General features: G+C 56.9%; 53 protein-coding genes and 4 tRNA genes (1 of these 57 running past the window's edge). 42 read left to right on the top strand and 15 right to left on the bottom strand.

From position 1 onward, the window contains the following. The 11 genes from rffC to ACMWJS_RS20200 form a co-directional block, all read left to right on the top strand. Positions 1–369: the 3' portion of a dTDP-4-amino-4,6-dideoxy-D-galactose acyltransferase gene (rffC, locus tag ACMWJS_RS20250; protein ID WP_069719863.1), read on the top strand. 309 nt of this gene lie to the left of the window's left edge; only the last 369 of its 678 coding nucleotides appear in the window; the start codon falls outside the window, past its left edge; it ends in the stop codon at positions 367–369. Between the two features lie 4 nt (positions 370–373). Next, entirely contained in the window at positions 374–1,504 is a 1,131-nt protein-coding gene (gene rffA, locus ACMWJS_RS20245) for a dTDP-4-amino-4,6-dideoxygalactose transaminase (protein ID WP_414747476.1), read from the top strand. 1 nt (position 1,505) lies between these two features. Further along, positions 1,506–2,756, top strand: a complete 1,251-nt coding sequence (gene wzxE / locus ACMWJS_RS20240) for a lipid III flippase WzxE (RefSeq protein WP_063622985.1) — start codon at positions 1,506–1,508, stop codon at positions 2,754–2,756. Beyond that, positions 2,753–3,832, top strand: coding sequence for a TDP-N-acetylfucosamine:lipid II N-acetylfucosaminyltransferase (locus ACMWJS_RS20235; protein WP_111968120.1), 1,080 nt, complete (start codon positions 2,753–2,755; stop codon positions 3,830–3,832). Before wzxE ends, ACMWJS_RS20235 begins: the two co-directional genes overlap by 4 nt. Continuing rightward, the gene (wzyE, locus tag ACMWJS_RS20230) at positions 3,829–5,181 is read left to right on the top strand and encodes an ECA oligosaccharide polymerase (protein ID WP_048030792.1); all 1,353 of its coding nucleotides are present in this window, start codon (positions 3,829–3,831) and stop codon (positions 5,179–5,181) included. Before ACMWJS_RS20235 ends, wzyE begins: the two co-directional genes overlap by 4 nt. Before the next feature lie 12 nt (positions 5,182–5,193). Further along, entirely contained in the window at positions 5,194–5,934 is a 741-nt protein-coding gene (gene wecG, locus ACMWJS_RS20225) for a lipopolysaccharide N-acetylmannosaminouronosyltransferase (protein WP_048226905.1), read from the top strand. A 197-nt stretch (positions 5,935–6,131) separates the two neighbouring features. After that, entirely contained in the window at positions 6,132–7,517 is a 1,386-nt protein-coding gene (gene thrP / locus ACMWJS_RS20220; protein ID WP_045909233.1) for a bifunctional threonine/serine APC transporter ThrP, read from the top strand. A 102-nt stretch (positions 7,518–7,619) separates the two neighbouring features. Beyond that, positions 7,620–7,696 (top strand) — tRNA-Arg (locus ACMWJS_RS20215). Positions 7,697–7,763: 67 nt separating this feature from the next. After that, a tRNA-His gene (locus ACMWJS_RS20210) sits at positions 7,764–7,839 on the top strand. A 21-nt stretch (positions 7,840–7,860) separates the two neighbouring features. Beyond that, positions 7,861–7,946, top strand: a tRNA-Leu gene (locus ACMWJS_RS20205). Positions 7,947–7,992: 46 nt separating this feature from the next. Continuing rightward, positions 7,993–8,069 (top strand) — tRNA-Pro (locus ACMWJS_RS20200). A 505-nt stretch (positions 8,070–8,574) separates the two neighbouring features. On the opposite strand, the gene ACMWJS_RS20195 is transcribed toward ACMWJS_RS20200, so the two are convergent. The 5 genes from ACMWJS_RS20195 to hemC all read right to left on the bottom strand — a co-directional run bounded on the left by ACMWJS_RS20195 (position 8,575) and on the right by hemC (position 14,056). Next, on the bottom strand, positions 8,575–9,786 hold the full coding sequence (locus ACMWJS_RS20195) for an MFS transporter (protein ID WP_414747475.1): 1,212 nt from the start codon (positions 9,784–9,786) through the stop codon (positions 8,575–8,577). Between the two features lie 172 nt (positions 9,787–9,958). After that, positions 9,959–11,158, bottom strand: a complete 1,200-nt coding sequence (hemY, locus tag ACMWJS_RS20190) for a protoheme IX biogenesis protein HemY (RefSeq protein WP_008501551.1) — start codon at positions 11,156–11,158, stop codon at positions 9,959–9,961. 2 nt (positions 11,159–11,160) lie between these two features. Continuing rightward, positions 11,161–12,357, bottom strand: a complete 1,197-nt coding sequence (hemX, locus tag ACMWJS_RS20185; RefSeq protein WP_414747474.1) for a uroporphyrinogen-III C-methyltransferase — start codon at positions 12,355–12,357, stop codon at positions 11,161–11,163. A 20-nt stretch (positions 12,358–12,377) separates the two neighbouring features. Beyond that, the gene (gene hemD, locus ACMWJS_RS20180; RefSeq protein WP_414747473.1) at positions 12,378–13,118 is read right to left on the bottom strand and encodes a uroporphyrinogen-III synthase; all 741 of its coding nucleotides are present in this window, start codon (positions 13,116–13,118) and stop codon (positions 12,378–12,380) included. After that, the gene (gene hemC / locus ACMWJS_RS20175; RefSeq protein WP_164712111.1) at positions 13,115–14,056 is read right to left on the bottom strand and encodes a hydroxymethylbilane synthase; all 942 of its coding nucleotides are present in this window, start codon (positions 14,054–14,056) and stop codon (positions 13,115–13,117) included. The genes hemD and hemC overlap by 4 nt, the downstream gene beginning before the upstream one ends. 349 nt (positions 14,057–14,405) lie before the next feature. Between hemC and cyaA the strand changes: the two genes are divergently transcribed. Then, positions 14,406–16,949: a class I adenylate cyclase gene (cyaA, locus tag ACMWJS_RS20170; RefSeq protein WP_045909229.1), complete on the top strand. Its 2,544-nt coding sequence runs from the start codon at positions 14,406–14,408 to the stop codon at positions 16,947–16,949. Positions 16,950–17,040: 91 nt separating this feature from the next. On the opposite strand, the gene cyaY is transcribed toward cyaA, so the two are convergent. Next, positions 17,041–17,361, bottom strand: coding sequence for an iron donor protein CyaY (cyaY, locus tag ACMWJS_RS20165; protein WP_045909228.1), 321 nt, complete (start codon positions 17,359–17,361; stop codon positions 17,041–17,043). Between the two features lie 135 nt (positions 17,362–17,496). Here cyaY and lptM point away from each other — a divergent pair, with 135 nt between their 5' ends. The 8 genes from lptM (at position 17,497) to corA (ending at position 24,425) form a co-directional block, all read left to right on the top strand. Then, positions 17,497–17,700, top strand: coding sequence for an LPS translocon maturation chaperone LptM (gene lptM, locus ACMWJS_RS20160; protein ID WP_032646076.1), 204 nt, complete (start codon positions 17,497–17,499; stop codon positions 17,698–17,700). 35 nt (positions 17,701–17,735) lie between these two features. Then, on the top strand, positions 17,736–18,560 hold the full coding sequence (gene dapF / locus ACMWJS_RS20155; protein ID WP_008501545.1) for a diaminopimelate epimerase: 825 nt from the start codon (positions 17,736–17,738) through the stop codon (positions 18,558–18,560). Continuing rightward, positions 18,557–19,264, top strand: a complete 708-nt coding sequence (locus ACMWJS_RS20150; RefSeq protein WP_032646075.1) for a DUF484 domain-containing protein — start codon at positions 18,557–18,559, stop codon at positions 19,262–19,264. Before dapF ends, ACMWJS_RS20150 begins: the two co-directional genes overlap by 4 nt. Then, positions 19,261–20,163, top strand: coding sequence for a tyrosine recombinase XerC (xerC, locus tag ACMWJS_RS20145; RefSeq protein ID WP_024907983.1), 903 nt, complete (start codon positions 19,261–19,263; stop codon positions 20,161–20,163). The genes ACMWJS_RS20150 and xerC overlap by 4 nt, the downstream gene beginning before the upstream one ends. After that, a complete protein-coding gene (gene yigB / locus ACMWJS_RS20140; protein WP_045909227.1) occupies positions 20,163–20,879 on the top strand; it encodes a 5-amino-6-(5-phospho-D-ribitylamino)uracil phosphatase YigB in 717 nt (238 codons plus the stop codon). The genes xerC and yigB overlap by 1 nt, the downstream gene beginning before the upstream one ends. 76 nt (positions 20,880–20,955) lie before the next feature. Beyond that, positions 20,956–23,118 carry a DNA helicase II gene (gene uvrD / locus ACMWJS_RS20135; RefSeq protein WP_023333805.1) on the top strand — a complete coding sequence of 721 codons (2,163 nt, stop codon included), beginning with the start codon at positions 20,956–20,958 and terminating at the stop codon, positions 23,116–23,118. 149 nt (positions 23,119–23,267) lie between these two features. Beyond that, positions 23,268–23,324, top strand: a complete 57-nt coding sequence (ysgD, locus tag ACMWJS_RS20130) for a YsgD/CorL family protein (protein WP_212743980.1) — start codon at positions 23,268–23,270, stop codon at positions 23,322–23,324. Between the two features lie 150 nt (positions 23,325–23,474). Continuing rightward, entirely contained in the window at positions 23,475–24,425 is a 951-nt protein-coding gene (gene corA, locus ACMWJS_RS20125) for a magnesium/cobalt transporter CorA (protein ID WP_008501540.1), read from the top strand. An 84-nt stretch (positions 24,426–24,509) separates the two neighbouring features. Here corA and rarD read toward each other — a convergent pair whose 3' ends face one another. Next, positions 24,510–25,406 carry an EamA family transporter RarD gene (rarD, locus tag ACMWJS_RS20120; protein WP_045909225.1) on the bottom strand — a complete coding sequence of 299 codons (897 nt, stop codon included), beginning with the start codon at positions 25,404–25,406 and terminating at the stop codon, positions 24,510–24,512. 51 nt (positions 25,407–25,457) lie between these two features. Beyond that, positions 25,458–25,925: an acyl-CoA thioesterase YigI gene (gene yigI, locus ACMWJS_RS20115; protein ID WP_008501538.1), complete on the bottom strand. Its 468-nt coding sequence runs from the start codon at positions 25,923–25,925 to the stop codon at positions 25,458–25,460. 163 nt (positions 25,926–26,088) lie between these two features. Between yigI and pldA the strand changes: the two genes are divergently transcribed. The 3 genes from pldA (at position 26,089) to rhtC (ending at position 29,560) form a co-directional block, all read left to right on the top strand. Then, on the top strand, positions 26,089–26,958 hold the full coding sequence (gene pldA, locus ACMWJS_RS20110; protein ID WP_023615553.1) for a phospholipase A: 870 nt from the start codon (positions 26,089–26,091) through the stop codon (positions 26,956–26,958). A gap of 90 nt (positions 26,959–27,048) precedes the next feature. Beyond that, the gene (recQ, locus tag ACMWJS_RS20105) at positions 27,049–28,878 is read left to right on the top strand and encodes an ATP-dependent DNA helicase RecQ (RefSeq protein WP_032644788.1); all 1,830 of its coding nucleotides are present in this window, start codon (positions 27,049–27,051) and stop codon (positions 28,876–28,878) included. 61 nt (positions 28,879–28,939) lie between these two features. After that, positions 28,940–29,560, top strand: a complete 621-nt coding sequence (gene rhtC, locus ACMWJS_RS20100) for a threonine export protein RhtC (RefSeq protein WP_010426287.1) — start codon at positions 28,940–28,942, stop codon at positions 29,558–29,560. On the opposite strand, the gene rhtB is transcribed toward rhtC, so the two are convergent. Continuing rightward, positions 29,557–30,177 carry a homoserine/homoserine lactone efflux protein gene (gene rhtB, locus ACMWJS_RS20095; protein WP_008501533.1) on the bottom strand — a complete coding sequence of 207 codons (621 nt, stop codon included), beginning with the start codon at positions 30,175–30,177 and terminating at the stop codon, positions 29,557–29,559. The genes rhtC and rhtB overlap by 4 nt on opposite strands. 109 nt (positions 30,178–30,286) lie before the next feature. Here rhtB and pldB point away from each other — a divergent pair, with 109 nt between their 5' ends. The 3 genes from pldB (at position 30,287) to ACMWJS_RS20080 (ending at position 33,093) form a co-directional block, all read left to right on the top strand. Next, on the top strand, positions 30,287–31,279 hold the full coding sequence (gene pldB / locus ACMWJS_RS20090) for a lysophospholipase L2 (RefSeq protein ID WP_414747472.1): 993 nt from the start codon (positions 30,287–30,289) through the stop codon (positions 31,277–31,279). A 31-nt stretch (positions 31,280–31,310) separates the two neighbouring features. Further along, positions 31,311–32,111, top strand: coding sequence for a sugar/pyridoxal phosphate phosphatase YigL (gene yigL, locus ACMWJS_RS20085; protein ID WP_414747471.1), 801 nt, complete (start codon positions 31,311–31,313; stop codon positions 32,109–32,111). 82 nt (positions 32,112–32,193) lie between these two features. Next, positions 32,194–33,093 carry a carboxylate/amino acid/amine transporter gene (locus ACMWJS_RS20080; RefSeq protein ID WP_045909224.1) on the top strand — a complete coding sequence of 300 codons (900 nt, stop codon included), beginning with the start codon at positions 32,194–32,196 and terminating at the stop codon, positions 33,091–33,093. On the opposite strand, the gene metR is transcribed toward ACMWJS_RS20080, so the two are convergent. Continuing rightward, positions 32,981–33,934, bottom strand: coding sequence for an HTH-type transcriptional regulator MetR (gene metR / locus ACMWJS_RS20075; RefSeq protein ID WP_024907993.1), 954 nt, complete (start codon positions 33,932–33,934; stop codon positions 32,981–32,983). The genes ACMWJS_RS20080 and metR overlap by 113 nt on opposite strands. 115 nt (positions 33,935–34,049) lie before the next feature. On the opposite strand from metR, the gene metE reads away from it, so the two are divergent. Then, positions 34,050–36,311 carry a 5-methyltetrahydropteroyltriglutamate--homocysteine S-methyltransferase gene (metE, locus tag ACMWJS_RS20070; protein WP_414747470.1) on the top strand — a complete coding sequence of 754 codons (2,262 nt, stop codon included), beginning with the start codon at positions 34,050–34,052 and terminating at the stop codon, positions 36,309–36,311. A gap of 48 nt (positions 36,312–36,359) precedes the next feature. Here metE and ACMWJS_RS20065 read toward each other — a convergent pair whose 3' ends face one another. Together ACMWJS_RS20065 and ACMWJS_RS20060 are read right to left on the bottom strand one after the other, a co-directional pair. Beyond that, positions 36,360–37,823 (bottom strand): glycoside hydrolase family 1 protein, encoded by a 1,464-nt coding sequence (locus ACMWJS_RS20065; protein WP_414747469.1) that lies wholly within the window; start codon positions 37,821–37,823, stop codon positions 36,360–36,362. 38 nt (positions 37,824–37,861) lie between these two features. Beyond that, positions 37,862–38,668, bottom strand: a complete 807-nt coding sequence (locus ACMWJS_RS20060; protein ID WP_414747468.1) for a dienelactone hydrolase family protein — start codon at positions 38,666–38,668, stop codon at positions 37,862–37,864. 255 nt (positions 38,669–38,923) lie between these two features. On the opposite strand from ACMWJS_RS20060, the gene udp reads away from it, so the two are divergent. The 9 genes from udp to tatD all read left to right on the top strand — a co-directional run bounded on the left by udp (position 38,924) and on the right by tatD (position 46,835). After that, entirely contained in the window at positions 38,924–39,685 is a 762-nt protein-coding gene (gene udp, locus ACMWJS_RS20055) for a uridine phosphorylase (RefSeq protein WP_003860792.1), read from the top strand. A gap of 140 nt (positions 39,686–39,825) precedes the next feature. Further along, the gene (gene rmuC, locus ACMWJS_RS20050; protein WP_024907997.1) at positions 39,826–41,283 is read left to right on the top strand and encodes a DNA recombination protein RmuC; all 1,458 of its coding nucleotides are present in this window, start codon (positions 39,826–39,828) and stop codon (positions 41,281–41,283) included. A 66-nt stretch (positions 41,284–41,349) separates the two neighbouring features. Beyond that, positions 41,350–42,105 (top strand): bifunctional demethylmenaquinone methyltransferase/2-methoxy-6-polyprenyl-1,4-benzoquinol methylase UbiE, encoded by a 756-nt coding sequence (gene ubiE / locus ACMWJS_RS20045; protein ID WP_023309612.1) that lies wholly within the window; start codon positions 41,350–41,352, stop codon positions 42,103–42,105. Between the two features lie 13 nt (positions 42,106–42,118). Beyond that, complete coding sequence (gene ubiJ, locus ACMWJS_RS20040) at positions 42,119–42,724, top strand: ubiquinone biosynthesis protein UbiJ (RefSeq protein ID WP_414747467.1); 606 nt, start codon at positions 42,119–42,121, stop codon at positions 42,722–42,724. Further along, positions 42,721–44,361 carry a ubiquinone biosynthesis regulatory protein kinase UbiB gene (gene ubiB, locus ACMWJS_RS20035; RefSeq protein WP_045909219.1) on the top strand — a complete coding sequence of 547 codons (1,641 nt, stop codon included), beginning with the start codon at positions 42,721–42,723 and terminating at the stop codon, positions 44,359–44,361. The genes ubiJ and ubiB overlap by 4 nt, the downstream gene beginning before the upstream one ends. Before the next feature lie 76 nt (positions 44,362–44,437). Continuing rightward, positions 44,438–44,692: a Sec-independent protein translocase subunit TatA gene (gene tatA / locus ACMWJS_RS20030; protein WP_020882874.1), complete on the top strand. Its 255-nt coding sequence runs from the start codon at positions 44,438–44,440 to the stop codon at positions 44,690–44,692. A 3-nt stretch (positions 44,693–44,695) separates the two neighbouring features. After that, positions 44,696–45,238, top strand: coding sequence for a Sec-independent protein translocase protein TatB (tatB, locus tag ACMWJS_RS20025; RefSeq protein ID WP_008501521.1), 543 nt, complete (start codon positions 44,696–44,698; stop codon positions 45,236–45,238). 2 nt (positions 45,239–45,240) lie between these two features. Further along, the gene (tatC, locus tag ACMWJS_RS20020) at positions 45,241–46,011 is read left to right on the top strand and encodes a Sec-independent protein translocase subunit TatC (protein WP_045909218.1); all 771 of its coding nucleotides are present in this window, start codon (positions 45,241–45,243) and stop codon (positions 46,009–46,011) included. A gap of 41 nt (positions 46,012–46,052) precedes the next feature. After that, entirely contained in the window at positions 46,053–46,835 is a 783-nt protein-coding gene (gene tatD / locus ACMWJS_RS20015; protein ID WP_414747466.1) for a 3'-5' ssDNA/RNA exonuclease TatD, read from the top strand. Here the strand turns inward: tatD and rfaH are convergent. Next, entirely contained in the window at positions 46,832–47,323 is a 492-nt protein-coding gene (rfaH, locus tag ACMWJS_RS20010) for a transcription/translation regulatory transformer protein RfaH (protein WP_028015881.1), read from the bottom strand. The two genes, tatD and rfaH, sit on opposite strands and share 4 nt — an antisense overlap. Before the next feature lie 173 nt (positions 47,324–47,496). Between rfaH and ubiD the strand changes: the two genes are divergently transcribed. Then, entirely contained in the window at positions 47,497–48,987 is a 1,491-nt protein-coding gene (gene ubiD, locus ACMWJS_RS20005) for a 4-hydroxy-3-polyprenylbenzoate decarboxylase (RefSeq protein WP_196347471.1), read from the top strand. A gap of 42 nt (positions 48,988–49,029) precedes the next feature. Continuing rightward, entirely contained in the window at positions 49,030–49,731 is a 702-nt protein-coding gene (gene fre / locus ACMWJS_RS20000) for an NAD(P)H-flavin reductase (protein ID WP_008501516.1), read from the top strand. A 161-nt stretch (positions 49,732–49,892) separates the two neighbouring features. On the opposite strand, the gene fadA is transcribed toward fre, so the two are convergent. Beyond that, positions 49,893–51,056 (bottom strand): acetyl-CoA C-acyltransferase FadA, encoded by a 1,164-nt coding sequence (fadA, locus tag ACMWJS_RS19995; protein WP_414747465.1) that lies wholly within the window; start codon positions 51,054–51,056, stop codon positions 49,893–49,895. Between the two features lie 9 nt (positions 51,057–51,065). Continuing rightward, complete coding sequence (fadB, locus tag ACMWJS_RS19990; RefSeq protein ID WP_414747464.1) at positions 51,066–53,255, bottom strand: fatty acid oxidation complex subunit alpha FadB; 2,190 nt, start codon at positions 53,253–53,255, stop codon at positions 51,066–51,068. Positions 53,256–53,444: 189 nt separating this feature from the next. On the opposite strand from fadB, the gene pepQ reads away from it, so the two are divergent. From pepQ to hemG, 4 genes are read left to right on the top strand one after another with little or no spacing between them, the layout of a single operon-like run. Then, positions 53,445–54,776 (top strand): Xaa-Pro dipeptidase, encoded by a 1,332-nt coding sequence (gene pepQ / locus ACMWJS_RS19985; RefSeq protein WP_104949907.1) that lies wholly within the window; start codon positions 53,445–53,447, stop codon positions 54,774–54,776. Then, complete coding sequence (locus ACMWJS_RS19980; protein WP_024908007.1) at positions 54,776–55,390, top strand: IMPACT family protein; 615 nt, start codon at positions 54,776–54,778, stop codon at positions 55,388–55,390. The genes pepQ and ACMWJS_RS19980 overlap by 1 nt, the downstream gene beginning before the upstream one ends. A gap of 39 nt (positions 55,391–55,429) precedes the next feature. Next, positions 55,430–56,881: a Trk system potassium transporter TrkH gene (gene trkH / locus ACMWJS_RS19975; RefSeq protein ID WP_023309600.1), complete on the top strand. Its 1,452-nt coding sequence runs from the start codon at positions 55,430–55,432 to the stop codon at positions 56,879–56,881. 10 nt (positions 56,882–56,891) lie between these two features. Further along, positions 56,892–57,437, top strand: a complete 546-nt coding sequence (hemG, locus tag ACMWJS_RS19970) for a menaquinone-dependent protoporphyrinogen IX dehydrogenase (RefSeq protein WP_229226712.1) — start codon at positions 56,892–56,894, stop codon at positions 57,435–57,437. The last annotated feature ends 234 nt before the right edge of the window (positions 57,438–57,671 follow it).

The following is a 57,671-nucleotide window of genomic DNA, read 5'->3' as shown; positions in this document are numbered from 1 at the left end:
GCGTTTGCGCAGAGTCGCTTTCGTACGCCCTGGTATGCACCTGACGATAGCGGACGTTTCTATGCCCAGTGGATAGAGAATGCGGTTAAAGGCACCTTTGATCACGTCTGCCTGGTTTTCCGCGCAGGGGACGGTCAACTCCAGGGGTTCGTCTCGCTTCGCAAGCTCAACGCGTGCGAGGCGCGTATTGGCTTATTAGCCGGGCGCGGCATGGGTGAGAAGCTCATGCAGGCGGCGCTGCACTGGGCGCAGCAGCAGCAGGTTGAGACGCTGCGGGTGGCGACACAGGTGGGCAACACCGCCGCGCTTAAACGTTATATTGCGAGTGGTGCCAACATCGACGCCACCGCCTACTGGTTATACAGGTGACAAGATGATTCCATTTAACGCACCACCCGTCGTCGGAACGGAACTCGACTATATGCAGTCTGCCATGGGCAGCGGCAAACTCTGCGGTGACGGCGGTTATACCCGCCGCTGTCAGCAGTGGATGGAACAGCGTTTTCGCAGCGCCAAAGTGCTCCTGACCCCGTCCTGTACGGCATCGCTGGAAATGGCCGCGCTGCTGCTGGATATCCAGCCCGGCGATGAAGTGATCATGCCCAGCTACACCTTCGTTTCCACGGCGAACGCGTTTGTCCTGCGCGGGGCGAAAATCGTCTTTGTGGATATCCGCCCGGATACCATGAATATTGATGAGACGCTGATTGAAGCGGCGATCACCGACAAAACGCGCGCGATCGTACCGGTTCACTACGCGGGCGTGGCTTGTGAAATGGACACCATCATGGCCATCGCCAAAAAACATAACCTGTTTGTGGTGGAAGATGCCGCCCAGGGCGTGATGTCGACCTACAAGGGACGCGCGCTGGGTACCATCGGCCATATCGGCTGCTTTAGCTTCCACGAAACCAAAAACTACACGGCAGGCGGAGAAGGTGGCGCGACGCTGATTAACGATCGGGCGCTCGTGGAGCGTGCGGAGGTGATCCGCGAAAAAGGCACCAACCGCAGCCAGTTCTTCCGCGGCCAGGTCGACAAATACACCTGGCGCGATATTGGCTCCAGCTATCTGATGGCGGATCTGCAGGCCGCGTACCTGTGGGCGCAGCTGGAAGCCGCGGATCGCATCAACCTGCAGCGCCTCTCCCTGTGGCAAACCTATTACGATGCGCTTGAGCCTCTGGCCAAAGCCGGGCGTATTGAGCTGCCGACTATCCCGGCAGATTGCGTCCACAACGCGCACATGTTCTACATCAAGCTGCGCGATAACGACGACCGGAGCGAGCTTATCGCCTGGCTGAAAGAAGCCGAAATTTTGGCGGTGTTCCACTATATTCCGCTGCACTCCAGTCCGGCGGGCGAAGCGTTTGGAACGTTCGCGGGTGAGGACCGTTACACCACCAAAGAAAGTGAGCGGTTGCTTCGTCTGCCACTGTTCTACAACCTCGCGCCAGTTAACCAGCGTACGGTGATTAATACCCTTCTGAGCTATTTCGGCTGATATGTCTCTGGCAAAAGCATCGGTGTGGACCGCCGCGTCCACGCTTGTAAAAATTGGCGCCGGGCTGCTGGTCGTCAAGCTGCTGGCTGTCTCATTTGGCCCCTCTGGCGTGGGGCTGGCGGGTAATTTCCGCCAGCTTGTCACCGTCCTTGGGGTGCTGGCCGGTGCCGGTATCTTCAACGGCGTGACCAAATACGTTGCGCAGTATCATGATGATGCGGCCCAGCTTCGCAGGGTCGTGGGCACCTCCTCGGCGATGGTCACGGGTTTTTCGACCCTGATGGCGATTATCTTTCTGCTGGCGGCGGCGCCCATCAGCCAGGGATTATTCGGTCACACCCACTATCAGGGGCTGGTGCGTCTGGTCGCATTGGTTCAGATGGGGATTGCCTGGGCTAACCTGCTGCTGGCGCTGATGAAAGGGTTTCGTGATGCGGCCGGGAACGCGATTGCGTTAATCCTGGGCAGCGTTATCGGCGTGATTGCCTATTATTTCTGCTATCGCCTGGGGGGCTACGAAGGCGCACTGCTGGGGCTGGCGCTGGTTCCGGCGCTGGTGGTTGTGCCTGCGGCATTTATGCTGATGCGTCGGGGCGTCATCCCCCTGAGCTACCTCAAACCGCAATGGGATAAAGTGCTTGCCAGCCAGCTGGGTAAATTTACCCTGATGGCGCTTATCACCTCCGTCACGCTGCCGGTGGCCTACGTGATGATGCGTAACCTGCTGGCGGCGCATTATAGCTGGGATGAAGTAGGGATCTGGCAGGGCGTAAGCAGTATTTCCGACGCCTATCTCCAGTTTATTACGGCATCCTTTAGCGTTTATTTGCTGCCAACCTTATCGCGTTTGACCTCCAGACAGGATATTACGCGTGAGATTTTCCGGTCGCTGCGCTTTGTATTGCCGGCGGTTGCGGCTGCCAGCTTTACCGTCTGGCTATTGCGCGATGTCGCCATCTGGCTGCTGTTTTCGGCGAAGTTCATCGCCATGCGCGATCTCTTTGCCTGGCAACTGGTGGGTGATGTACTGAAAGTGGGGGCTTACGTTTTCGGCTATCTGGTGATAGCAAAAGCCTCCCTGCGGCTGTATATCCTTGCGGAAATTAGCCAGTTTGCATTACTGACCTCGTTCTCGCACTGGCTGATACCCGCGCACGGCGCGCTGGGGGCGGCTCAGGCCTACATGGCAACCTATATCGTTTATTTCGCCGCCTGTTGCGGTGTATTTTTATTGTGGCGTAAACGCGCATGACTGCACTGATTCACATCCTGGGATCGGATATCCCACACCATAACCAGACCGTTTTGCGGTTCTTCAACGACGAGCTGGCATCCGGGGATCCTGATGCGCGTGAGTTTATGGTTGCAGGTCAGGATAAGGGCCTGAGCGAGGCGTTTCCGGCGCTGACGATTCGCTTCTGGCCAGATAAGGCCACGCTGGCAAAGGCGGTCGTTGCCAGGGCGAAAGCCGACCGCGAGCAACGATTCTTCTTCCACGGGCAGTTTAACACCGGCCTGTGGCTGGCGCTTCTCAGCGGAGGGATTAAACCCTCCCAGTGCAGCTGGCATATCTGGGGAGCCGATCTTTATGAAGTCTCCCGCGGCTGGAAATTCCGTCTTTTCTATCCATTGCGCCGCATGGCGCAGGGGCGCGTGGGCTGCGTTTTTGCTACCCGCGGCGATCTCAACTATTTTGCTAAACAGCACCCCAACGTGCGCGGCGAGTTGCTTTATTTCCCCACCCGCATGGATCCGGCGCTGAACGCCATGGCCAATGACGCTGTGCGTGAAGGCAAGCTGACGATCCTGGTGGGGAATTCCGGCGATCGCAGTAACGAACATGTCGCGGCGCTCAGGGCGGTGCATCAGCAGTTTGGCGACACGGTGAACGTGGTGGTGCCGATGGGCTATCCCGCCAACAACGACGCTTATATTGACGAGGTTCGCCAGCAGGGACTGGCGCTGTTTAGCGCAGAAAATCTGCACATCCTCAGCGATAAGCTGGAATTTGAGGAATATCTCGCGCTGCTGAGAAAATGCGATCTCGGCTATTTCATCTTTGCCCGACAGCAGGGAATTGGCACACTGTGTCTGCTGATTCAGGCGGGGGTACCGTGCGTGCTCAACCGCGACAACCCGTTCTGGCAGGACATGGCCGAGCAGCATATTCCGGTGCTGTTTACCTCAGACACGCTGAACGTCGAGGTGGTACGTGAAGCTCAACGTCAGCTCACGCTGGTGGATAAAAACAGCATCGATTTTTTCAGCCCGAATTACCTCACGCCGTGGCACCGCGCGCTGCGTATCGCTTCAGGAGACAAAGCATGAGTCAGTTGCAATTCAGCGGCTTACTGGTTGTCTGGCTTCTGAGCGCCCTGTTTATCGCCACGCTCACCTGGTTTGAATTCCGCCGGGTGCGCTTCAACTTTAACGTCTTCTTCTCGTTACTGTTCCTGCTGACGTTCTTTTTCGGCTTCCCGCTCACCAGCATTCTGGTCTTCCGTTTTGACGTGAGCGTCGCGCCGCCGGACATTCTGCTCCAGGCGCTTCTGGCGGCGACCTGCTTCTATGCGGTCTACTACGTCACCTATAAAACGCGTCTGCGTTCAGCACAGACAGCTGCCCCGCGTCGGGCGCTCTTTACCATGAATAGGGTGGAAACCCACCTTACATGGGTGATGCTGATGACCATCGCCCTGGTCAGCGTTGGCATCTTCTTCATGCATAACGGCTTCCTGCTGTTTAAGCTCCACTCCTACAGCCAGATTTTTTCGGCCGAGGTTTCGGGCGTGGCGCTTAAGCGTTTCTTCTACTTCTTCATCCCGGCGATGCTGGTGATCTTCTTCCTGCGCCAGGACAGCAAAGCGTGGCTGTTCTTCCTGGTGAGTACCGTCGCGTTTGGCATCCTGACCTACATGATTGTGGGCGGCACGCGCGCGAACATTATCATCGCCTTCGCCATCTTCCTGTTTATCGGCATCATCCGCGGCTGGATCTCGCTGTGGATGCTGGTTGCGGCAGGCGTGTTTGGCATCGTGGGGATGTTCTGGCTGGCGCTGAAGCGGTACGGAATGAACGTGGCGGGTGATGAGGCGTTTTATACGTTCCTCTACCTCACGCGCGATACGTTCTCGCCGTGGGAAAACCTGGCATTGCTGCTGCAAAACTACGACAAGATTGATTTCCAGGGGCTGGCACCGATTGTTCGCGACTTCTACGTCTTTATCCCTTCCTGGCTATGGCCGGATCGCCCTGGTGTGGTGCTCAATACCGCGAACTATTTTACCTGGGAAGTGCTGAACAACCATTCCGGTCTGGCAATTTCACCCACGCTGATCGGTTCCCTGGTGGTGATGGGCGGGGCGTGGTTCATTCTGCCCGGGGCGGTTGCCGTGGGGCTGATTATCAAGTGGTTCGACTGGCTTTACGTGCGTGGCAACGAAGAGACCAACCGCTATAAAGCGGCCATTTTGCACAGTTTCTGCTTTGGTGCCATTTTCAATATGATCGTTCTGGCGCGCGAAGGGCTGGACTCGTTCGTTTCGCGCGTAGTGTTCTTCATGGTTGTTTTCGGCGTCTGCCTGTTACTGGCCAAACTGTTGTACTGGCTGTTTGACAGCGCCGGGCTTGTGCACAAGCGCGAGCGGCAGGGCAGCACAACGCTGTCGCAAGTCTGAGTAAGGATAGTAATGACTGATAGAATTTCTGCACCGCGCTATGCGCTACGTGGCCTGCAGCTTATTGGCTGGCGCGACATGCAGCACGCGCTGGACTTTCTGTTCGCCGACGGCCAGATGAAATCCGGTACGCTGGTGGCCATCAACGCGGAAAAAATGCTGGCGGTTGAGGATAACGCGGAAGTCAAAAGCCTGATTGAAGCGGCCGAGTTTAAATACGCGGACGGGATCAGCGTGGTCCGCTCTATCCGTAAAAAGTATCCTGACGCTAATGTTTCCCGCGTGGCGGGGGCCGATCTCTGGGAGCAGCTTATGGCCCGCGCAGGCGCGCAGGGTACGCCCGTGTTCCTGATTGGCGGGAAGCCGGAGATACTGGCCCAGACGGAGGAGAAACTGCGTCGTCAATGGAATGTTAATATTGTCGGCAGCCAGGATGGTTACTTCAAACCGGAAGATCGGCAGACGCTGTTTGAGCGCGTCCGTGACAGCGGGGCAAAGATTGTCACCGTGGCGATGGGGTCCCCGCGCCAGGAGATCCTGATGCGTGACTGCCGCCTGGTCTGCCCGGATGCCCTCTACATGGGCGTAGGGGGTACGTACGACGTCTTTACCGGCCACGTTAAGCGTGCGCCAACGGTCTGGCAATATCTTGGGCTGGAGTGGTTGTATCGTCTGCTATCGCAACCGACACGCATTAAACGACAGATCCGTCTGCTTCGCTACCTCGTCTGGCATTACACCGGAAAAATGTAATCAAAATGTAGCGCGATATGCTATTCGCGCTGCAACTCGCCTGCAAAACTGCTGATAATCTGTGCAATGCATTCATTTTTTTAATGCATCGTTTGCCATTTGGCAGATTTTAAGAAACCATTCGCTCCGTATTTTAGTCCCCCTAAAAAACAATACCCGGTCTTAAGCCGGGAAACAGCAAACACAATCGAGGAGCTATGGCAGAGAAAAAACCGGAGCTGCAGCGTGGGCTGGAAGCTCGTCATATTGAACTGATAGCGCTGGGCGGCACTATCGGCGTGGGCCTGTTTATGGGCTCCGCAAGCACGCTCAAGTGGGCAGGCCCTTCCGTATTACTGGCGTACATTATCGCCGGGCTGTTTGTTTTCTTCATCATGCGTTCCATGGGCGAAATGCTCTTCCTGGAGCCGGTAACCGGCTCTTTCGCCGTTTACGCGCATCGTTATATGAGCCCGTTCTTCGGCTACCTGACGGCCTGGTCATACTGGTTTATGTGGATGGCGGTGGGCATCTCCGAGATCACCGCGATAGGGGTCTACGTCCAGTTCTGGTTCCCGGATATGGCTCAGTGGATACCCGCACTCATTGCCGTGGGGCTGGTGGCGCTGGCAAACCTGGCCGCCGTGCGTCTTTACGGTGAGATCGAGTTCTGGTTTGCGATGATCAAAGTCACCACCATCATCGTGATGATTGTCGTCGGCCTGGGCGTGATTTTCTTCGGCTTTGGCAACGGTGGACATGCTATCGGCTTTGGTAACCTGACCGAAAACGGCGGCTTCTTTGCCGGCGGCTGGAAGGGCTTCCTGACGGCGCTGTGTATCGTTGTAGCGTCGTACCAGGGCGTAGAGCTGATCGGTATTACCGCCGGTGAAGCGAAAAATCCACAGGTCACGCTGCGTAGCGCGGTGGGCAAAGTGCTGTGGCGCATCCTGATTTTCTATGTGGGCGCCATCTTCGTTATCGTGACCATCTTCCCGTGGAACGAAATAGGCTCGACGGGCAGCCCGTTTGTTTTAACCTTCGCCAAAATTGGTATCACGGCGGCGGCGGGCATCATCAACTTTGTGGTCCTGACGGCCGCGTTGTCAGGCTGTAACAGTGGGATGTACAGCTGTGGGCGTATGCTCTATGCGCTCTCGAAGAATAACCAGCTGCCTGCGGCAATGAGTAAAGTGTCACGTGCCGGGGTGCCGGTGGCGGGCGTGGCGGTCTCCATTGCAATCCTGCTGATTGGATCTTGCCTGAATTACATCATTCCTAATCCGCAGCGGGTGTTCGTTTACGTCTACAGTGCCAGCGTCCTGCCGGGCATGGTGCCGTGGTTTGTTATTCTCATCAGCCAGCTGCGTTTCCGTCATGCGCATAAAAAGGCGATTGAAAGCCATCCGTTCCGTTCAATTCTGTTCCCCTATGCGAACTATTTGACGATGGCGTTCCTGATTTGCGTATTAATCGGAATGTACTTTAATGAAGATACCCGCATGTCGCTGTTTGTCGGGGTGATCTTCCTGGCCGCCGTGACGGCTGCCTATAAGCTTTTTGGCCTGGGTCGCCGTGCCACCACGCAGAAAGTGGAGGAATAAGCGGCAAAATGTGCAAACCATAACCAAACGCGCATTTTTTTCAAAAAAGCACTAGACAGCGGGGACGGAGGTACGTAATATCCAGCCCCGCAACGGCGCTAAGCGCCCGTAGCTCAGCTGGATAGAGCGCTGCCCTCCGGAGGCAGAGGTCTCAGGTTCGAATCCTGTCGGGCGCGCCATTTTAGTCCCGGCGCTAGAGCTGCGGTGGTCTGAGAAGTAGTCAGTACCGCGTGAAAGAATACAGTGGTGGCTATAGCTCAGTTGGTAGAGCCCTGGATTGTGATTCCAGTTGTCGTGGGTTCGAATCCCATTAGCCACCCCATTATTGAAAGAGTTGTGAATTGCGAAGGTGGCGGAATTGGTAGACGCGCTAGCTTCAGGTGTTAGTGTCCTTAGGATGTGGGGGTTCGAGTCCCCCCCCTCGCACCACGACTTTTTAAATGAATTGAACTAAAAATTCAAAAAAGCAGTACATCGGCGAGTAGCGCAGCTTGGTAGCGCAACTGGTTTGGGACCAGTGGGTCGGAGGTTCGAATCCTCTCTCGCCGACCAATTTTGAACCCCGCTTCGGCGGGGTTTTTTGTTTTCTGCCATTTTCATCCCTGTAGTGATTCCCCGACAGCGTCCGGTTTCATTGTCGCGATTCAGCGACATACAATCCATTGAAAATAAAACAATTATTCATACTTCCATTTTGCTGTCTCCTCCTGGCGACAGAATTCTGTCCTTACCGATACATTGTGGGGCTTAAGACGGCGCTTAACAGCATAATTTCCTTTTATCTTAAAATGTTGCGTCATGTAAACGTTTTGGGTGCGAACCTGGCACGTTACGTGCAATAATATGCGTGTAGATGCTCATTCCATCTCTTATGTTCGCCTTCGTGCCTCATAAACTCCGGAATGACGCAGAGCCATTTACGGTGCTTATCGTCCACTGACAGATGTCGCTTCGGCCTCATCAGACACCATGGACATAACGTTGAGTGAAGCACCAAATATGTTGTCTTACAGACCTGTTTTAACGCCTGCTTTTATAGCAGGCGTTTTTTTATGCCTTATTCCCGATACCGGCGCACGATCAGGGCAACCATCACCAGGGCCGTTGACGAGACGGCATAGAGTGCCGTTACTGAGCCAAACCCGGCAGCCACTGCCGCAGCGATGCCGGTGAAAAGAGAGGCGCTGAGCGTTTGCCAGCGCCAGGCTTTCCCACTGGCTGAAGCGGTTTGCGTGAGATGAAAACTACTGAGTACCCCAAACGTCCCGGCTGCGAAGAGAATATTCGAGGCCAGATGTGCGATAAAAATCGCCCCCAGTGCACATGCCATCCATCCGGACAACAACGGTAGCGTTCCATAAGCGGCCAGAAAGATGCCGAGACAAACGATGATGCGCGGCGTGTGAGCGGCAAAACGCGTCAGGCTCTCTTTCTTTAGCAGCATGGGACCGCAAAGCTGACCCATGCTTCTTGCGAAAAGCAGCGGCAGAGCAAGGCCCGCGGCATCCTGTGGATGGATTTGCTGTGCCAGCGCCGGAAGCAGCGCCATAGCCGGTGAGCCGACGGCCGCCAGCGACGGCAGAAGGAGCAGACTGCGTTTCTGCCGAACGGTCAACGTCCGCCAGCGTAATGCCGCAGGGGCTTCCTCTTCCCCGGAGGACGGGAGTGATGGCGCAGAAAACCGGCGTCCAGCCAGCCATAGCATGAGCAGTGACCCAAGAAAGCTGGCGGCATCAATGGCCAGCAGGCTAAACACGGACGTCTTCTGGAACAGCACCACGCCCAGGCCAGTCCCTAACAATACCTGCGAAGCAAAAATCACATTTTCCAGACAGGTCGCAGCAGGCAGCTCTGCTTCGCTAAGTCCGCGCTTAAAGAGCAACGTCAGCGCGGGCCAGCTCATCCCGCTGAGCAGCGCTTCTGTGGATTGTACGGCGAGTAATGCGGCAACGCTGTGATAACCCACACCAAGCAGGGGAAAGAGCAGGGCGAGCAGGCCCAGCCCTTCGGTCAGTATCAGCAGGGATATCGGAGACCAGCGTGAGCATAGTTTTTCGCCGATCGTACTGCCGATAAATCCCGGTACCGTCGCGAAAAGAAAAGCAAGGGTGAGCAGAGCGGGCGGAGCTGACCACGCTAACAGCAAGCCGAAGACCACAACCTGGGTTAAGCCATTCCCCAGCGAAGAAAAGATAAAAGCACAGGCAAGCAGGCGCAGCCAGCGGTGGCAGCGCAGCGCTTTAATTAGCGCATATAAAAGCGAGTTCATGACGATTTCCTTTCAAAAACGATTTAGTCCACGCTGCAGCAAGTGCGCGTGTGTGAAAAAAAGTTAATGAAAAGACATCGTTACATTGGCGGGTTCGTTTGCAGATGCGGGTGTAAAGAATGTAGCAGGAGAAAGACGATAAAAAAAGGAGGCCATCTGGCCTCCTGATGAATTACTGCTGCGTACCGTTATTTTGCAGCGTCAGCAACAGCCCATCACGGCGCATGGCGGCCGCCTCTTCCGGCTTATGCTGCTTGTCCAGCGTATCGGCAAGCCATGCGTAGTCGAAGGCATCCGGACGCTGCTTGAGTGCGGCGCGGAAGGCGAGGCTCGCCTCCTGCCATTCGCCGTGCTTCATCAACGACTGACCGAGCGTGCTCCACAGCAGCGGGCGATCGCCAACGGTTTTAATCTGCTGACGCAGCACTTTTTCGATTTGCTCAGGATTGTTGGTTTTCAGGCGCGGGATCACCATCACCAGGCGATCGTCGTACTGGCGCTTCAGACCGTCGAGGAGGATCTCCTGAGCTGTGTCGTGATCGTCACACTCGATGAGATGTTCTGCCATCGCCACCTGCAGAGGAACCTGCTGGCGCGTTTTACGGCTCTGATTCTTCCACCAGGTTTTCAGACCGTCGCTGCCCAGGTCAGCGCGCGCCTGATCCATCAGGCCTATCCACGCCAGACGCTGAAGCTCGTCACGATGTTCATCGTCGCCCACCTCGGCCTTCGCCATCGATGGGATGATGTCCAGCAGTGAGCCCCAGGCGCCGGTACGAATATAGGCCTGCTCGGCAAGACGCAGCACTTCCGGATGACGCGGCGCGACTTCCAGCAGACGGTCGATACCGTGGCGAGCCGCGTGATTCTCATTGCGTGCCAGCTGCAGACGAACGCGCGTGATTTCCACCGGAATCGGGTCGCCGTGAGCCAGCTCAGCCGCTCGCTCCAGGTGCTGATTAGCGCGGGCTTCGTCACCGCGCTGCTGCGCTGCTTCGGCCGCCAGCAGATAGTTCACCACCGGCTGTTCGGCGTGGTCGGCGTTTTTCGACATCAGCTTTTCAACCTGCTGATAGTCACCCTCTGCGAGCTTAAGCAGCGCCTGCTCGGTCTGTTTACGGGCGCGGCGGCGCTTACGGCCAACGAACCAGCCGCGGGTATGGGCACCGGTACGGAAAATACGGCGCAGGATCCACTCGATCGCAAACAGCACCACCACGCCGAGGATCAGAATGATCGTCAGACCCGTTACGCTGGTTTCAATGTTGTAGTTATCGGTCTGGATCAGGACGTAACCCTGATGACCCGCAAGCATAGGCCCCAGGACGATCCCGGCGATCAGCAGGATGAAGAGTAAGAGGACTTTTAGCATCATTACTCTCCCTGCGGTGCGCTTTCAGGCGCAGGAGTCGTAGCTGGAGCCGCTCCGCCCGTTTGCTCAGCCGGAACGCCCGGCTGTGCCAGCAGGTTTCGTACGCGCGTCTGCATCAGTTTCTCCAGAATCGGCTGGCTGGCCAGCTTATCCGGCACGTTCATGGTGATGTTCTGCTGGCTGAGCTTATCAATGTCTTCGAGGAAGGCGGTGGTCGTCGCATCATCGGTGTTGTAGTAGGCGCGTACCCACGTTGAGACGTTATCCAGCGCCTGTTTGTAGGTCTCTTCCTGATGACGCGGCACGGCCTGGGCAGCGACCAGCAGGCGGGAACGAATGTTCTCGCGCAGATAGATGTCCTGGTTCGGGGCGAGCAGCGGTACGGCAGTTTCGTCGCGACGGCGGACAGTGATAAAGCTGTCCATAAAGTTCTGCCAGCTTTTTTGCAGGTTAATGCGCCATTCGCTCAGGGAGCTCGAAAGCTCGGTACCGTCGGAATCCATCGGGGAGTCGTCGTCGTTATTATCCGCCAGCTGCAGGTTATCAATCTGATTCGACAGCTGATTCACTTTAAGGATAATGCCGTCGTAATCCACCTGCGAGACGGCGGAGAGGCTGGCGATGTCTTCGGTAATCGCGCGACGGGCGGTAATAAGGCTTGGGTCGTTCATGTCCGCCAGGCTTGCATCGGCGCTTTTCAGCAGCGCGGCAGCGGTGGTGACGTCCTGATCGCTCCAGAGCTTACGTCCGGCGAGCTTCACCAGGAAGTCAGCCTGCGAGAGCAGCCAGGTTTTGGCATCGGTGCCGGAAATGGTGGCGACTTTCTGCTGTACTTCACCCAGCTGTTTGGTCAGCTCTTCCTGTTTGCTGTTCGCTTCGGCGAGCGCCGCGGCCTGCTGCTTAATCACGGCTTCCAGCTCGGTTTTCTGCGTCTCCTGCTCTTTTTGCAGGGCCGTGAGCTGATTCACCAGCGCATCGCTGGTGGACGTCTGGTTAGCGCTCTGTTGCTTCACCAGCCCGTACAGGCCAACCCCCGCTGCCAGCGCAATGGCGATGGCAATCGCGCTCAGCGTGAGGCTTGTTTTGTTGCTGCCGTTTTTCTTCTCAGCGGTTTTCTCAGTCGTCTCTGGCTGTGGCGTCGTCTCCACAGTCTCCCTGGTCTCTTCAACCACGGCGGAGGATTTGTCGTGTTCCGTCATTATGGCTTCCCATTTGAGAGTTATTGTAATGCGCGCAGCAGCGCATCGTTGTCGGCGTTATCAGCGATCCGAATATCCTGCCAGCCCAGTTCCCGGGCCTGGTTCGCCAGACGCTCACTGACGACCAGAAGCCGACAGCGGAGTAACCAGTTTTCGCGATACCAAAGCGGTATTAGCGTCCAAAGCTGTTGTAACATTTCACCGCTGGTGACCACCAGCGTATTGATGCCTCGCGCGTGCCAGCGCATCGCCTCTTCCGCACCATCGTAGTGTTTTGCACAGCGCTGATAGCACTCAACGAACGTCACGTTCGCACCACGTTCACGCAGCGTTTCGCCCAGCAGCTCGCGGCCCCCATTGCCGCGCAAAATGAGCGCACGCTTGCCGGCAACAGTTTGTAATTCAGGTAATTGTAGCAAGACTTCACTGATTTCCCGATCTAACGGGTAACGAACGTCCGCGCTGCTTACGGTATGCAGTGCCAGTGCCGTAGTACGGCCAATCGCGAAATAGCGGGGGGCGGTTGGCCAGGCCAGTCCCTGCTGCTGCAGCTGTGCGTGGGCAAATTCCACGGCATGCTGCGACAGCGCAAACAGCAGGTCACCGTCCTGAAGGGCATTCATCTGGTCGGCGAGCGCAGAGAGCTCGCGACCGGGGGAGAATTCAATGAGCGGAAAACTCCAGGCCACCTGCCCCAGTGTGCGCAGACGGCTCACTAACTGCTCTCCTGCGGGAGAAGGGCGGGTGACGAGAATACTCATGCAGGGGGTTCTCCATTGTAAACGTCAGCCAGAATCTCGCGGGCGCCGTTATCCAGCAATTCTTCCGCCAGCGACACGCCAAGCTGCTCGGCATCTTGCGCTTTTCCGCGACGTTCGCCGCGTACCATCTGCGAACCGTCCGGGGCGCCTACCAGCGCACGCAGCCACAGTTCGCCATTCGTCAATTCAGCATAGCTGCCAATCGGAACCTGGCACCCGCCTTCGAGGCGGGTATTCATCGCCCGCTCCGCTTTTACGCGGGTAGCGGTTTCGTCATGATTCAGTGGAGCAAGCAGCGCGCGGGTACGTGCATCGTCCAGGCGGCACTCGATGCCGACAGCACCCTGGCCAACAGCCGGCAGCGACAGCTCTGGCGGCAGCGCCACGCGAATACGTTCCTCCAGCCCCAGACGCTTCAGGCCGGCAACGGCGAGAATAATGGCATCGTAATCGCCGTTATCCAGCTTGCCCAGACGCGTGCCGACGTTACCGCGCAGCGAGCGAATGATCAGATCGGGACGACGCTCCGCCAGCTGACACTGACGGCGTAAACTGGACGTGCCAACCACGCTACCCGCTGGCAGCGCGTCGAGCGAGTCATAGCGGTTAGAGACAAACGCATCGCGCGGATCTTCGCGCTCGCAGATGGTCACCAGCCCCAGCCCCTCCGGGAACTCGACGGGCACGTCTTTCATCGAATGTACGGCGATATCGGCGCGGTTCTCAAGCAATGCCAGTTCCAGTTCTTTGACGAACAGGCCTTTGCCGCCCACTTTCGCCAGCGGCGTATCGAGGATCACGTCACCGCGCGTGACCATCGGCACCAGCTCGACGCGCAATCCGCTGTGGCAGGCTTCCAGGCGCTGCTTCACATAATGTGCCTGCCAGAGCGCGAGAGGGCTTTGGCGTGTGGCAATTCTCAAAACATTGTCTAACATGCTTGTTACCGTCATTATCAATCGCTAACCATCCTAACATTGTTGACTCTGGGATGGCAGTTTTACGGTTGATGAAGCGTGAGAGGGACAAGGCGGCGTATTCGTCAGCCATAGCCGTATTCAGGAATTTACACGTACAGAACGGTGCTACACTTGTATGTAGCGCATCTTTCTTTACGGTCAATCGGCAAGGTGTTAAATTGATCACGTTTTAGACCATTTTTTCGTCGGTACCACCAAAAATGATAAGGGCGAAAAAGGGTAACGGTTATCTTTTTGAAATACTGCGGGTCCGCTGTTACTCGTGTTTTGAATAGCTGCGACACCCGGAAACATCAGGCGATACGTCTTGTACCTCTATATTGAGACTCTGAAACAGAGACTGGATGCCATAAATCAACTGCGTGTGGATCGCGCGCTTGCTGCTATGGGCCCTGCTTTCCAGCAGGTATACAGTCTGCTGCCGACATTATTGCACTATCACCACCCGCTGATGCCTGGCTACCTTGATGGTAACGTTCCCCAGGGCATTTGCCTTTTCACGCCTGATGAAACCCAACAGCATTATTTGAACGAGCTGGAACTCTACCGTGGCATGCCGCCGCAGGAGTCCCCAAAAGGTGAACTGCCGATTACCGGCGTTTACTCAATGGGGAGCACCTCATCGGTAGGGCAAAGCTGTTCTTCGGATCTGGACATCTGGGTCTGCCATCAGTCCTGGCTCGATAACGAAGAGCGTCAGCTGCTGCAGCGTAAATGCAGCCTGCTGGAGAGCTGGGCGGCATCGCTCGGTGTGGAAGTGAGCTTCTTCCTGATTGATGAAAACCGTTTCCGCCATAACGAAAGCGGCAGTCTGGGTGGTGAGGACTGCGGCTCGACCCAGCACATCCTGTTGCTGGATGAATTCTACCGTACTGCTGTGCGTCTGGCCGGGAAGCGTATTCTGTGGAATATGGTCCCGTGCGAAGAAGAAGAGCATTACGATGACTACGTCATGTCGCTTTACGCGCAGGGCGTACTGACGCCAAACGAATGGCTGGACCTCGGCGGTCTCAGCTCTCTGTCTGCGGAAGAGTACTTCGGCGCAAGCCTCTGGCAGCTCTATAAGAGTATCGACTCGCCGTACAAAGCGGTGCTCAAAACGCTGCTGCTTGAAGCCTACTCCTGGGAATACCCGACGCCGCGCCTGCTGGCGAAAGACATCAAGCAGCGACTGCATGATGGGGAAATCGTCTCCTTCGGGCTCGACGCCTACTGCATGATGCTGGAGCGCGTGACCGAATACCTGAAAGCCATTGATGACACCACGCGTCTTGACCTGGTGCGTCGATGTTTCTATCTCAAAGTCTGTGAGAAGTTGAGCCGCGAGCGCGCCTGCGTGGGCTGGCGTCGTGAAGTGGTCAGTCAGTTAGTCAAAGAGTGGGGATGGGACGAAGCGCGTCTGTCCATGCTCGACAACCGGGCCAACTGGAAAATCGATCAGGTGCGTGAAGCGCACAACGAACTGCTCGATGCGATGATGCAAAGCTACCGTAACCTGATCCGCTTTGCGCGCCGTAACAACCTCAGCGTTTCCGCCAGTCCGCAGGACATCGGGGTGTTGACCCGTAAGCTGTACGCCGCGTTTGAAGCGCTGCCGGGTAAAGTCACGCTGGTTAACCCGCAGATTTCGCCTGACCTGTCAGAACCGAACCTGACCTTTATCTATGTGCCGCCGGGCCGCGCGAACCGCACCGGGTGGTATCTGTACAACCGTGCGCCAAGCATGGATTCCATCATCAGCCATCAGCCGCTGGAATATAACCGCTATCTGAACAAGCTGGTGGCCTGGGCCTGGTTTAACGGCCTGCTGACCTCGCGCACGCGCCTGTTTATCAAAGGCAATGAGGTGGTCGATCTCGCTAAGCTGCAGGAGATGGTCGCGGATGTGTCGCACCACTTCCCGCTGCGTCTGCCTGCGCCGACGCCAAAAGCCCTCTACAGCCCGTGCGAGATTCGCCATCTGGCGATCATCGTCAACCTGGAATATGACCCGACGGCGGCCTTCCGCAATCAGGTGGTCCATTTTGACTTCCGCAAGCTGGACGTCTTTAGCTTTGGCGAGCAGCAAAACTGCCTGGTCGGCAGCGTGGACCTGCTCTACCGCAACTCGTGGAACGAAGTGCGTACCCTGCACTTCAACGGCGAGCAGGCGATGATCGAGGCGCTGAAAACCATTCTCGGCAAGATGCACCAGGATGCCGCGCCGCCGGACAGCGTGGAAGTGTTCTGCTACAGCCAGCACCTGCGTGGATTGATTCGTACCCGCGTGCAGCAGCTGGTCTCGGAATGTATCGAACTGCGTCTCTCCAGTACCCGTCAGGAAACCGGGCGCTTTAAGGCGCTGCGCGTCTCCGGCCAGACCTGGGGCCTGTTCTTTGAACGCCTCAACGTGTCGGTACAGAAGCTGGAAAACGCCATCGAATTCTACGGCGCGATTTCGCATAACAAGCTGCATGGCCTGTCGGTGCAGGTGGAAACCAACCACGTTAAGCTTCCGCAGGTGGTGGACGGCTTTGCCAGTGAAGGGATTATTCAGTTCTTCTTTGAAGAGTCGGGTGATAACGCCGGGTTTAACATCTACATTCTGGATGAGACCAACCGCGCCGAGGTGTATCACCACTGTGAAGGCAGTAAAGAAGAGCTGGTGCGCGACGTCAGCCGCTTCTACTCCTCTTCGCATGACCGCTTTACCTACGGCTCAAGCTTTATCAACTTTAACCTGCCGCAGTTCTACCAGATTGTGAACGTCGACGGTCGTACGCAGGTGATTCCGTTCCGCACCCAGGCCGTCACGCCTGCCGCACCTGCGAATCAGGACACCGCGCCGCTGTTGCAGCAGTATTTCTCCTGAGCCTTTTCGCCGGGTGGCGCTTACGCTTACCCGGCCTACGGTTCGAGCCGTTGCAGGCCCGGTAAGGCGTAGCCGCCACCGGGCGAAAAAACTACCTGAAACTCACCGCCTCACCCGCTTGTGCAGTCGCGGCCTGTTCCAGCAGATCCCAGAACGGTACGCCGCTGCGGTCGCAAACCCATTCCCCGTCTTTCAGATCGAAATGATAGCCGCCCTGTTTAGCGGCCAGCCAGACCTGGTGAAGCGGCTCCTGGCGGTTAATAATAATTTTGCTGCCATTTTCGAAGCTCAGGGTCAGGATACCGCCGTTGATTTCACAATCGATATCGCTGTCGCCGTCCCAGTCGTCAATACGCTCTTCGATGGTCATCCACAGGTTGTCGGCAAGGCGATGGAATTCACTGTCGTTCATGGTTTTGTTCCTGTTTTTCGTGATGCCGGCAGTATAACCCTAAATAATTCCCGTTGCAGGAAAGCGGCAAACTCTTGCTTTTGTGTCTTCTCCTGCGATGATAGAAACAGATTTGAACTTACGGGCAACTTTATAATGAAAAACGCTTTCCGAACGCTTGCCGTTCTCATCACGCTGTTTAGCCTGACTGGCTGCGGACTGAAGGGACCACTGTACTTTCCGCCTGCGGATAAAACCGCACCGCCGCCGACGAAACCGGTTAACAGCGGCATTGAGTCTTCCACGCCAAACACTAACGACCGTGGCGACAACGGCGGCCCGACTCAGGTTAATCTCTGACGACAACGTTCTGTACCCGCGCAATGGAGCAAATGATGCAGTTCTCTAAAATGCATGGCCTTGGCAACGATTTTATGGTCGTCGACGCGGTAACGCAGAATGTGTTTTTCTCCCCGGAACTGATCCGTCGTCTGGCGGATCGGCATCTGGGCGTGGGGTTCGATCAGCTGCTGGTGGTTGAGCCGCCGTACGATCCCGACCTCGATTTCCACTACCGTATTTTTAACGCGGACGGCAGCGAAGTGAACCAGTGCGGCAACGGCGCGCGCTGTTTCGCCCGCTTTGTGCGCCTGAAAGGGCTGACCAACAAGCGTGATATTCGCGTCAGCACGGCCAATGGTCGCATGGTGCTCAGCGTCACCGATGATGAGCTGGTGCGCGTGAACATGGGCGAACCTAACTTCGAGCCTTCCGTCGTGCCGTTTCGCGCAAACAAAGCGGAAAAGACCTATATTATGCGGGCGGCCGAGCAGACAGTATTGTGCGGCGTCGTCTCAATGGGTAACCCACACTGCGTGATTCAGGTTGATGATGTGGAAACCGCGGCGGTCGAAACGCTCGGCCCGGTGCTGGAAAGCCACGAACGTTTCCCGGAGCGCGCGAACATCGGTTTTATGCAGGTGGTGAAGCGCGAGCACATTCGTCTGCGGGTTTATGAGCGCGGCGCGGGCGAGACTCAGGCCTGCGGAAGCGGAGCCTGTGCGGCAGTGGCCGTGGGCATCTCCCAGGGGTTACTGGCAGAAGAGGTTCGCGTGGAATTACCGGGCGGTCGGCTTGATATCGCCTGGAAAGGACCGGGTCATCCACTGTATATGACTGGCCCGGCGGCACATGTCTATGACGGGTTTATCCATCTATGAAACAACCAGGGGAAGAACTGCAGGAAACAGTGACGGAACTGGACGACAGAGCTGTTGTTGATTATCTGCTGCGCAATCCTGAGTTTTTTATTCGCAATGCACGCGTCGTCGAAGAGATGCGCGTGCCGCATCCGGTTCGCGGGACCGTGTCGCTGGTGGAATGGCACATGGCGCGCGCGCGCAACCACATCAACCAGCTCGAAGAGAACATGACGCTGCTGATGGAGCAGGCCAGCACCAACGAAAGCCTGTTCTATCGTCTGCTGCATCTGCAGGCGCGTCTGGCGTCGGCGCACAGCCTTGACGAGTTCCTCAGCCGCTTCCACCGCTGGGCGCGCGAGCTGGGGCTGGCGGGCGCAACGATTCGTCTTTTCCCTGACCGCTGGCGTATCGGCGCGCCGTCGGGATTTACCCATCTGGCACTGAGCCGTCAGGCATTTGAGCCGCTGCGCATACAGCGTCTGGGCCATGAACACCACTATCTGGGGCCGCTTAATGGACCTGAGCTGCTGGTGGTGTTGCCGGAGGCCAAAGCGATTGGCTCGGTGGCGATGTCGCTGATGGGGCGCGATGGCGATCTGGGCGTCATCTTATTTACCAGCCGCGACGCGCATCACTATGAGCAGGGGCAAGCCACGCACCTGCTGCAGGAGATCGCCCTGATGCTGCCTGAGCTGCTGGAGCGCTGGATTGAGCGCGTATGACGGACGGACTGCTCGCCACTGACGTCTCGCGCTTTCTGCGCTATCTCGGCGTGGAGCGTCAGCTTAGCCCCATTACGCTGCTTAACTATCAGCGTCAGCTTGATGCCATCATGCAGATTGCCGACGAAATCGGCCTGAAAAGCTGGCAACAATGTGATGCTGCGACGGTACGCGGGTTTGTTGTGCGTAGCCGTAAAAAAAACCTCAGCCCGGCGAGCCTGGCGCTCAGGCTCTCAGCGCTGCGCAGCTTCTTCGACTGGCTGGTCAGCCAGGGGGGCTTAAAAGCCAACCCGGCAAAAGGGATCGCCACGCCGAAGGCGCCGCGCCATCTGCCTAAAAATATTGACGTTGACGACGTAAACCGCCTGCTGGATATCGATCTGAACGATCCGCTGGCCGTGCGCGATCGCGCGATGCTGGAGGTGATGTACGGTGCCGGGCTGCGTCTGTCTGAACTCGTCAACCTTGATCTCAAGCATCTCGATCTGGAATCGGGCGAAGTGTGGGTAATGGGTAAGGGCAGCAAAGAGCGCCGCCTGCCGATTGGCCGCAATGCGGTCTCCTGGATTGAGCACTGGCTTGACCTGCGCGGGCTGTTTGGCTCCGACGAAGATGCGCTGTTCCTGTCGAAACTCGGCAAGCGGATCTCGGCGCGTAACGTGCAGAAGCGCTTTGCGGAGTGGGGCATTAAGCAGGGTCTAAACAGCCACGTGCATCCGCACAAGCTGCGCCACTCCTTTGCAACACATATGCTTGAGTCGAGCGGCGATCTGCGCGGCGTGCAGGAATTGCTCGGCCATGCGAACCTGTCGACCACACAAATTTATACCCACTTAGACTTCCAACACCTTGCCTCGGTGTATGACGCGGCGCATCCACGCGCCAAACGGGGGAAATAATGCGTTTTTACCGCCCACTCGGTCAGATCTCAGCCCTGACGTTTGACCTTGATGACACTCTTTATGACAACCGCGAGGTGATCCTGCGTACCGAGCAGGAGTCTCTGGCGTTTGTGCAGAACTACCATCCCGCGCTGAAGGCGATACAGAACAAGGATTTCCAGAAGCTGCGCCAGTCCCTGCGGGAGACCGAGCCGGACATTTACCACGACGTGACCGAATGGCGTCGTCGCGCGGTTGAGCAGGCGATGCTGAATGTGGGCCTGAGCGCGCAGGATGCCGCCATTGGCGCGGAAGCGGCCATGGAAAACTTCGCCAAATGGCGCAGCCGTATCGACGTGCCGCAGGAAACCCACGACACGCTGGCGAAGCTTGCCGAAAAGTGGCCGCTGGTGGCCATCACCAACGGCAATGCCCAGCCGGAGCTGTTTGGCCTGAGCGATTACTTTGAATTCGTGCTGCGTGCGGGTCCTCACGGGCGCGCGAAGCCGTTCAGTGACATGTACCATCTGGCGGCAGATAAGCTTAACCTGCCGCTGGGTGAGATCCTGCACGTGGGGGATGACCTGACCACAGACGTGGCGGGCGCTATCCGCTGCGGCATGCAGGCCTGCTGGATCAAGCCGGAAAACGCTGACCTGATGATCGCCTCCGATAGCCGTCTTCTGCCGCACGTGGAAATTTCGCGGTTGGCATCCCTCACGACGCTGATATAATCATCAATTGTTCTGTATAAATTAACAGGGTTTTGGCGAATGCGCTTCGCCTGCCCGACATGACGTGACGGTGCCAATGGACGTTTCTTACCTGCTCGACAGCCTTAATGACAAACAGCGTGACGCGGTTGCCGCCTCGCGCACCAACCTGCTGGTGCTGGCTGGAGCGGGCAGTGGTAAGACGCGCGTGCTGGTTCACCGTATCGCCTGGCTGCAGAGCGTGGAAAACTGCTCGCCGTACTCCATCATGGCGGTTACGTTCACCAACAAGGCGGCGGCGGAGATGCGCCACCGCATCGCGCAACTGATGGGCACCAGCCAGGGCGGCATGTGGGTCGGTACCTTCCACGGTCTGGCGCACCGCCTGCTGCGTGCGCACCACATGGACGCCAACCTGCCGCAGGATTTCCAGATCCTCGACAGCGAAGACCAGCTCCGTCTGCTGAAGCGCCTGATCAAGGCGATGAACCTCGATGAGAAGCAGTGGCCGCCGCGTCAGGCGATGTGGTACATCAACGGCCAGAAAGACGAGGGGCTGCGCCCGCACCACATTCAGAGCTTCGGCAACCCGGTCGAGCAGACCTGGCAGAACGTCTATAAGGCCTATCAGGAAGCGTGCGATCGCGCCGGTCTGGTGGATTTTGCCGAGCTGCTGCTGCGCGCCCACGAGCTGTGGCTCAACAAGCCGCACATCCTGCAGCACTACCGTGAACGCTTTACCAATATCCTGGTGGACGAATTCCAGGATACCAACAATATCCAGTACGCATGGATCCGTCTGCTGGCCGGTGATACCGGCAAGGTGATGATCGTGGGCGATGACGACCAGTCGATCTACGGCTGGCGCGGGGCGCAGGTGGAGAACATCCAGCGCTTCCTCAACGATTTTCCCGGCGCGCAAACCATCCGTCTGGAGCAGAACTACCGCTCAACCAGCAACATTCTGAGCGCGGCCAACGCCCTGATTGAGAACAACAACGGGCGTCTGGGTAAAAAGCTGTGGACCGACGGCGTCGATGGCGAACCGATTTCGATTTACTGCGCGTTTAACGAACTCGACGAAGCGCGCTTCGTGGTCAACCGCATCAAAACCTGGCAGGACAACGGCGGCGCGCTGGAGCAGTGCGCCATTCTCTATCGCAGCAACGCCCAGTCGCGCGTGCTGGAAGAGGCGCTGCTGCAGGTGAGCATGCCGTACCGCATTTACGGCGGCATGCGCTTCTTCGAACGTCAGGAAATCAAAGATGCGCTCTCGTATCTGCGTCTGATTGCCAACCGTAACGACGACGCGGCGTTTGAACGCGTTGTGAACACCCCAACCCGCGGGATTGGCGACCGTACGCTGGACGTGGTGCGTCAGGCCTCGCGCGACCGCCAGTTGACGCTGTGGCAGGCGTGCCGCGAGCTGCTGCAGGAAAAGGCCCTTGCCGGACGCGCGGCCAGCGCCCTGCAGCGCTTCCTTGAGCTGATTGACGCCCTGGCGCAGGAAACCGCCGACATGCCGCTGCACGTGCAGACCGATCGGGTGATTAAAGACTCCGGCTTGCGCACCATGTACGAGCAGGAAAAAGGCGAGAAGGGCCAGACCCGTATTGAGAACCTAGAGGAACTGGTCACGGCAACGCGCCAGTTCAGCTACAACGAAGAAGACGAAGACCTGATGCCGCTGCAGGCGTTCCTCTCCCACGCCGCACTGGAAGCGGGCGAAGGGCAGGCGGACACCTGGCAGGATGCGGTTCAGCTCATGACCCTGCACTCCGCCAAAGGCCTCGAATTCCCTCAGGTATTCATTGTTGGCATGGAAGAGGGGATGTTCCCGAGCCAGATGTCGCTGGATGAGGGCGGGCGTCTGGAAGAGGAGCGTCGTCTGGCCTACGTGGGTGTGACGCGCGCGATGCAAAAGCTGACGCTAACCTACGCCGAAACCCGCCGTCTCTACGGTAAAGAGGTCTATCACCGTCCGTCGCGCTTTATCGGTGAACTGCCGGAAGAGTGCGTGGAGGAGGTGCGTCTGCGGGCGAGCATCAGCCGTCCGGTCAGCCATCAGCGCATGGGCTCGCCGATTGCGGAAACCGACACCGGCTACAAGCTGGGCCAGCGCGTGCGCCATTCGAAGTTTGGTGAAGGTACCATTGTGAATCTGGAAGGCAGCGGCGAGCACAGCCGCCTGCAGGTGGCGTTCCAGGGGCAGGGGATTAAATGGCTGGTGGCGGCCTACGCGAAGCTGGAAACAGTCTAACATTCAGAAAAATATCATTATTTTGCAATAATCTGCTAGCCTTATACAGTGAAGGTCAATTAATGCCCTTCAGCGTTCCGTTGCGTGTTGACGCCACAGTTATAGCTGGCGTAACATGCGCGCACGATTACGCTAAGAGGACATTCGCCTTGGACACACCCAGTAGATACTGGCTCAATTCCCTGTCATCCAGGAACAACTCCTAAGGCTATCTCCTCTTGCTGATGGCCTTAGTGGTTGTCAGCGACTGCTCTATTCCCGTCGCGCTGAGTCAGGCTGTTTAATGGTCTGAAACCCAATTTGTTTCTGTGTGCCCACCGAACTGTCCGATATTTTTTGCATTGGGAGTCCCGGTCATGTTGAGCGCATTTCAACTCGAAAATAACCGACTGACTCGGCTTGAAGCCGAAGAGTCACAGCCCCTCATTGATGCCGTATGGGTGGATCTGGTCGAGCCGGACGACGATGAGCGCCTTCGCGTACAATCTGAGCTGGGGCAAAGCCTGGCAACGCGCCCGGAACTGGAAGACATCGAAGCATCCGCCCGTTTTTTTGAAGACGAAGACGGTCTGCATATTCACTCCTTCTTCTTCTTTGAAGATGCCGAAGACCACGCGGGCAACTCCACCGTGGCGTTTACCATTCGCGACGGTCGTCTGTTTACCCTGCGCGAGCGTGAGCTACCGGCATTCCGCCTCTACCGCATGCGCGCCCGCAGCCAGGCGATGGTAGACGGCAACGCGTACGAGCTGCTGCTCGATCTGTTCGAGACCAAAATTGAACAGCTGGCGGACGAAATTGAAAACATCTACAGCGATCTGGAAAAGCTGAGCCGGGTGATCATGGAAGGCCATCAGGGCGACGAATATGACGAAGCGTTGTCCACGCTGGCAGAGCTGGAAGATATCGGCTGGAAGGTGCGTTTGTGTCTGATGGATACCCAGCGCGCGCTGAACTTCCTGGTGCGCAAGGCGCGTCTGCCGGGCGGTCAGCTGGAGCAGGCGCGTGAGATCTTACGAGATATCGAGTCCCTGCTGCCGCACAACGAATCTCTGTTCCAGAAGGTCAACTTCCTGATGCAGGCGGCGATGGGCTTTATCAACATCGAGCAGAACCGCATCATCAAGATCTTCTCGGTGGTGTCCGTGGTGTTCCTGCCGCCGACGCTGGTGGCCTCCAGCTATGGGATGAACTTCGAGTTTATGCCGGAGCTGAAATGGAGCTTTGGTTACCCGGGGGCGATTATCTTTATGATCCTCGCGGGCCTGGCGCCGTATCTGTACTTTAAGCGTCGTAACTGGCTTTGAGAATCCGCCCGGTGGCGCTACGCTTACCGGGCCTACAGATCCTGTAGGCCGGATAAGGCGCAGCCGCCATCCGGCAAAAAGGCACTACAGCCCTTTACGCACTCTGCGTTGGGTATAAATCGCATCCGCAACGAAAATCGCCAGCGCTACCCAGATAAAGGCGAACGTCACCATCTTATCTGCCCCCGGCACTTCGCCGTAGAACACCACTGCCAGCAGGAACATCAGCGTCGGGCCAATATACTGGAAGAAGCCCAGCGTGGAGAGACGCAGGCGCGTCGCTGCACCGGTGAAGCACAGCAGTGGAATGGTAGTTACCACGCCCGCCGCCATCAGCATCAGGTTCAGCGACCACGGGTTGCTGCCCATATGGCTGGTTGGACTGTCGGCGATGCCGAAGAGATAAATCGCCGCCACCGGCAGCAGCCAGAGGGTTTCAAACAGCATCCCCGTCTGCGCTTCCACCGCAATCTTCTTGCGAACCAGGCCGTAGAAGGCAAAGCTGAACGCCAGACCGAGGGCGATAATCGGCAGCGAGCCGAATGTCCACAGCTGCACCAGCACGCCGCAGAAGGCCAGAATCACCGCTAACCACTGCATACGACGGAAGCGTTCGCCGAGGAAAATCATCCCCAGCACAATATTCACCAGCGGATTAATAAAGTACCCCAGGCTCGCCTCGAGCATGTGATGGTTATTCACTGCCCAGATAAACAGCAGCCAGTTACCACCAATCAGCACGGCAGAGAGTGCCAGCAGGAAGATCTTCTTCGGGGTCTGCAGCAGCGTTTTGACGCCCGACCACTGACGGCTGAGGCTCATCAGCGCAATCATAAAGAAGAACGACCAGATGACGCGGTGAGTGAGGATCTCGTCAGCCGGAACGTAGGCGATAAGCTTGAAGTACGCCGGGGCGATACCCCAAATAAAATAAGCGGCAAGGGCGAGTAAAACGCCCTGCCGCGTCTGTTTAGCATCCATCGGGAAAATCCGTTACAAAAAAGTGAATCAATTTTACCCGATTTTGCCGCCTCAACCCACCATATAAGTGGCGGTTGCGCTGGCGATATAAACCTGTTCTTCGTTGTGTAATTCCACGCGCGCCACGGCAACTTTATTCCCTGCGCGCAGCAGGCTGCTGGTACAGGTAAAGCGATTTCCGCGCCCCGGACGAAGATAGTCGACGCGTAAATCAATGGTGCCCATGCGCGCCAGACGCTGGCGAAGCTCGTCTTCGTTAATGGTGTCATGGCGCGTCAGCGTACTGCCCACGCAGACCAGACCTGCCGCCACGTCCAGCGCGGAGGCAATCACCCCGCCGTGCAAAATACTTTGCGCCCAGTTCCCTACCATCATTGGCTGGTTGTTGAAGCTCAGTTGGGCAAAGTCCTTCTCGTAACGCTCCAGCTCCAGTCCCAGCGCGCGGTTAAACGGCATATGGTAAACAAAAATCTCGCCCACGAGTTTTAACACTTCTTCGGCGGTAAGCATGGCTGACATGAGGCATCACATCCTTATTGTTAACGAAATGTTGATTTTATGCCTCAGCAACGAGGAATGCCACTTTCAGAAACGAGGATGCAGCAGTTGTCGCAGAAGTCTGTAGAATGTTCGCCACATAACTATTCAATCAATTTTACTCTTTTGCAGGAGAACACCACCGATGCGGACGTATCTGGCCTGGTTACTGGCGGCGGTTTCGCTGCCCCTCACAGCCTATGCGCAGGAAGCGACAATCAAAGAGGTGCACGATAAGCCTGCCGTTCACGGTAGCATTATCGCGAACCTTCTTCAGGAGCATGACAATCCGTTCACGCTCTATCCGTATGACACTAACTACGTGATTTATACCCAGACCAGCGATCTCAACAAAGAGGCGATAAGCTCCTATAACTGGTCTGATAATGCGCGTAAAGATGAGGTGAAGTTCCAGCTCAGCCTCGCCTTCCCGTTCTGGCGCGGCATTCTGGGGCCGAACTCGGTGTTTGGTGCCTCTTATACGCAGAAGTCCTGGTGGCAGCTCTCAAACAGCGGGGAATCCTCGCCGTTCCGCGAAACCAACTATGAGCCGCAGCTGTTCCTCGGCTTCGCAACGGATTATGAATTTGCTGGCTGGACGCTGCGCGACGTCGAAGTGGGCTTTAACCATGATTCTAACGGGCGTTCCGATCCGACATCCCGTAGCTGGAACCGCGCCTATACGCGCCTGATGGCGCAGAACGGTAACTGGATGGTGGAAGTGAAGCCGTGGTATGTGGTCGGCAGCACGGATGACAACCCGGACATCACCAAATACATGGGCTACTACCAGCTCAAAGTCGGCTACCAGCTAGGTGATGCTGTGCTGAGTGCGAAAGGCCAGTACAACTGGAACACCGGCTACGGCGGTGCGGAAGTGGGCTTAAGCTATCCGGTAAGTAAGCATGTTCGCCTTTATACGCAAGTCTACAGCGGCTACGGCGAGTCGCTTATCGATTATAACTTCAACCAGACCCGCGTCGGCGTGGGCGTGATGCTGAACGATATTCTCTAGGTTGCTCGAATGTTTTTGCGTTAAACGTTGAAGTTTCTCTCTCAGGCGCTGAAAATAGCGCCTGTTTCATTTCAGGCATATGGGGTTAATGTGGCGCAGGCGGAAGTATTGAATCAGGAGTCGCTGGCTAAACAGGTTTTGCATGAAACCTTTGGCTACCAGCAGTTCCGCCCTGGCCAGGAAACCATTATTGAAACGGTGCTGGAAGGCCGTGACTGCCTGGTGGTGATGCCGACCGGCGGCGGTAAATCCCTCTGTTATCAGGTGCCCGCGCTGGTGCTTAACGGCCTGACGGTCGTGGTATCCCCGCTTATTTCGCTAATGAAAGACCAGGTTGACCAGCTGCTCGCCAACGGCGTGGCGGCGGCCTGCCTTAACTCGACCCAAACCCGGGAGCAGCAGCAAGAGGTGATGGCCGGGTGTCGCACCGGGCAGATCCGTCTGCTGTATATCGCGCCGGAACGCCTGATGCTGGATAACTTCCTCGACCATCTCGCGCACTGGAATCCGGTCCTGTTGGCGGTGGATGAAGCGCACTGTATTTCCCAGTGGGGACACGATTTCCGCCCGGAATACGCCGCCCTCGGCCAGCTGCGTCAGCGCTTCCCCGAACTGCCGTTTATGGCGCTTACCGCCACGGCAGATGACACCACCCGTCTGGACATCGTTCGTCTGCTGGGGCTGAACGACCCTTATATTCAGGTCAGCAGCTTCGACCGCCCCAACATCCGCTACATGCTGATGGAAAAATTCAAGCCGCTGGATCAACTCCTGCGCTACGTCCAGGAGCAGCGCGGCAAGTCCGGCATCATCTACTGCAACAGTCGGGCGAAGGTGGAAGACACCGCCGCGCGGCTGCAAAACCGCGGCTTTAGCGCCGCCGCGTATCACGCCGGGTTAGAGAACCACATCCGCGCCGACGTGCAGGAGAAATTCCAGCGCGATGATCTGCAGATCGTGGTTGCGACGGTGGCGTTCGGGATGGGCATCAACAAGCCGAACGTGCGCTTTGTGGTGCACTTCGACATTCCGCGCAATATCGAATCCTACTATCAGGAAACTGGCCGCGCCGGGCGTGACGGCCTGCCTGCGGAAGCGATGCTGTTTTACGATCCGGCCGATATGGCGTGGCTGCGCCGCTGTCTGGAGGAAAAACCGCAGGGGCAGTTGCAGGATATCGAACGCCACAAGCTCAACGCGATGGGCGCGTTTGCCGAAGCGCAAACCTGCCGTCGTCTGGTGCTGCTCAACTACTTTGGCGAAGGGCGACAGGAGCCGTGCGGTAACTGCGATATCTGCCTGGATCCGCCGAAACAGTACGATGGTCTGATGGACGCACGTAAGGCACTCTCGACCATTTACCGCGTGAACCAGCGCTTCGGGATGGGCTACGTGGTGGAGGTGCTTCGCGGTGCCAACAACCAGCGTATCCGCGACATGGGCCACGACAAGCTGCCTGTCTACGGTATTGGCAAGGACCAGAGCCACGAGCACTGGGTCAGCATTATTCGTCAGCTGATCCACCTCGGCTTTGCCACACAGAACATTGCTCAGCACTCCGCGCTTCAGCTGACCGAAGCGGCGCGTCCGGTCCTGCGCGGTGACGTTGAACTGAAGCTCGCCGTGCCGCGCGTGGTCGCCCTCAAGCCGCGGGTGATGCAAAAATCGTACGGCGGCAACTACGACCGCAAGCTGTTCGCCAAACTGCGCAAGCTGCGTAAAGCCATCGCCGATGAAGAGAATATCCCGCCTTACGTGGTGTTCAACGACGCGACCCTGATTGAGATGGCCGAGCAGATGCCGCTCAGCGCCAGCGAAATGCTCAGCGTCAACGGCGTCGGCACGCGCAAGCTGGAGCGCTTCGGTAAAGAGTTTATGGCGCTCATCCGTTCTCACGCCGACGGTGATGATGAGGAGTAGTCAGCCGGGCGAAAAAGTGCCAGGATGATGACTCACTGAATTATTTCCCCGCGAGTTAATTATGTTGATGCTATTTCTCACCGTGGCGTTAGTGCACATTGTTGCGCTGATGAGCCCGGGACCTGACTTTTTCTTCGTGTCACAAACGGCCGTCAGCCGCTCCCGCAAAGAGGCGATGATGGGCGTGCTCGGTATCACCATGGGCGTTATGGTCTGGGCGGCCGTTGCGCTGCTCGGTCTGAACCTGATCCTGGCGAAGATGGCCTGGCTGCATAACATCATTATGGTCGGCGGCGGGCTGTACCTGTGCTGGATGGGCTACCAGATGCTGCGCGGGGCGCTGAAGAAAGAAGAGAAAAAACCGGAAGAGCCAAAGGTAGAGCTGGCAACGGGCGGCCGCAGCTTTGTAAAAGGGCTGCTGACCAACCTGGCGAATCCGAAAGCGATTATCTATTTCGGCTCCGTGTTCTCGCTGTTTGTGGGGGATAGCGTCGGTGCGGGCGCACGCTGGGGCATCTTCCTGCTGATCGTTGTGGAAACCTTTGCCTGGTTTACCATCGTGGCCAGCCTGTTTGCCTTACCGGCGATGCGCCGTGGCTACCAGCGTATCGCGAAGTGGATTGACGGCTTCGCCGGCGCGCTATTCGCCGGCTTCGGCATTCATCTTATTATTTCTCGCTAAGCATGACGCGCTGACGCAAGCAGCGCGCCAACCAGCATAAACAGCGAACCAAAGACTTTATTCAGGGCCTTCATCTGCTTAGGCCCTTTAATCCACGCCGCAATCCGCTGCGCCAGCGTCGCGTAACCAATCATCACGATGATATCGACAATAATGGTGGTCGCGCCCAGCACCACGTACTGCATCACCTGGGGCTGATGCGGCACGATAAACTGCGGGAACAGCGCGGCGAGGAACACAATGCTCTTCGGGTTGGTCAGGTTGACGAACACCGCGCGCTTAAACAGATGGCCGCGGTTTTGCGTCTGCGCGAGCGTGTTGAGGTTGATGGAGCCTGCCGCGCGCCACTGCTGGATGCCGAGCCAAATCAGATACGCCGCCCCGGCCCATTTCAGCACTTCAAAGGCCAGCACGGAGCGGGAGAACAGGGTCCCCAGACCAATCCCGACCAGCACGATATGAATGCCCAGTCCGGTCTGCAAACCGGCAATGGATGCCGCCGCACCGCGATAGCCGTGGTTGATGGAGGTGGTCATGGTGTTAATGGCGCCCGAGCCCGGTGAAAGGCTAAGGATGATGGATGTCAGCAGGTAAGCGAACCACCACTCGAAGGTCATTTGAAACTCCCGAAACGTCTGTTTTTATGCCACAATACGCTATTGTTGAGTCATTTTGTGACCGGTTACGAAAAAACGATATTCCTTGGCTTAGGTGAGTAGAAACCCGATGTTTCAGCAGAAAAAGGACTGGGAAACACGAGAAAACGCATTTGCTGCTTTCTCCATGGGGCCGCTGACCGATTTCTGGCGCCAGCGTGGGGAAGATGCGTTTACGGGCGTCGGGGGCATCCCGGTACGCTTCGTTCGTTTCCGTAATGAAAAAAATGATCGGGTCATCGTGGTCTGCCCGGGGCGTATTGAAAGCTACGTTAAATACGCCGAACTGGCCTACGACCTGGTCCATATGGGGTTCGATGTGCTGATCATCGACCATCGAGGACAGGGGCTGTCCGGGCGCATGCTTCCGGACACGCACCGTGGGCACGTCGATCGCTTCAGCGATTACGTCGACGATTTTTCCGCGTTCTGGCAGCAGGAAGTTCAGCCCGGTCCCTGGCGTAAGCGATACATCCTTGCGCACTCCATGGGGGGCGCGATATCGACGCTGTTTTTGCAGCGTTATGAACACCAGTGCGATGCGATTGCGCTGACCGCGCCGATGTACGGTATCGTCATACGTTTCCCGGACTGGATGGTGCGTCATCTTCTCGACTGGGCTGAGGGCCATCAGCGCATTCGTGAAGGCTATGCCATCGGAACCGGACGCTGGCGCGCGCTGCCGTTCGCCATCAACGTCTTAACCCACAGTCGGCAGCGTTATCGCCGTAACCTGCGCTTTTATGCCGATGAACCACGCTTACGCGTCGGCGGCCCAACCTGGCACTGGGTGCGGGAAGGTATTCTGGCCGGTGAGCAGGTGCTGGCAGGCGTGGGCGATGATGACACGCCAACGCTTCTGATCCAGGCGGAAGAAGAGCGTGTGGTGGATAACCGCATGCATGACCGCTATTGTGAACTGCGCGCCGCCGCCGGTCATCCCTGCGAAGGGGGAAAACCGCTGGTCATCAACGGCGCGTACCATGAGATCCTTTTCGAAAAGGACGCTATGCGCTCAGTCGCGCTCAACGCCATTGTTGAATTTTTCAACAGGCATAATTGATTATCGTTTTCCACCAGAGGTTGAAATCCCTATGTACCAGGTTGTTGCATCTGATTTAGATGGCACGCTGCTTTCCCCTGACCACACCCTGTCGCCTTACGCGAAAGAGACCCTAAAGCTGCTGACGGCACGGGGCGTGAACTTTGTGTTTGCCACCGGCCGCCACCATGTCGACGTGGGGCAGATCCGCGATAATCTTGAGATCAAATCGTACATGATCACCTCCAACGGTGCGCGCGTGCATGATACCGACGGCAACCTGATCTTCACCCACAACCTGGATCGCGATATTGCCGCCGATCTGTTTGGCGTGGTGCACAATAATCCGGCTATCGTCACGAACGTTTACCGTGACGACGACTGGTTCATGAACCGCCACCGTCCGGATGAAATGCGTTTCTTCAAAGAAGCGGTATTTAACTACTCCCTGTACGAGCCGGGCCTTCTTGAGCCAGAGGGGATCAGTAAGGTGTTCTTCACCTGCGACAGCCACGAAGAACTGCTCCCGCTGGAACAGGCGATCAATGCCCGCTGGGGCGATCGTGTTAACGTCAGCTTCTCAACGCTCACCTGTCTGGAAGTGATGGCGGGAGGTGTCTCCAAAGGCCACGCCCTGGAGGCGGTCGCGAAACGTCTGGGCTTCGAGCTGAAAGACTGTATCGCCTTAGGTGACGGCATGAACGATGCCGAAATGCTGTCGATGGCGGGCAAGGGCTGCATCATGCAGAACGCGCATCAGCGTCTGAAAGATCTGCACCCGGAGCTGGAGGTGATTGGTTCTAATGCTGACAACGCGGTACCGAAATACCTGCGCAAGCTGTTCCTTGAATAATCTTCATTTGATTGTTTATTGCTCAGATGTCAACTAAAGAGTTCGCTACAATGCCTGTCCTTCTTTCTGAGAGACAAGCATTGTGGCGCTACTCATTATCACCACTATCCTGTGGGCCTTCTCCTTTAGCCTGATTGGCGAATATCTTGCCGGTTCAGTCGACAGCTACTTCTCGGTGCTGATGCGCGTAGGGCTGGCGGCGCTGGTGTTCCTGCCGTTTCTGCGCACGCGCGGACAGTCGCTGAAAACGATTGTGCTGTACATGCTGGTGGGGGCGATGCAGCTCGGCATCATGTACCTGTTCAGCTTCCGGGCTTACGTCTATTTGTCCGTCTCGGAATTCCTGCTCTTTACCGTGCTGACGCCGCTCTACATCACGCTGATTTACGATCTGCTGAGTAAACGCCGTCTGCGCTGGGGATACCTGCTGAGCGCGGCGCTGGCGGTGATCGGCGCGGCGATTATTCGCTACGACAAAGTGAGCGATCACTTCTGGACCGGGCTGATGTTCGTCCAGCTCGCCAATATCAGTTTCGCCATCGGCATGGTGGGCTACAAACGCCTGATGGAAACCCGTCCGATGCCGCAGCATAACGCGTTCGCCTGGTTCTACATGGGGGCCGCGATGGTCGCGGTGGCGGCGTGGTTTATGCTCGGTAACCCACAAAAGCTGCCGACTACCCCCGTGCAGTGGGGCGTGCTGATCTGGCTGGGCGTCGTGGCTTCCGGGTTGGGGTACTTCATGTGGAATTACGGCGCGACGCAGGTCGACGCCGGTACGCTGGGGATCATGAACAACGTGCATGTCCCGGCTGGGTTGTTGGTCAACCTTGCCATCTGGCAGCAACAGCCGCACTGGCCGAGCTTCCTTATTGGGGGAGCGGTGATCCTGGCTTCGCTGTGGGTCCATCGCCGCTGGGTCGCTCCGCGCTCCGCACAAACGGAAGATGGTCGCACGCGTGGTTCCGCGCTGAGCGAATAAACGCCTCCGTAATCGGCTGACGCTGCTCGCCATCGCGCACGGCGGCGTACAGTCGGCTCCACAGTCCTTCACCCAGGGTTTTGGTCACCACCAGACCCTGGCGTTCAAAGCTCTCTACCACCCAGTGCGGCAGCGCCGCGATACCCATTCTGGCCGCCACCATCTGAATCAACAGCAGGGTGTTATCCACGCTTTTTAGCTGCGGACTGATGCCCGCGGGCTGCAGGAAGTGTCGCCAGATATCCAGACGACTGCGCTGAACCGGGTAAATCAGCAGCGTTTCCGTCGCCAGGTCTTCCGGCGTGATGCGCGTTTTGGCCGCCAGCGGATGATCCGGCGCCAGTACCAGGCGTACTTCATAATCAAACATCGGCGAATAGTGCAGGCCGCTGCGCGGCAGAATATCGGACGTCATCACCAGATCCAGCTCGCCCTGCTGCAGCGAGGGCTGCGGGTCGAACGTCACGCCGGATTTAAAGTCCATCTCCACCTGCGGCCACTTCTGGCGGAAGTTCTCAAGCGCGGGGGTCAGCCACTGAATACAGCTATGGCACTCAATGGCGATACGCAGCGTGGTCTGCTGCGGTTCGTTGCACGCCTGGAGCGCGCTGGCGATTTGCGGCAGGACCTGATTCGCCAGCTGCAACAGGATCTCGCCCTGGGGCGTAAAGCGCAGCGGCTGGCTCTTGCGCACAAAAAGACGGAAGCCGAGGCGTTGTTCCAGATCGCTGAACTGGTGAGAAAGGGCGGACTGGGTCTGGTGCAGCGTGGCCGCCGCCGCCGCGAGCGAGCCGCAGTTCCGCAACGCTTGTAGCGTTTTCAGGTGTTTTATCTCGATCATGAAAGTCCTTCACTTCGCCATGAACATTTTGCGCTTGAGGAATATACAGTACCTGCCAATTATAGATGTGTAAACATCTGGACGTCTAAATAACGAATTTCATAAGGGGCACACCATGACAATCCGCAATCACACACTCGGTTTCCCTCGCGTTGGCCTGCGTCGCGAGCTGAAAAAAGCGCAAGAAAGTTACTGGGCGGGTAACGCCACCCGTGAAGAACTGCTGGCAGTGGGACGCGAGCTGCGCGCCCGTCACTGGGATCAGCAAAAACAGGCGGGGATTGACCTGCTGCCGGTGGGCGATTTCGCCTGGTACGACCATGTTCTGACGACCAGCCTGCTGCTTGGCAACGTGCCGGCTCGTCATCAGAACAAAGATGGATCGGTAGATATCGATACTCTGTTCCGCATCGGCCGTGGCCGTGCGCCAACGGGTGAGCCAGCGGCAGCGGCGGAAATGACTAAATGGTTTAACACTAACTATCACTATATGGTGCCGGAGTTCGTAAAAGGTCAGCAGTTCAGGCTGACCTGGACGCAGCTTCTGGATGAAGTGGACGAAGCGCTGGCGCTGGGCCACCAGGTGAAACCCGTGCTGCTTGGGCCGGTAACGTACCTGTGGCTGGGCAAAGTAAAAGGCGAGCAGTTTGACCGGCTCAGCCTGCTGAAGGATATTCTGCCGGTCTATAAACAGGTGCTGATTGAGTTGGGCAAGCGCGGCATTCAGTGGGTGCAAATCGACGAGCCGGCGCTGGTGCTCGAACTGCCCAAGGTTTGGCTTGATGCCTTCAAACCGGCGTACGACGCGCTGGCGGGGCAGGTGAAGCTGCTGCTGACCACCTATTTTGAGGGCGTCACGCCGAACCTGAACACCATTACCGCGTTGCCGGTTCAGGGCCTGCACGTTGACCTGGTTCACGGCAAAGACGATGTCGCGGAACTGCACAAGCGACTGCCCGCAGACTGGCTGCTCTCCGCGGGTCTGGTTAACGGTCGTAACGTCTGGCGCGCCGATCTGACCGAGAAATACGCGCAGATTAAGGACATCGTCGGCAAACGTGAGCTGTGGGTGGCCTCGTCCTGCTCCCTGCTGCACAGCCCGATCGATTTGAGCGTGGAAACCCGTCTTGATGCTGAGGTGAAAAGCTGGTTTGCCTTCGCCCTGCAAAAATGTGAAGAGCTGACGCTGCTGCGCGATGCGCTGAACAGCGGCGACACGGCGGCGATCAGCGCATGGAGCGCGCCGATCCAGGCACGTCGTCACTCGGCGCGCGTGCATAACCCGGCGGTGGAAAAACGCCTGACGGCCATCACCGCCCAGGACAGCCAGCGTCAGAGCCCATATGAGGTGCGCGCCGAAGCGCAGCGTGCCCGCTTCAACCTGCCTGCGTGGCCGACCACCACCATCGGTTCCTTCCCACAAACCACCGAAATCCGTGGCCTGCGTCTGGACTTCAAAAAGGGCAAGCTGGATGCGAATCACTACCGCACCGGTATCGCCGAACACATCAAGCAGGCGATTATCGAGCAGGAGCGGCTGGGGCTGGACGTGCTGGTGCACGGTGAGGCCGAGCGTAACGACATGGTGGAGTACTTCGGTGAGCATCTCGACGGCTTTGTGTTTACCCAGAATGGCTGGGTGCAGAGCTACGGCTCCCGCTGCGTGAAGCCGCCGGTGGTCATCGGCGACGTCAGCCGTCCGGAAGCGATCACCGTGGAGTGGGCGAAATACGCGCAGTCTCTGACCGACAAGCCGGTGAAAGGCATGCTCACCGGTCCGGTGACCATTCTTTGCTGGTCCTTCCCGCGCGAAGACGTAACCCGTGAAACCATCGCGAAGCAAATCGCGCTGGCGCTGCGTGATGAAGTGGCAGATCTGGAAGCTGCAGGCATAGGCATCATCCAGATTGACGAACCGGCCCTGCGCGAAGGTCTGCCGCTGCGCCGCAGCGACTGGGATGCCTACCTGAAGTGGGGCGTGGAGGCATTCCGCATCAACGCCGCGGTGGCGAAGGACGACACGCAGATCCACACCCACATGTGTTACTGCGAATTTAACGACATCATGGATTCGATTGCTGCGCTGGACGCTGACGTGATCACCATTGAGACGTCGCGCTCAGACATGGAGCTGCTGGAGTCGTTCGAAGAGTTCGAGTACCCGAACGAAATCGGACCGGGCGTGTATGACATTCACTCCCCGAACGTGCCGAGCGTGGAGTGGATTGAAGCCCTGCTGAAAAAAGCGGCCCAGCGCATTCCGGCTGAGCGCCTGTGGGTGAATCCGGACTGCGGCCTGAAAACCCGCGGCTGGCCGGAAACCCGCGCCGCGCTGGCGAACATGGTGAAGGCAGCACAGAATTTGCGTCAGGCATAATTGTGACGCGCGATGGCCGGGCGTCTGCCCGGCCTGGAATGCGCATGCTTAGTTCAGATCTGCGCCGTTGCTGGCAATCACTTTTTGGTACCACCAGAAGGAGTCTTTTTTCAGCCGTTTCAACGTACCGTTGCCTTCATCGTCCTGATCGACATAGATAAAACCGTAGCGTTTGGACATCTGCGAGGTGCCCGCACTAATGATGTCGATACAGCCCCACGTGGTGAACCCCATCACCTCCACGCCTTCATTAATCGCGGCCAGCGTTTGCGCGAAGTGTGCGCGGAAGTAGTCGATTCGATAGCTATCGTGGATCTTGCCGTTTTCGACCACATCCTTCGCGCCCAGACCGTTTTCAACGATAAACAGCGGCTTCCGGTAACGGTCATACAGCTCCAGCAGCGAGATTTTCAACCCAAGCGGATCAATCTGCCATCCCCATTCGGACGCAGGCAGATACGGGTTTTTCACACCGAGAACGGTATTCCCGGGAATGCGTTCGGCGTCAGGCTGAGTGGATTCGGTCATCGACATGTAATAGCTGAAGGAGACGAAATCGACGGTATGCGCCTTTAAAATACGCCGATCGTCAGGGTGCATTTCAATATGGATATTTCGTTGTTCCAGATCGCGCAGGATCAGCGGGGGATAGTCGCCAAATACCTGCACGTCGGCATAAAAATAGTTTTCCAGGTTTTTCTTCAGCGTGGCTTCAACGTCTTCCGGACGGCAGCTGTGCGGATAGGTCGTCAGTTTCGTCAGCATGCACCCGACCTGGCTGCCCGGAATTTTGGCGTGGCAGTCGCGCGTGACCAGTGCAGACGCGACAAACTGATGGTGCAGACCCTGATAGATATCCTGTTTCGCGTTGCCCGGCACGCTTTTCTCTTCGCGAATACCCGCGGTCGTAAAGGGATGGCGGTGAATACTGTCTATTTCATTGAAGGTTAGCCAGTAACGCACCAGCTCTTTGTAGCGGTCGAAACAAACATTGCTGAAGCGAACAAAGGCATCAACCACATTGCGATGCACCCAGCCGTTATATTTTTCACTCAGCGCCAGCGGCATTTCGTAGTGGGAAAGGGTGACCAGCGGCTCGATGTTATGACGACGCAGCTCGCGGAACAGTTCTTCATAAAACTGCAGCCCGGCCTCGTTTGGCTCGGCGTCCTCTCCGGTCGGGAAAATACGTGACCAGGCAATGGATACGCGCAGCACCTTAAAACCCATCTCAGCAAACAGCGCGATGTCGTCTTTATAGTGGTGATAAAAATCGATGCCGCGGCGTTTCGGGTACAGCGCATCATTTTTACCTTCAAACGCGTCGCGGATATTCTCGTCCGTCAGGGCCATGTGGCCGCTGTAATCTTTCACGGAGAGGTTGGGTTTCCAGGCGACAGCGTCGGCAACGGACGGCCCTTTACCGTCCACGTTCCATGCGCCTTCGGCCTGGTTGGCGGCAATCGCGCCGCCCCATAAAAAACCGTGTGGAAACGCGAGGGAATTGTCCATAACACGCACTCCTTATGCGTCATGATGATGGGAAAGGCTTACCCTTTTTTACCACCGTACTGACGGAACCACGTAAGCATCCGCTGCCATCCATCTTTAGCCGATTCAGCGTGATAGCTCGGACGATAGTCGGCGTTATACGCATGCCCGGCATCCGGGTATACCACGATCTCCGCCTTCGCATTTGCCGCGCGGAGCGCATGGCGCATGGTTTCTACCGAATCCAGCGAAATACCGTTGTCCTGACCGCCGTAAAGCCCTAACACGGGGGCATTTAACTCGGTGGCGATATCAACCGGATGTTTCGGTGAATTCAGCGTTTTTTCACCCACCAGTTTGCCGTACCAGGCGACAGCGGCTTTGAGCTGCGGGTTATGCGCGGCATACAGCCAGCTAATGCGTCCGCCCCAGCAGAAACCGGTGACCAGCAAACGATGGGGATCGCCCCCGTTGCGCGCCGCCCAGCTGGCGACGTGGTCGAGGTCGGCCAGCACCTGCGCGTCCGGGACTTTGCTGACCAGGTTGCTGAGCAAGGTGGGAATATCGCTGTAGTCGTTCGGATCGCCCTGACGGAAGTAGAGCTCTGGCGCAACGGCCAGATAACCTTCCAGCGCCAGCCGGCGGCAGAGGTCGCGAATGTGTTCGTGAACACCGAAAATTTCCTGTACCACGATCACGATGGGCAGCGGGCCGTCTGCCGATTTTGGTCGTGCGTGGTAAGCAGGCATGTTCTCTCCCTGCGTGGGAATAGAGGTCTCACCCGCGGTGATGGCATCTTCAGACGTTGAGACGATGGTTGAGGCATGCGGGGCCGCAGCAGGTGCAAAACCGGTTTTTTCAGTCATGGCATTCTCCGTACCAATCAGTTAGCGCAAAGGTAAATATAGACACCAGGTTAACAACTCACAGTGCCTTAAACGGTCTATCTTTTGTGCAGCACCTGACGATATAACTTGTTAATGTGATGTAAATCACTTTTTGATGGAAATTCGATGCAATCATTTTCATTCATGGTGAGATGCGTCACGAAATTATGCTTACTGCTTCTGTAAAGTACCGTTTTACTTCTTCTGACTAACCGACCCACAGAGGAGTCACCTATGTCTAAGTCTGATGTTTTTCATCTCGGCCTCACTAAAAACGATTTACAAGGGGCTACGCTCGCTATCGTCCCTGGCGATCCGGAGCGTGTGGAAAAGATCGCCGCGCTGATGGATAAGCCGGTTAAGCTGGCAGCCCATCGTGAATTCACCACCTGGCGCGCAGAGCTGGATGGTAAAGCCGTGATCGTGTGTTCTACCGGTATCGGTGGCCCGTCAACTTCGATTGCTGTTGAAGAGCTGGCACAGCTGGGCATTCGTACTTTCCTGCGTATCGGTACCACTGGCGCTATTCAGCCGCATATCAACGTCGGCGACGTGCTGGTGACGACCGCGTCCGTGCGTCTGGATGGCGCAAGCCTCCACTTTGCACCGATGGAGTTCCCGGCGGTGGCAGATTTCGAGTGCACCACCGCGCTGGTTGAAGCCGCGAAATCTGTGGGTGCAACCACCCACGTGGGCGTAACCGCTTCGTCCGATACCTTCTACCCGGGCCAGGAGCGTTATGACACCTTCTCTGGCCGCGTGGTAAGCCGCTTCAAAGGCTCCATGGAAGAGTGGCAGTCGATGGGCGTGATGAACTACGAAATGGAATCCGCCACGCTGCTGACCATGTGTGCAAGCCAGGGTCTGCGTGCCGGTATGGTGGCGGGCGTCATCGTCAACCGTACCCAGCAGGAGATCCCGAACGCCGAAACCATGAAGCAGACCGAAAGTCATGCGGTGAAAATCGTGGTGGAAGCGGCGCGTCGCCTGATCTAGTCCTCTCCCTTCGAAATCAAAGGCCGACACGTTCGGCCTTTATTTTTTGCGTAGCGCCTCGCAGGAAAACCCTTTCAAACTGGACGTTTATACAGCACAATTCTATTTTGTGCGGGTAATACGTTGATGCAGGGGGCATTGTGGATATCTCAATCCTGATTTATGCGGTGATTGCGCTGGCGGGCGTGGCGATAGGCTGGCTGATGTCAAGCTATCAGCATGCGCAGCAGAAGGCCGATCAGCTGGCTGAACGCGAAGAGATCGTCGCCGATTTAAGCGCGGCCAGGCAGCAGCTTGCCCTGAGTGAACACTGGCGCGACGAGTGTGAACTGCTCAACAACGAGCTGCGCAATCTCCGCGATATCAACACCTCGCTGGAGGCCGATCTCCGTGAAGTGACCACCCGCCTGGAATCCACTCAGCTGCATGCGGAAGATAAAATCCGCCAGATGATCAACAGCGAGCAGCGCCTCAGCGAACAGTTTGAAAACCTCGCGAACCGCATTTTTGAGCACAGCAACCGCCGCGTTGACGAGCAGAACCGCCAGAGCCTGAACAGCCTGCTGACGCCCCTGCGTGAACAGCTGGACGGCTTCCGCCGTCAGGTACAGGACAGCTTTGGTCAGGAAGCCCGCGAGCGGCATACCCTGGCGCATGAAATTCGCAATCTCCAGCAGCTGAATGCCCAGATGGCGCAGGAGGCGGTCAACCTCACCCGCGCGCTGAAAGGGGATAACAAAACCCAGGGCAACTGGGGAGAAGTGGTGCTGACCCGCGTCCTGGAAGCTTCAGGCCTTCGGGAAGGGTACGAATACGAAACGCAGGTGAGTATTGAAAATGATGCCCGCTCGCGAATGCAGCCGGATGTGATCGTGCGGCTGCCCCAGGGCAAAGATGTGGTGATTGACGCCAAGATGACCCTGGTGGCGTATGAGCGTTACTTCAATGCGGAGGACGACTACACCCGCGAATCGGCGCTGCAGGAGCACATTGCCTCCGTGCGCAATCATATTCGCCTGCTCGGCAGAAAAGACTATCAGCAACTGCCTGGCCTGCGATCGCTAGACTATGTCCTGATGTTTATTCCGGTAGAGCCCGCGTTTCTGCTGGCACTCGACAGGCAGCCTGAACTCATCACTGAAGCGCTCAAAAATAACATTATGCTGGTCAGCCCCACCACTCTGCTGGTGGCCTTACGCACCATTGCGAACCTGTGGCGCTATGAGCACCAGAGCCGCAACGCGCAGCAGATTGCTGACCGCGCCAGCAAGCTGTACGACAAAATGCGCCTCTTCGTGGACGACATGTCCTCCGTCGGGCAGAGCCTGGACCGCGCACAGGATAACTACCGTCAGGCGATGAAAAAACTCGCCTCGGGACGTGGCAATCTGCTGGCGCAGGCCGAATCATTCCGCAGCCTGGGGGTAGAGGTTAAACGCGAGATTAATCCGGAATTGGTGGAACAGGCCACCGCCCAGGACGATGAATTTCGCCTGCGTGAAGGGGCGGACGAACAAAAGACAAACAGTGAAGACAACACGTTAGCGGTGGATTTATCACCAGACGAGACTCCGGCGCGTTTCTTTCGCGGTGGTTGAAACGTAGGGCAAACGCGCCCAATCTGTTACACTTCACGAACATTTTACTGATAAGCAGGCTCTAAGATGGCTGACGATTCACAAGACACAACGCACTTTGGCTTTCAGACTGTCGCCAAAGCGCAGAAAGCTGACATGGTGGCCCACGTATTTCATTCCGTGGCGGCGAAGTACGATGTGATGAATGACCTGATGTCGTTCGGCATTCATCGCTTGTGGAAGCGCTTCACCATTGACTGTAGCGGCGTGCGTCGCGGACAAACGGTGCTGGATTTAGCCGGTGGTACGGGCGATTTAACCGCAAAATTCTCTCGTCTGGTGGGCGAAACCGGGCGCGTTGTCCTCGCCGATATTAATGACTCCATGCTGAAAATGGGCCGCGAAAAGCTGCGTAACATCGGCGTGGTGGGGAATGTGGAATATGTGCAGGCAAATGCCGAAGCGCTGCCGTTCCCGGACAATACCTTTGACTGCATTACGATCTCCTTCGGTCTGCGTAACGTGACCGACAAAGAAAAAGCGCTGCGCTCCATGTATCGCGTGCTGAAGCCGGGTGGACGCCTGCTGGTGCTCGAATTCTCCAAACCGATTATTGAGCCGCTGAGCAAAGCTTACGACGCCTATTCCTTCCACGTTCTGCCACGCATCGGTGAGCTGGTGGCCAACGACGCGGAAAGCTACCGCTATCTGGCGGAATCTATCCGTATGCACCCGGATCAGGACACATTAAAAGCCATGATGCAGGATGCAGAATTTGAGAACGTTGAATATTTCAACCTGACGGCGGGTGTCGTCGCGCTGCATCGCGGTTACAAGTTCTGAGTGGAGGTGTCCCGTGCCCTTTAAACCCTTAGTCACCGCAGGTATCGAAAACGTACTGAATGCTTTTCTCTATCGTGCTCCGGCGCTTAAAGCCGCGCGTCAGCGGCTAAACGGGAAGGTATTACGTATTGTTTTAAAAGAGTTCTCGACGCCGCTTGTGCTGGTCTTCAGCGAACGCCAGCTTGACGTTCTGGGGGCGTGGGAAGGTGACACCGACTGCTCGGTCATCACGCACATGAGCGTGCTGCCAAAACTGCGCGATCGCCAGCAATTAACGGCGCTTATCCGCAGTGGTGAACTGGAAGTGGAAGGTGACATTCAGGTCGTGCAGAACTTCGTTGCGCTCACCGATCTTGCGGAGTTCGACCCGGCAGAGCTGCTCGCGCCTTTTATCGGCGACATTGCCGCTGAAGGTATCGGGAAAGTCCTTCAGGGTGGCACCTCCTTTGCGCGTAAAAGCCTGCAACGTCAGCAACGCTATGCGGCGGAAGTGCTGACGGAGGAGTGGCGAATGGCGCCCGGTCCACTGGAAGTGGCATGGTTTGCGGAAGAGACCGCGGCTGTTGAACGTGCGGTTGATGCCTTAACCAAACGGCTGGAAAAACTGGAGGGCAAATGACGCCTGGTGAAATTCGGCGCCTCTATTTCATTATTCGCACCTTTTTGAGCTACGGGCTCGACGAGCTTATCCCCAAAATGCGTATCACGCTGCCGCTTCGCATCTGGCGGCGGATGCTCTTCTGGATGCCTAATCGCCATAAAGGTCAGCCGCTGGGTGAGCGTCTGCGCCTCGCATTGCAGGAGCTCGGTCCGGTATGGATTAAGTTCGGGCAGATGCTCTCGACCCGCCGCGATCTCTTCCCGCCGCTGATTGCTGATGAACTCGCGATGCTGCAGGACCGCGTCGCACCGTTTGACGGTGCGCGCGCGAAAAAGCAAATTGAAGAGGCGATGGGCAACATTCCCATTGAGACCTGGTTTGACGATTTCGATATTCAGCCACTGGCATCGGCCTCTATCGCTCAGGTACACACCGCGCGCCTGAAAGAAAATGGCAAGGAAGTGGTTATTAAGGTCATTCGTCCGGACATCCTGCCCATCATCAAAGCAGACATGAAGCTGATTTATCGTCTGGCGCGCTGGGTGCCGCGTCTGCTTCCGGACGGACGTCGTTTGCGTCCAATGGAAGTGGTGCGGGAATATGAAAAAACGCTGATTGATGAGCTTAACCTGCTGCGTGAATCGGCAAACGCCATTCAGCTGCGTCGCAACTTTGAAAACAGCCCGATGCTCTATGTCCCTGAAGTCTATTCTGACTACTGCAGCCAGAACATGATGGTGATGGAGCGTATCTACGGTATTCCGGTTTCGGATGTGGTGGCCCTGGAGAAGCAGGGAACGAACATGAAGCTGTTGGCCGAGCGTGGCGTGCAGGTCTTCTTCACCCAGGTGTTCCGCGACAGCTTTTTCCATGCGGACATGCACCCGGGCAATATCTTCGTGAGCTACGAGCACCCTGAGGATCCGAAGTATATCGGTATCGACTGCGGGATTGTGGGGTCGCTGAATAAAGAAGATAAACGCTATCTGGCCGAGAATTTCATCGCGTTCTTCAACCGCGACTACCGTAAGGTGGCCGAGCTCCACGTCGATTCCGGCTGGGTACCGCCGGACACCAACGTCGAAGAGTTCGAGTTTGCGATCCGGACCGTTTGCGAACCGATTTTTGAAAAACCGCTGGCGGAAATCTCCTTCGGACATGTGCTGTTGAACCTGTTCAACACGGCTCGCCGCTTTAATATGGAAGTTCAGCCACAGCTAGTTTTACTTCAGAAAACATTACTTTACGTTGAGGGTGTAGGCCGACAGCTCTATCCTCAGTTAGACTTGTGGAAGACCGCGAAACCTTTCCTTGAATCCTGGATTAAGGATCAGGTGGGTATTCCGGCGCTGGTGCGCTCGCTGAAAGAGAAAGGCCCGTTCTGGATAGAAAAAATGCCTGAAATTCCTGAACTGGTTTATGACAGTTTGCGTCAGAGCAAGAACCTTCAGCACAGCATGGATAAAATCGCTCGCGAACTTCAGTCCAGCCGTGTTCGTCAGGGGCAGTCACGCTATCTCTTTGGGATTGGCGCAACGCTGCTGCTGAGCGGTACGCTGCTGCTGATCAACCGCCCGGAGTGGCAGATGATGCCCGCCTGGCTGATGGCCGCCGGGGTGGTTGTCTGGCTTGCCGGATGGCGAAAAACGCGCTGAGTTTGCGTCGCTATCGACGGGTCGCATACGTATAATGCGACCTGACTCATTAATCATCTATCCCTGAGGAACGTGTATGGGTGGTATCAGTATCTGGCAATTGTTGATCATTGCCGTCATCGTCGTGCTGTTGTTTGGCACCAAAAAGCTCGGTTCTATTGGTTCCGATCTGGGCGCGTCTATCAAAGGCTTCAAGAAAGCGATGAGCGATGATGAGAGCAAGCAGGATAAAACCAGCCAGGACGCTGACTTTACTGCTAAATCCATCTCCGACAAGCAAGAAGAAGCCAAAAAGGAAGACGCTAAACGCCACGATAAAGAGCAGGTGTAAGTCGTGTTCGACATTGGTTTTAGTGAGCTCCTGCTGGTCTTTGTGATTGGCCTGATCGTGCTGGGGCCTCAGCGTCTGCCGGTGGCGGTGAAAACCGTTGCGGGCTGGGTTCGAGCGCTGAGATCGCTGGCATCGACCGTTCAGAATGAACTGGCTCAGGAGCTTAAGCTGCAGGAATTTCAGGAAAGCCTGAAAAAGGTTGAGAAGGCGAGCATGGATAACCTGACGCCGGAACTGAAAGCGTCAATGGATGAGCTGCGCGAAGCGGCGGAATCCATGAAGCGCTCCTACAGCATTAACGATCCTGAAAAAGCGAGCGATGAAGCGAACACCATCCATAACCCGGTGGTGAAGGGCAGCGAAGAGCAGCGTGAAGGCGTAACGCCTGCCAGCGCTGAACATCAGGCTGCTGCGCCTGAACAGACGCCGCAGGAAACCGAAGTGAAAAAGCAGGTGCAGCCGGAAAAGCCCGTGGTTAACGCTGCCGAGGCAAAACCCGCCGCGCCCGTTTCCGAATCATCCCCCTCGTCGAGTGATAAAGCGTAAACATGGCTGTAGATGATACTCAACCGCTGATTACGCACCTCATAGAGCTGCGTAAGCGCCTGTTAAACTGCATTATTGCGGTTCTCGTTATTTTTCTATGCCTGGTCTATTTCGCCAACGATATCTACCAGGTGGTTTCTGCGCCGCTGATCAAGCAGATGCCGCTGGGCGCAACGATGATTGCAACAGACGTTGCTTCTCCGTTCTTTACCCCCATCAAGCTGACCTTTTGGGTGTCGTTGATTGCCTCTGCGCCCGTGATTCTGTACCAGGTGTGGGCCTTTGTGGCGCCAGCACTGTATAAGCACGAACGTAAGCTGGTCATCCCGCTGCTGGTGTCCAGTTCGCTGCTGTTCTATATCGGCATGGCGTTTGCCTATTTCGTTGTCTTCCCGCTGGCCTTCGGCTTCCTGACGCATACCGCGCCGGAAGGCGTCCAGGTGTCGACAGATATCGCCAGCTACCTCAGCTTTGTGATGGCGCTGTTTATGGCGTTCGGCGTGGCCTTTGAAGTACCGGTGGCCATTGTGCTGCTCTGCTGGGTAGGAGTCACCACGCCGGATGACCTGCGTAAGAAGCGTCCGTATATCCTGGTCGGCGCATTTGTGGTTGGCATGCTGCTGACACCGCCGGATGTGTTCTCCCAGACGCTGCTGGCCATACCGATGTACTGCCTGTTTGAGGTCGGCGTCTTCTTCTCACGGTTCTACGTGGGTAAAGGGCGTCGGTCGGATGACGAAGACGCGACGTCCGACAAGACCACTGAAGAGTAAAACCAGCCGCCCGTCAGGGCGGTTGTTATATGGGGATTCGCATGTTTGATATCGGACTTAACCTGACCAGCTCGCAGTTTGCGAAAGATCGCGATGAGGTGGTTGCGCGCGCGTTTGCCGCCGGGGTGAAAGGACTGCTGCTGACGGGCACCAACCTGCATGAGAGCGAGCAGGCGCAGCAGCTGGCGCAACGCTACGAACGCTGTTGGTCTACCGCGGGCGTACACCCACATGACAGCAGCCAGTGGACCCCGGAAAGCAGTGAAATCCTGCGCAGGCTGGCGAAGACACCGGAAGTGGTGGCGATTGGCGAATGCGGCCTCGATTTCAACCGTAACTTTTCCACGCCTGAAGAGCAGGAAAAGGCGTTCACTGCCCAGCTTGCGCTGGCGGCAGAGCTTGAAATGCCCGTATTTATGCACTGCCGCGACGCGCATGAGCGTTTCCTGACTCTGCTGGATCCGTGGCTTGAGAAACTGCCGGGCGCAGTGCTGCACTGTTTTACCGGCTCACGGCAGGAGGCGCTGGAGTGCCTGGAGCGCGGGCTTTATCTGGGGATTACCGGCTGGGTTTGCGATGAGCGCCGCGGGCTTGAGCTTAGGGAGCTGTTGCCTTTGATCCCGGCTGACCGGTTGCTCCTTGAAACGGATGCGCCTTATCTGCTGCCGCGCGATATGAAACCCAAACCGGCATCGCGACGCAATGAGCCCGCTTATCTGGGGCACATTGTTGAGCGCGTCGCGACGTGGCGCGGAGAGGATCCGCACTGGCTTTCCGCACAGACGGATGACAACGTGCGTAAGCTGTTCGGGATAAACGTTTAAAGTTTACGGAAGTCGGTGTTTTTAACGCTCTGCAGCACCTGCTTGTTCAGCAGATTAAGCAACAGCATGGAGCGCGCTTCCCCGTCCGGCTCGGCAAAAATCGCCTGTAGGCCTTCGAAAGCCCCTTCAGTAATCACGACACTATCGCCCGTGTAGGGCGTTTCCGGGTCGGTAAGGCCTTCGGGCTGCTGATAAATCGACAGCTGGTGGATCACCGATGAGGGAACCGTCGCAGGGTGAGCGCCAAAGCGAACAAAATGGCTGACGCCGCGCGTGGCGCTGATGGTGGTGGTGTGGATCACCTCCGGGTCGAACTCCACGAACAGGTAGTTCGGGAACAACGGCTCGCTCACGGTTGTGCGCTTCCCGCGCTGCATTTTTTCAAGCGTGATCACGGGCGTCAGGCAATTGACAGACTGACGTTCAAGATGTTCCTGCGCGCGCTGAAGTTGCCCGCGTTTGCAATACAGTAAATACCAGGCCTGCATAATCACTCTTTCCCTTAGTTCGGGGCGCAAGCATATCAAAACCCTGGCGGGATCGCTAAGTTGATTATAATGGGCGAAAATGGGACAGAACGCATAACTTCACGCTAATTTAACAAAATTACAGCATCAAGCAGGCTTACGCCGTATAATGAAGCGCTTACAGAGAGGCCATGATTAACTGCATGAAATACCACGATCTCCGCGACTTCCTGACGCTGCTGGAAAAGCAGGGTGAACTCAAACGTATTACACTTCCTGTTGATCCTTATCTGGAGATGACAGAAATTGCTGACCGCACCCTGCGTGCCGGTGGCCCCGCGTTACTGTTTGAAAATCCGAAAGGGTACGCCATGCCGGTGCTGTGCAACCTGTTTGGTACACCGCGTCGCGTCGCACTGGGGATGGGGCAGGAAGACGTCACGGCCCTGCGCGAAGTCGGTAAGCTGCTGGCCTTCCTGAAAGAGCCGGAGCCGCCGAAAGGCTTCCGCGATCTCTTCGACAAGCTGCCGCAGTTTAAGCAGGTGCTGAACATGCCCACTAAACGCCTGCGCGGCGCGCCGTGCCAGCAGAAGGTGCTGGAAGGCGATGCGGTTGATTTGACTAAAATCCCTATCATGCAGTGCTGGCCGGAAGATGCCGCGCCGCTGATCACCTGGGGACTGACCGTTACGCGCGGCCCGCACAAAGAGCGCCAGAATCTCGGTATTTACCGCCAGCAGTTGATTGGCAAGAATAAGCTTATTATGCGCTGGCTGTCGCATCGCGGCGGCGCGCTGGATTTCCAGGAGTGGTGTGCTGCGCATCCGGGTGAACGTTTCCCGGTGTCCGTTGCGCTGGGCGCCGATCCGGCCACCATTCTCGGGGCCGTCACGCCTGTACCGGATACGCTCTCGGAGTATGCCTTTGCTGGCCTGCTGCGCGGAACGAAAACCGAAGTCGTGAAGTGTATCTCTAACGATCTTGAAGTCCCGGCCAGTGCAGAAATTGTGCTGGAAGGTTACATTGAGCAGGGGGAAATGGCGCCAGAAGGCCCTTACGGCGACCACACCGGCTATTACAACGAAGTGGATAACTTCCCGGTGTTTACCGTGACGCACATTACGCAGCGTGAAGATGCGATTTATCACTCCACGTATACCGGACGTCCACCGGATGAACCGGCGGTACTGGGCGTGGCGCTGAATGAAGTGTTTGTGCCGATCCTGCAAAAGCAGTTCCCGGAAATTGTTGATTTTTATCTGCCGCCTGAAGGATGCTCGTATCGCATGGCGGTGGTCACGATGAAGAAGCAGTATCCAGGCCATGCTAAACGCGTGATGATGGGCGTGTGGTCTTTCCTGCGCCAGTTTATGTATACCAAATTTGTTATTGTCTGCGATGATGACGTTAACGCCCGCGACTGGAATGACGTAATCTGGGCCATTACCACGCGAATGGACCCGGCGCGCGATACGGTGTTAGTCGAAAACACGCCGATTGATTATCTGGATTTTGCCTCGCCGGTTTCCGGTCTTGGCTCAAAGATGGGACTGGATGCCACAAATAAATGGCCTGGCGAAACCGACCGTGAATGGGGTCGCCCGATCAAAAAAGATCCTGCTGTGACCGCGCGCATTGACGCGATCTGGGACGAGCTGGCCATAATGAATAACGGTAAACCCTGAGCTGACCGTTAAGCCCTATAGACTTCCCGACAGAGAGAGCGAATGACAACCTTAAGCTGTAAAGTGACCTCGGTAGATGCCATCACCGACACCGTATATCGCGTCCGTTTAGTGCCAGAAGCGCCATTCTCTTTCCGCGCGGGTCAGTATCTGATGGTCGTGATGGATGAGCGTGATAAGCGTCCTTTCTCCATGGCCTCCACGCCAGCGGAGCAGGAATTTATTGAGCTTCATATCGGTGCGTCAGAGCTTAACCTGTATGCGATGGCCGTCATGGACCGCATTCTGAAAGAGCGCGAGATCGTAGTGGATATTCCGCACGGTGATGCGTGGCTGCGCGATGACGAAGACCGTCCGCTGATCCTGATTGCCGGTGGTACAGGCTTCTCCTACGTGCGCTCCATTCTGTTGACCGCCCTGGCGCGTAACCCTGACCGTGATATCACGATCTACTGGGGTGGCCGTGAAGAGAAACACCTGTATGACCTGTCTGAACTGGAAGCGCTGAGCGTCACCCATCCTAACCTGCGCATTGAGCCGGTGGTTGAGCAGCCGGAAGAGGGCTGGCGCGGGCGAAGCGGGACGGTGCTGACGGCAGTGCTGCAGGATCACGGTACACTGGCGGGGCATGATATCTACATTGCAGGGCGTTTCGAGATGGCGAAAATCGCCCGCGATCTGTTCTGTAACGAACGTGATGCGCGTGAAGACCGCCTGTTTGGCGATGCGTTTGCCTTCATTTAAATAAAAAACCCGCCCCTGACAGGCGGGAAGAACGGCAACTAAACTGTTTCTCTTCGCCAGTGACACGACTGGCGGCGAGGTACCTCTCGTAGGCCGGGAAAGCGCAGCGCCTCCTGGCAAAAGCCCGATGGCGCGATGCTTATCGGGCCTACGTTATAGCCTTACACTCTCTCAAACACCGTCGCGATACCCTGACCCAGCCCGATACACATCGTTGCCAGACCAAACTGGGCATCTTTGCGTTCCATCAGGTTGATCAGCGTCGTGCTGATACGCGCCCCGGAACAGCCCAGCGGGTGACCGAGGGCGATCGCGCCGCCGTTGAGGTTAATCTTCTCGTCGATCTGCTCCATCAGCCCCATATCTTTAATGCACGGCAGGATCTGCGCGGCGAACGCTTCGTTCATCTCGAAGAGATCGATGTCGCTGGCGGTTAAGCCCGCTTTTTTCAGTGCCAGCTTTGAAGCCGGAACCGGGCCGTAGCCCATGATCGACGGATCGCAGCCCACGACCGCCATCGAGCGTACCCGAGCGCGAGGCGTTAATCCCAGCTCGCGGGCGCGGCTTTCGCTCATTACCAGCATCGCGGCGGCGCCGTCGGACAACGCCGACGAGGTCCCTGCCGTGACCGTACCGGTGACGGGGTCAAACGCCGGACGCAGCGTGGAAAGCGCTTCGACGGTGGTTTCCGGGCGGATGACTTCGTCGTAGCTGAACTGCTTCAGAACGCCGTCTGCATCGTGGCCGCCGGTAGGGATGATCTCGTTCTTAAAGGCACCAGACTGCGTGGCGGCCCATGCGCGAGCGTGAGAACGCGCGGCAAAGGCATCCTGCATTTCGCGGCTGATGCCGTGCAGGCGGGAGAGCATCTCGGCGGTCAGACCCATCATCCCCGCAGCTTTCGCCACGTTGCGGCTCATCCCCGGGTGGAAATCGACCCCGTGACTCATCGGGACGTGACCCATATGCTCGACGCCACCGACCAGGCAAGCCTGGGCATCGCCGGTCATGATCATGCGGGCCGCGTCGTGCAGCGCCTGCATTGATGAACCGCACAGGCGGTTAACGGTGACGGCCGGAACCGAATGCGGGATCTCCGCCAGCAGCGACGCGTTGCGGGCGATGTTGAAGCCCTGCTCCAGGGTCTGCTGCACGCAGCCCCAGTAGATATCGTCGAGCGCAGCCGGATCCAGCGTCGGGTTACGCGCCAGCAGGCTACGCATCAGGTGTGCGGAGAGGTCTTCCGCACGCACGTTACGGAACGCGCCGCCTTTTGAACGGCCCATCGGGGTGCGAATCGCATCAACAATGACAACCTTTTCCATTGTGACTCCTTAAGCCGTTTTCAGCTCGCCAACCGGACGGGCTGGCTCAACTGCGGGATAGTAGGGTTCGTTATGGCGCGCTTTGTTACGCAGCCCTTCCGGCACTTCATACAGCGGGCCGAGGTGCTGATACTGCTGAGCCATATCGAGATAGCGGGCGCTGCCGAGTGTGTCCAGCCAGCGGAACGCGCCGCCGTGGAACGGAGGGAAGCCCAGGCCGTATACCAGCGCCATATCCGCTTCCGCCGGGCTGGCGATAATGCCTTCTTCGAGGCAACGCACCACTTCGTTGATCATTGGAATCATCATGCGGGCAATGATCTCATCGTCTGTGAAGTCGCGTTTCGGCTGACTGACATCGGCCAGCAGGCTATCCACTGCCGCGTCTTCTTCTTTCTTCGGTTTGCCCTTGCTGTCTTCTTTATAGCGCCAGAAGCCCAGACCGTTTTTCTGACCGAAGCGGTTAGCGTCGAACAGCGCGTCAATCGCGTCGCGATAGTCTTTCTGCATGCGCTGCGGGAAGCCTGCCGCCATTACCGCCTGGGCGTGGTGGGCGGTATCAATGCCCACAACGTCCAGCAGATACGCCGGTCCCATCGGCCAGCCGAACTGTTTTTCCATCACTTTGTCGATTTTGCGGAAGTCCGCGCCGTCGCGCATCAGCTGGCTAAAACCGGCGAAATAAGGGAACAGCACGCGGTTGACGAAGAAGCCCGGACAATCGTTAACGACGATCGGCGTTTTGCCCATCTTGCTGGCCCAGGCCACCACTTTGGCGATGGTGTCGTCGGAGGTTTTTTCCCCACGGATCACTTCGACCAGCGGCATACGGTGTACCGGGTTGAAGAAGTGCATACCGCAGAAGTTTTCCGGACGCTTCAGCACGCTCGCCAGCTCGCTGATTGGAATGGTGGAGGTGTTAGAGGCCAGTACGGTATCCGGGCGAACCTTGTCTTCTGTTTCCGCCAGCACCGCTTTTTTAACCTTCGGGTTCTCGACGACGGCTTCGACCACCACGTCGACACGATCAAAACCGCTGTATTCCAGCACGGGCTGAATGGTGGAAATCACGCCTGCAAGCTTCAGACCGTCAATTTTGCCGCGCTCAAGCTGTTTATTCAGCAGCTTGGCCGCTTCGGTCATGCCCAGCGTCAGGGATTTCTCGTTGATGTCTTTCATCACCACCGGCACGCCTTTCCAGGCCGACTGGTAAGCGATGCCGCCACCCATAATGCCCGCGCCGAGTACCGCCGCATGTTTTGGCGTCTCAACGTTTTTGGTCAGCTGTTTGGCTTTGCCTTTCACAAACTGATCGTTCAGGAAGATACCGACCAGCGCGCGAGCCTCATTGGTGTGCGCCAGCGGGACAAAGCTCTGATTTTCGAGCTTCAGCGCTTCATCGCGCCCGAAACGGGCAGCCGCTTCAATGGTTTTCACCGCCGTGATCGGCGCCGGGTAGTGTTTACCCGCCGTCTGCATCACCATGCCTTTGGCGATGGTGAAGCTCATGGTGGCTTCAATCTTGCTGAGTTTTAACGGCTCCAGCTTCGGCTGGCGTTTGGCCTTCCAGTCCAGATCGCCGTTAATGGCCTGACGCAGAATAGCGAGTGCGCCTTCAACAAGCTTCTCCGGTTTTACAACTCCGTCGACCAGACCAATTTTCTGCGCCTGTTCTGCGCCGACATCTTTACCCGCGGCAATGATTTCCAGCGCGCTGTCGGCACCGAGCATGCGCGGCATACGGACGGAGCCGCCAAAGCCCGGCATAATGCCCAGCTTGGTTTCCGGCAGGCCGATGCGCAGGTCCGGCGTCGCCAGGCGATAGTCGGTCGCCAGCACGCACTCGCAGCCACCGCCCAGCGCATAGCCGTTAACGGCGGAAATAGTCGGGACAGGCAGATCTTCCAGACGATTAAAGACGCTGTTGGCAAAGTGCAGCCACTGGCTCAGCTGTTCTTCCGGGACCAGGAACAGCGAAAGGAACTCGGTGATATCGGCACCGACGATAAAGGCCGCTTTGTTCGAACGCAGCAGCAGCCCTTTTAATTCAGGTTGTTTTTCAAGAACATCCAGCGCCTGGCCAAGACTGGCCACCGTCGCGGTATCAAGCTTGTTCACTGAGCCGGGGGCATCGAACACCAGTTCGGCAATGCCATCTTCCAGCCAGTTGAGGTACAGGGTGTCGCCTTTGTAGAGCATGTCAGTCTCCTGAATCCAGCAATTGGATCTGGTCATACCAGATGAATCGGAGTGTGGGATTTATGTTAATAAAATGCAAATTACTCATTAAGAAATTGCTGCATTGATCACGGTCGGTGGAAATCACGCAGGCGGAGTGAGGTGTGCTAAGATGCGATGACTTGAGGTCAAAAAACGAAAGGAATAATGATGGACTCACTGGCTTCGCTTTATAAAAATCATATCGTTACCCTACAGGAACGTACCCGCGATGTACTGGCCCGCTTTAAGCTGGATGCGCTGCTGATCCACTCCGGCGAGCTGATGAATACCTTTCTGGATGACCACGCTTATCCGTTCAAGGTGAACCCACAGTTTAAGGCGTGGGTGCCGGTGACGCAGGTGCCCAACTGCTGGCTGCTGGTGGATGGCGTGAACAAGCCGAAACTGTGGTTCTACCTGCCGGTCGATTACTGGCACAACGTTGAGCCGCTGCCGACCTCTTTCTGGACGGAAGAGATTGAGGTCATTGCGCTGCCAAAAGCGGACGGTATTGGCGGCCAGCTGCCTGCCGCACGTGGCAACATCGCCTATATTGGCCCTGTTCCGGAGCGTGCATTGGGCCTGGATATTGCGGCAGACAAACTCAACCCGAAAGGGGTGCTGGATTACCTCCACTATTACCGCGCGTACAAAACCGACTACGAACTTTACTGCATGCGTGAAGCGCAAAAGACCGCGGTGAACGGTCACCGTGCGGCGCATGAAGCCTTCCAGTCCGGCATGAGCGAGTTCGATATCAACCAGGCGTACCTGACCGCCACCGGTCATCGCGATACCGACGTGCCGTACAGCAACATTGTCGCGCTCAACGAGCACGCGTCCGTCCTGCACTACACCAAACTGGATCACCAGGTTCCGTCGGAAATGCGCAGCTTCCTGCTGGACGCAGGGGCAGAGTACAACGGCTACGCGGCCGACCTGACCCGCACCTGGGCGGCGAATGCGGACACCGAGTTCGCGCAGCTGATCAAAGACGTGAACGATGAACAGCTGGCGCTGATTGCCACCATGAAGGCGGGCACCAGCTATGTGGATTACCACATCCAGTTCCATCAGCGCATCGCCAAACTGCTGCGTAAGCACCAGATTGTGAAAGACATGAGCGAAGAGGCGATGGTCGAGAATGATCTGACCGGGCCCTTCATGCCGCACGGCATTGGTCACCCGCTGGGCCTGCAGGTGCACGACGTTGCGGGCTTTATGCAGGATGATACCGGTACGCACCTGGCGGCACCGTCTAAATATCCTTACCTGCGCTGCACCCGCATTCTGGAACCGCGCATGGTGCTGACGATTGAGCCGGGGATCTACTTTATCGAATCCCTGCTGGCGCCGTGGCGTGAAGGCCAGTTCAGCAAGCACTTCAACTGGGAAAAAATTGACGCGCTGAAGCCGTTTGGCGGTATTCGCATCGAAGATAACGTGGTGATTCACGAAAACGGTATCGAGAATATGACGCGAGACCTGAAGCTGGCCTGATGGAAAGCTGGCTAATACCGGCTGAACCGGTCACCTTTGTTGAGGAAATCAAGAAAAGCCGCTTTATTACGCTGCTGGCGCATACCGACGGCGTAGAGGCGGCAAAAGCGTTTGTCGAGTCCGTCCGGGCTGAGCATCCTGACGCCCGTCACCACTGCGTGGCGTGGGTAGCAGGGCCGCCGGACGATTCGCAGCAGCTGGGGTTTTCCGATGACGGTGAACCGGCGGGCACGGCCGGTAAACCCATGCTCTCCCAGCTAATGGGCAGCGGCGTGGGCGAAATAACCGCCGTGGTGGTGCGCTACTACGGCGGCATTTTGTTAGGCACCGGTGGGCTGGTTAAAGCCTATGGCGGGGGCGTGCAGCAGGCGCTTAATATGCTGGTCACTACCCGCAAAACGCCGCTTACCGAATATACTTTATTATGCGATTACGCCCAGCTATCGGGTATTGAAGCGCTGCTGCGGCAGTTTAACGGTGTCATCGCACACAGTGAATATCAGGCAATGGTGCAATTACGCGTGGCGCTTCCTCAGGCGGAACTGGCTGCTTTTTCAGCAAAACTCGCTGATTTTAGTCGTGGTTCGTTGCAATTGCTGCCGATTGAAGAATAATCCCCACCTCACTTTTGAATACCAAAGGAAGCGGCAGAGATGCATTTTCGTGCCATAACCCGAATCGTTGGACTGCTGGTCATACTCTTTTCCGGGACGATGATTCTCCCTGGACTGGTGGCGCTTATCTACCGGGACGGCGCGGGGCGGGCATTTACCCAGACCTTCTTTGTCGCGCTGGCGATCGGCTCCCTGCTGTGGTGGCCGAACCGTCGTCAGAAAGGTGAACTGAAATCTCGCGAAGGGTTTCTGATCGTCGTGCTGTTCTGGACGGTGCTGGGGAGCGTCGGTTCGCTGCCCTTTATCTTCTCTGAACAGCCTAACCTGAGCATCACGGATGCCTTCTTTGAATCCTTCTCCGGCTTAACGACGACCGGGGCGACGACGCTGGTAGGACTGGATTCGCTGCCGCACGCGATTCTCTTTTATCGTCAGATGCTGCAGTGGTTCGGCGGTATGGGGATCATCGTCCTGGCGGTGGCTATCCTGCCTATACTGGGCGTCGGGGGGATGCAGCTTTATCGCGCGGAAATGCCCGGGCCGCTGAAAGACAATAAGATGCGGCCGCGTATTGCCGAGACGGCGAAAACCCTGTGGCTGATTTATGTCTTGCTGACTGTTGCCTGTGCGCTGGCGCTATGGTTTGCCGGGATGCCCGCGTTTGATGCTATCGGGCACAGTTTTGCAACGATTGCGATTGGCGGGTTCTCTACCCACGATGCCAGCGTGGGCTACTTCGACAGCCCAACGATTAACACTATCATTGCCATTTTCCTGCTGATCTCTGGCTGTAACTACGGTCTGCATTTCTCTTTACTGAGCGGGCGCAGCCTGAAGGTATACTGGCGTGACCCTGAGTTCCGCATGTTTATTGGCGTCCAGCTGACGCTGGTAATTATCTGTACCCTGGTGCTCTGGTTCCATGATGTCTATAACTCCGCGTTGACCACGCTAAACCAGGCCTTCTTCCAGGTGGTATCGATGGCGACAACCGCCGGGTTTACCACGGACAGCATCGCCCGTTGGCCGCTGTTCCTGCCGGTGCTTCTGCTCTGTTCCGCGTTTATCGGCGGCTGTGCGGGGTCGACGGGCGGTGGTCTGAAGGTGATCCGTATTCTGCTGCTGTTTAAGCAGGGCAACCGTGAGCTGAAGCGTCTGGTCCACCCGAACGCGGTCTACAGCATCAAGCTGGGGAACCGTGCGCTGCCGGAACGTATCCTCGAAGCGGTGTGGGGATTCTTCTCGGCGTATGCGCTGGTCTTTATCGTCAGTATGCTGGCGATTATCGCGACGGGAGTGGATGATTTCTCCGCCTTTGCGTCCGTCGTCGCAACATTGAATAACCTCGGGCCTGGCCTGGGCGTGGTGGCGGATAACTTTGCCAGTATGAACCCTGTCGCGAAATGGATCCTCATCGCCAATATGCTGTTTGGTCGTCTTGAGGTCTTTACGCTGCTGGTACTGTTCACCCCTACATTCTGGCGCGAGTAAGGAGCCGTTGATGAAAACACTGATTCTTTTCTCTACGCGAGACGGGCAAACGCGTGAGATTGCCGCCTATCTGGCATCTGAACTCAAAGAGCTGGGGATTTACTCGGATGTGGTAAACCTGAACCGTGCGGATCAGATTACCTGGCAGGAGTACGATCGCGTGGTGATTGGTGCATCTATTCGTTACGGGCATTTCCATCCGGCGCTGGATCGCTTTGTGAAAAAGCATACGGCGAAGCTCAATACGTTGCCCGGCGCGTTCTACTCGGTCAATCTTGTCGCGCGTAAACCCGAGAAGCGCACGCCACAGACCAACAGCTACACGCGCAAGTTTTTACTCAACTCGCCGTGGCAGCCAGAACTGTGCGCCGTCTTTGCTGGCGCGCTGCGCTATCCTCGCTACCGCTGGTATGACCGCTTTATGATCCGTCTTATTATGAAGATGACGGGGGGCGAAACCGACACGCGTAAAGAAGTGGTTTATACCGACTGGTCGCAGGTAGCCAGTTTTGCGCGAGAAATTGCACATTTAACGGGCGATTCGCGACATAAATAAGCGTTAAGTTTGAAAAGTGAGCGAACGAAAAGTTTTTTGTATTTTGTGCTTGTCACTTCAGAATAACTCCCTATAATGCGCCTCCACTGACACGGAACAACGGCACACATGCCGCCGGGTCAGCAGAGAAAAGCGAAATAAACGCTTGACTCTGAAGCGGGAAAGCGTAATATGCACACCCCGCGCCGCAGCGAAAACGAAGCGGCACTGCTCTTTAACAATTTATCAGACAAT

It is taken from the genome of Enterobacter sp. HK-058-C-ECC (genome assembly GCF_047531125.1).
GTDB lineage: Bacteria > Pseudomonadota > Gammaproteobacteria > Enterobacterales > Enterobacteriaceae > Enterobacter > Enterobacter quasiroggenkampii.
Note: the sequence above shows the minus strand (reverse complement) of the source record. Positions and strands in the feature narration are given on the sequence as shown.

Coding starts and splice junctions, on each gene's coding strand:
- rffA (WP_414747476.1), top strand. CDS start 374: ATGATTCCATTTAACGCACCACCCGTCGTCGGAACGGAACTCGACTAT.
- wzxE (WP_063622985.1), top strand. CDS start 1,506: ATGTCTCTGGCAAAAGCATCGGTGTGGACCGCCGCGTCCACGCTTGTA.
- ACMWJS_RS20235 (WP_111968120.1), top strand. CDS start 2,753: ATGACTGCACTGATTCACATCCTGGGATCGGATATCCCACACCATAAC.
- wzyE (WP_048030792.1), top strand. CDS start 3,829: ATGAGTCAGTTGCAATTCAGCGGCTTACTGGTTGTCTGGCTTCTGAGC.
- wecG (WP_048226905.1), top strand. CDS start 5,194: ATGACTGATAGAATTTCTGCACCGCGCTATGCGCTACGTGGCCTGCAG.
- thrP (WP_045909233.1), top strand. CDS start 6,132: ATGGCAGAGAAAAAACCGGAGCTGCAGCGTGGGCTGGAAGCTCGTCAT.
- ACMWJS_RS20195 (WP_414747475.1), bottom strand. CDS start 9,786: ATGAACTCGCTTTTATATGCGCTAATTAAAGCGCTGCGCTGCCACCGC.
- hemY (WP_008501551.1), bottom strand. CDS start 11,158: ATGCTAAAAGTCCTCTTACTCTTCATCCTGCTGATCGCCGGGATCGTC.
- hemX (WP_414747474.1), bottom strand. CDS start 12,357: ATGACGGAACACGACAAATCCTCCGCCGTGGTTGAAGAGACCAGGGAG.
- hemD (WP_414747473.1), bottom strand. CDS start 13,118: ATGAGTATTCTCGTCACCCGCCCTTCTCCCGCAGGAGAGCAGTTAGTG.
- hemC (WP_164712111.1), bottom strand. CDS start 14,056: ATGTTAGACAATGTTTTGAGAATTGCCACACGCCAAAGCCCTCTCGCG.
- cyaY (WP_045909228.1), bottom strand. CDS start 17,361: ATGAACGACAGTGAATTCCATCGCCTTGCCGACAACCTGTGGATGACC.
- lptM (WP_032646076.1), top strand. CDS start 17,497: ATGAAAAACGCTTTCCGAACGCTTGCCGTTCTCATCACGCTGTTTAGC.
- dapF (WP_008501545.1), top strand. CDS start 17,736: ATGCAGTTCTCTAAAATGCATGGCCTTGGCAACGATTTTATGGTCGTC.
- ACMWJS_RS20150 (WP_032646075.1), top strand. CDS start 18,557: ATGAAACAACCAGGGGAAGAACTGCAGGAAACAGTGACGGAACTGGAC.
- xerC (WP_024907983.1), top strand. CDS start 19,261: ATGACGGACGGACTGCTCGCCACTGACGTCTCGCGCTTTCTGCGCTAT.
- yigB (WP_045909227.1), top strand. CDS start 20,163: ATGCGTTTTTACCGCCCACTCGGTCAGATCTCAGCCCTGACGTTTGAC.
- uvrD (WP_023333805.1), top strand. CDS start 20,956: ATGGACGTTTCTTACCTGCTCGACAGCCTTAATGACAAACAGCGTGAC.
- corA (WP_008501540.1), top strand. CDS start 23,475: ATGTTGAGCGCATTTCAACTCGAAAATAACCGACTGACTCGGCTTGAA.
- rarD (WP_045909225.1), bottom strand. CDS start 25,406: ATGGATGCTAAACAGACGCGGCAGGGCGTTTTACTCGCCCTTGCCGCT.
- yigI (WP_008501538.1), bottom strand. CDS start 25,925: ATGTCAGCCATGCTTACCGCCGAAGAAGTGTTAAAACTCGTGGGCGAG.
- pldA (WP_023615553.1), top strand. CDS start 26,089: ATGCGGACGTATCTGGCCTGGTTACTGGCGGCGGTTTCGCTGCCCCTC.
- rhtC (WP_010426287.1), top strand. CDS start 28,940: ATGTTGATGCTATTTCTCACCGTGGCGTTAGTGCACATTGTTGCGCTG.
- rhtB (WP_008501533.1), bottom strand. CDS start 30,177: ATGACCTTCGAGTGGTGGTTCGCTTACCTGCTGACATCCATCATCCTT.
- pldB (WP_414747472.1), top strand. CDS start 30,287: ATGTTTCAGCAGAAAAAGGACTGGGAAACACGAGAAAACGCATTTGCT.
- yigL (WP_414747471.1), top strand. CDS start 31,311: ATGTACCAGGTTGTTGCATCTGATTTAGATGGCACGCTGCTTTCCCCT.
- metR (WP_024907993.1), bottom strand. CDS start 33,934: ATGATCGAGATAAAACACCTGAAAACGCTACAAGCGTTGCGGAACTGC.
- metE (WP_414747470.1), top strand. CDS start 34,050: ATGACAATCCGCAATCACACACTCGGTTTCCCTCGCGTTGGCCTGCGT.
- ACMWJS_RS20065 (WP_414747469.1), bottom strand. CDS start 37,823: ATGGACAATTCCCTCGCGTTTCCACACGGTTTTTTATGGGGCGGCGCG.
- ACMWJS_RS20060 (WP_414747468.1), bottom strand. CDS start 38,668: ATGACTGAAAAAACCGGTTTTGCACCTGCTGCGGCCCCGCATGCCTCA.
- udp (WP_003860792.1), top strand. CDS start 38,924: ATGTCTAAGTCTGATGTTTTTCATCTCGGCCTCACTAAAAACGATTTA.
- ubiE (WP_023309612.1), top strand. CDS start 41,350: ATGGCTGACGATTCACAAGACACAACGCACTTTGGCTTTCAGACTGTC.
- ubiB (WP_045909219.1), top strand. CDS start 42,721: ATGACGCCTGGTGAAATTCGGCGCCTCTATTTCATTATTCGCACCTTT.
- tatA (WP_020882874.1), top strand. CDS start 44,438: ATGGGTGGTATCAGTATCTGGCAATTGTTGATCATTGCCGTCATCGTC.
- tatC (WP_045909218.1), top strand. CDS start 45,241: ATGGCTGTAGATGATACTCAACCGCTGATTACGCACCTCATAGAGCTG.
- tatD (WP_414747466.1), top strand. CDS start 46,053: ATGTTTGATATCGGACTTAACCTGACCAGCTCGCAGTTTGCGAAAGAT.
- rfaH (WP_028015881.1), bottom strand. CDS start 47,323: ATGCAGGCCTGGTATTTACTGTATTGCAAACGCGGGCAACTTCAGCGC.
- fre (WP_008501516.1), top strand. CDS start 49,030: ATGACAACCTTAAGCTGTAAAGTGACCTCGGTAGATGCCATCACCGAC.
- fadA (WP_414747465.1), bottom strand. CDS start 51,056: ATGGAAAAGGTTGTCATTGTTGATGCGATTCGCACCCCGATGGGCCGT.
- fadB (WP_414747464.1), bottom strand. CDS start 53,255: ATGCTCTACAAAGGCGACACCCTGTACCTCAACTGGCTGGAAGATGGC.
- pepQ (WP_104949907.1), top strand. CDS start 53,445: ATGGACTCACTGGCTTCGCTTTATAAAAATCATATCGTTACCCTACAG.
- ACMWJS_RS19980 (WP_024908007.1), top strand. CDS start 54,776: ATGGAAAGCTGGCTAATACCGGCTGAACCGGTCACCTTTGTTGAGGAA.
- trkH (WP_023309600.1), top strand. CDS start 55,430: ATGCATTTTCGTGCCATAACCCGAATCGTTGGACTGCTGGTCATACTC.
- hemG (WP_229226712.1), top strand. CDS start 56,892: ATGAAAACACTGATTCTTTTCTCTACGCGAGACGGGCAAACGCGTGAG.